We start from the raw sequence: 57,671 nt of genomic DNA, 5'->3' as shown, positions 1-57,671 counted from the left end.
TCGGGTTGCTCAGTCAGTTTGTGGGTATGCTGACCGATTCACGCAGCTTTCTGTCTTACACTCGTCATGAATATTTCCGACGCATTCTGTGCGATATGATAGGGCGCTGGGCAGAAAACGGTGAAGTACCAAACGATACTTCACTGCTAGGTGCTATGGTCGAGGATATCTGTTTTGGCAACGCAAAACGCTTTTTTGAGTGTCGTGAATAGGGTCTACAAACCCCATACACTCCGACGTTTTGCATTCCAAAGCAGGGGCTATCTTAGCGTTTTGGTAAATTAGCGATCGCGCCTGTCATCTCAAGGAGTTTGTCCAGAATGCGCTCACCGTCGACACCGATACCGTTATGCTCGTATTCGTTGGTGATCCACGCTTTGCTGTTTGGAATACCAGCCAGAGTTTCCCGGCTGTAGTCCATTTCAACGTACATGTCGTCAGCGTATACAGCGCATGCTACTGGAACTGTATTGCTTGCCAGTTTTTCTACGTCATACAGGCTGCCCCAGTCGGCTTTCTCTGCCAACAAATCTGCCGCTTGTTTAAGCGGCTGCAAACCCTTGAACTGGTCGAACATCCACGGATAAACCATTTCTCCTGTAAACAGGAAAGGTTGACCAGGTTGGTAATGAAACTCCGGGTATTCATCACGAACTCGATGTGCCGACCAAGAAGAAGCCTCACCCTGGTTATATATCGATTCATGCAAGAGAGCGTAAATCGGGTTGGTGTGGAAGATTTGCTCCTGAAGCATGGCATTCAAGAAACCAAAGCTTAGGGTTTCCTTGCCATCCACGGTGACAAAAGCATTTTCCAGTAAGTAGTACATAGGTACGTTAGCACCACTTCGCCCTAGATTCGCACCGATTAACTGGAATTGTTCCACCGTAAACGGCTGACCATTCGGCAGGATGACTTCGTTATCCAAAATGAAATCGGCAATCTTCTGGCATTGCGCTTGTGCAGAAGGGAGCTGAGCAAAAAACGCATTGTTTTTATCGGTTACTCGCTTGTAGGTTGCGCGGTACACGTCGTCTGCATGGCGAACCAAAGACGGAACGCCACCGGTAATAAGCGAGCGTTCCAGTTTTTCAGGGAACATCGATAAGTAAGTTAAAGAGCAGAACCCGCCAAAGCTTTGCCCGAGGATACTCCATTTCCCGACACCAAGCTTTTCCCTGATGGCTTCAGCATCACGAACGATGTTGTCTGCACGAAAGTGGCTTAAGTATTCGGCTTGCTTCTGTGGGTTTTTTCCTTGCAGCGTTTGGAAAGTGATGACACTGCTGTTGCCTGTGCCACGCTGATCAAGCAGTAAAATACGGAACTGTTTCAGGGCACGTTTCACCCAGCCAGAAGCACCATCGACACGAGGAGAGGGGAACCCTGGACCGCCTTGAAAGTAAACCAGCCATGGTAAAGACGCTTCATCGGCATTGATGTCGACCAGCTCTCTGGCAAAAACGGAAATGGTGTCGCCATTCGGGTTTTGGTAGTTCAATGGCAATTCAAAGGTGTGAGGACGAAATCGCACTTGTCCTTCAATAAATTCTGATCGCACTTTCTTCTCCTTCCATATGAAAGCGACTCTCCACCCCAAGATGAGTAACATCTTGAGGCTATTGGTGCGTAAAGTATCAGAATTTGGCGTTAGAACCCATTAATTCCTAATGCGATAAACAATCCAAGATTGGCAATAAAACCAATGATATAGAAATAGCTGCGTGGGCTAGGGTTACGTTCTGTTGCAATTACGTAGTACAGCGCCATGTGAATCAAACGTGCAATGGCATAAATCCAGACAAAGATGGCCAGTGTGGTAGGAGACATGCCTGCAAAAATGCCAAGTATGGCTGGGACAACAAACACCACTACATTGTCGAGTGAGTTTTGATGCGTTCGGTGACTGCGGAATACGAAGGATTCGTGACTGAGTTTGCTGTCGACGATACCCGGAACATAGTGGTTCTGTTTGCGGTGGGCAACAGAGGCAATGATCGCCTGAACCAGAACGGTGAACAAGATCAGCCATAACCCCCAAAGGGATAACGAGTATTGAGAGAATAATTCAGCAAACATACAAACCTCTGTGGTATTAAAATTAAGTTGTGCGCAATATTAATTGCGCGCAACTTAAATGTAAATAGATTGCGCGCAATTTAATTGGTTTTTGAGTTGCTACATGAGCTGACCCTAGCTACGAGTTTCGCAGCGTATTGGTTCAGTATATTAGGGGCAAAAAAAGCCGCTACAGGAGCGGCCAGAGAGAAGTAGAGAGTGGTGTTACTTGCAAAGTTTCTTTGTCATGACTTGCATGTAGATTTCTTTGTCTTCGTTGTTGTTTGCTACTTCAATCGCGTCGTTAATTTGGTCATTGGTGAAACCTTGAGCCTGACCAACGCGGAACACGGTTGATGGTCTGTTTTCGTAAACGTGTAGGTACATTTCATCCAGCGCAGTTTCGCATTTGTTTTCTTCTGCGAATGGAATGCCTGCGATGCTGTCCATCGTAGGAATAATGGAATCATTTGGATCGGTTGAAACACAGCCAGTTGCGGTCATTGCAAGAAGCACTGCGGAAAAGAACTTTTTCATTACTCGATATCCTCAAAATAATATTTGTTGTCTTTTTCTGTGCCGCGTTCCTTTAGCACCAGAATGTTTTTGGAAAACGAAAACACCAGTTTGCGAGCAGGGTATTCGTAGACGTGTGACACCAAGTCTTCCTTATGATGAATGATGGTTTGCGCCATACCTAACAGTGCTTGCAGCTCCTGAGGGCTAGACTGACCTGTCACCAGTTCCTGAAGAAGAGTTTCAGAACGTTGAAGATCTGTACGTGTCTTGTTTGAAGCGTTGGATAGCATTGCGGTTATGGTTACCTTGTCTGTTCATTCCAGCATCCTGATTGGATGGCTTGGGTCATTTGCGGGGTGAATGCTAGCACGCAGAAAATGTGAGCTGTGTAAGGGTTTGTAAGCAGAAAATGGTAAAAGCACTTAACGCGATCTTAAGGTTATGTTTGCAAAACTGATTTGATACTCAATTGTGTTGCCAGCTCCTGACAAAAACTGGCAACTTTTTAGCATAGCCTAGGCGTAACTTGAGAATGGAAGCTAAGAGGAATTGATTCATGGATGAACAAATACAAGGTGTGTTTGACCAGTTTCCAAAGTCTGTAAAAGAACATTTGCTTCAGGTTCGAACTCTGATTTTTAGCGTGGCAGAAGGACATCAGCTTGGCAGTGTGGAAGAAACATTAAAGTGGGGGCAGCCCAGCTACATGGTCAAAACTGGCAGTACTGTTCGCCTTGGTTTTGATGCAAATGACCCACAAACCTATTGCGTCTATTTTCATTGCCAGACAACACTAGTGGAAACATTCAGAGAGCTGTACGGAGATGAAATGGAGTATCAGGGAAATCGTGCGATTGTCTTTCGTATTGATAAACCACTCGCAGAACCTCAGCTCAGACATTGCCTCTATCTCGCTCTAAATTACCATAAACTCAAACACCTACCACTACTGGGAGCTTAAACCAACCCTATGAATACTGTACTCATTTCTGCCGCCTTCATGAGCTTTACGGCTGCTTTTCTGCATGGTTGCATTGTGTTGGGTGGTCCTGACTGGTATCGGTTTTTTGGTGCCGGTGAAGCCATGGCGCAAATGGCAGAAGAAGGACGTTGGTATCCGCTTCTGGTTACCGCAGCGATAGGGACAGTGTTGGCGATTTGGGGAGTATTTGCGCTTTCTGGCGCGGGTCTGGTGTTCCCACTTCCATGGACAAAATGGGTGCTTCTGGGTATCACCTTAGTGTATTTGGCTCGTGGAGTACTGGGTATTGTCGCGGTGAACTTCATCGACCATCCGTATCTTATTGAGCTTCGGGCACAACAAACATTCATGTGGGTAAGTTCGGTGATTTGCACTGTTATAGGTATCACCCATGCCGTCGGGCTTTATCAGGTATGGTCAAAACTAAATTAGTGGGCAGCTTGAAGAAGGAGTTGTCCCATTTTTGAGAATGTGTGTCTTTTTTAGGTATTTCTTATAGATGCACTCGCCAGTGAAATCAGGCAGGGATAAATTGGAATCGTTATATCGATGTGACACGGAGAGTCATATGAAGTCATTTTCGGGTGAATTTACCATAACCGCATGGGATGAGAGCACCTATGTAGAACGAGAAGGCGGGTTTAAACAATCGTTGGCGACCGTCACGCAAAATTATCGCGGTGGCATTGAAGGGGCGGGTGAAATCCAGTATCTCATGTGCCATCAAGCGGCAGACCATGCCGTTTTTGTTGGCTACGAGATCATTACAGCGACCATAGATGGCAAAGCTGGCTGCATGGTAGTTCAGCACAATGGTAAATTCGAGAAAGGCGTGGCGAGCAGCCAGATGGTAGTGGTTCGCGATTCCGGTACTGGAGAGCTGCAAGGAGTAGAAGGCAGCGGGCATTTTCATGCTGAAGAGTCTGGAAGAGCGCTGTATCAGTTCACGTTAAAGTTTACGTAAGCAACAGAATATATCTTCTTTTTCCTGCTGAGTTGATAGTCGATTTAAGCTTCGTTTCTACAAAGCTTCGCTGCTTATCGCATGTTTTTCACTTCTTTTTCTTGTGTTTATTGTCAAAATCGTTTGAGGTTGCTTATTGGATGATCAATGAATCGATCCTATACTGGATCAGGATGATCGACCATAAGAAGAACGACACATATAGTGATCAAGCATGAGTAAAGATGATATCCAAAAGGCATCAGAAAACCTGCGAAAAGCGGTTCCTCTGATGATCAAAAACCAGGTACCAACGACACCAACCAACTACGCCCTTTGGTATACGTACGTTGACAACAGCTTGCCGGAACTCAATAAAGAAATGGACAAAGTGGTTTCTGACTGTGGGTTGTGCCCGCCAGCGACTGGAGAAGCGCTGTACAGAAACTATGTGGCCAGCAAACAGGAAACTGACGTTCAGCAACTCCGTACCAGCTTAGAAAAGCTGATAACGGAAGTGTCCCACTCTATGAACGACACTCTGGCGAATACCAGCACATTTCAACAGCAAATGGACAAAAGCTTCGACAGCCTTTCGCGTGTTGAAGATGAAGGTTTGTCTTTTGAAGAAGTGATGGGATTGGTGAGAAACCTGATTACAGAATCCAAAGATATTCGTACTACCACCCAGTTCCTGAATAGCCAGCTGAATGTCGCCAGCCAGGAAATCGAAGAGTTGAAATCTCAACTGGCGGAATTCCAGAAAGATGCCTTGTACGATGGCTTAACCAACCTTTTGAATCGTCGAGCATTTGATAAAGATTTAGCAACGTTTTGTCGCAATGAAAGCGCATTTAGCTTGATTATTCTGGACATAGACCACTTTAAATCGTTTAACGACCAGTACGGGCATATTTTCGGGGATGCCGTCATCCGTTCTATTGCCAAGCGACTAAGTGGTGCCTGCCGCGAGGGAATTACAGCATATCGCTATGGTGGTGAAGAATTTGCAATGATAGTGCCAGACAAGCAATTGCGCTTAGCGATCCGTTTTGCTGAATCTGTACGCACCGGTTTTGAAAAAATCAGCGTAAAAGACAAACGTAGCGGTAAGCAAGTCGACAGTATTACGTCTTCGTTTGGCGTGGCAGAATATCAGCCAGGTGAATCACCTGATGGTTTAATTGAACGCGCTGACACCCAGCTTTACGAAGCCAAGCGGCTGGGTCGAAACCGAGTTATGCCCATTCCAAAATAGTAAAATTAAATGTACTCACGTAAACACCCGCATACATGCGGGTGTTTTTGTTTTGGTTCAGTCTATTCATTCTAAAGCTTAAACATATCAAAAGTATGTCACTCAGATATTGAAAAGAAGAAAGTGATAAAAAATCTCGCTTGAGTGAAATTAATCGTTGAAGTTCGTATTTTTAACAGATAAGTTAAAGCTTAACCACTGCACCGTTCAGCAGTGCAAATAAGAAAAACAGGAAGATGTAGTATGTACCAAACCGACGACGTTCGAATTAATAAAGTCAAAGAACTGCTGCCCCCCGTAGCGGTGTTAGAAAAGTATCCGACCACAGAAGTTGCATCTTCAACCACTTTTGAAGCGCGCCAGGCGATTCACAACATTTTAGAAGATAAAGATGACAGACTTTTGGTGATCATTGGTCCTTGTTCTATCCACGATACAGAAGCAGCAATTGAGTATGGTCAGCGCCTGAAAGGGTTGCGTGAAGAGCTGAAAGACCGTCTTGAAATTGTAATGCGTGTTTACTTCGAAAAACCGCGTACAACCGTTGGCTGGAAAGGTCTGATTAACGACCCATACCTGAACGACACCTTTAAACTGAACGATGGTCTTCGCATGGGGCGCAAGCTTCTGCTTGATCTGACAGACATGGGCATGCCAACTGCGAGCGAATTTCTGGATATGATTACGCCACAGTACGTTGCCGACTTAATCAGTTGGGGTGCTATTGGAGCGCGTACCACAGAATCACAGGTTCACCGTGAGCTTTCTTCAGGGTTGTCGTGCCCGGTCGGATTCAAAAACGGTACGGATGGCAACATCAAGATTGCTTCTGATGCGATTCGCAGTGCTAGCTCCTCGCACCATTTTCTATCCGTAACCAAGTACGGTCACTCGGCAATTGTAGAAACTGCGGGCAACCCAGATTGCCACATCATTTTGCGTGGCGGTAAAGAGCCAAACTACAGCGCTGAGCATGTCGCTCGAATTAAAGAAGAGCTTTCTGCTTCTGGTCTTCCACAAAAAGTGATGATCGATTTCAGCCACGCGAACAGCTCTAAGCAATACCAGCGCCAAATGAACGTTGCTGATGATGTGTGTGAACAGATCTCTGGCGGTGAGCAGGCAATCTTTGGTGTGATGATTGAATCGCACTTGGTTGAAGGTCGTCAGGATCTGGTGGATGGCAAAGCCGCCACTTACGGTCAGTCGATTACCGATGCCTGTATCGGCTGGGAAGATACAGAGAAAGTCCTTCGCCAGCTTGCAGATGCAGTAGAAGCCCGCCGTAAGTAAAAACTCAAAGGAGACCAGCGTTAAGCTGGTCTTCTTATATGCTTACCTACAACCTTTTGAATCAACACCTTATATTCCTCAAACGACGTTACCCGCTTTGGTGTAACGTGATAAGTGTTCCCCACAATAACGGTTGGAACTGCTTTTACCTCTAATCGTTCAGCATCCAAAAGATAGCCCGCCAGTTTATTTTCCGTTTCCTTAGCTTCAAAATGTGTTTTAAACAGACTTGGTTTTATGTTCAATGATTTGGCGAAAAACTGTGTCATGGTTTTTACACATTTCGGTGCCTGTAGATTTTTGAGCGCTTCAAACATTTCTCGTGTGTATTGAAATTCGACACCGTTCTGCTGCGCAACTGCGAAGCTTTTGGCGTAAAGCAGATCCAACTCATCGTGAAGGCTAAAAATAGGGATTTTGGTTAAACATACCTGGTCGGGTAGGTGTTGTGAAACCTGATAATAGACGGAGTCAAAGGCTGCGCAGTGACCGCAACGAAAACTGAAATACACTTTAACGGTATCATCGACCATGATTTGCTGTGGAACTACATCATAATCTAACCCCTCTTTAAGTTCATACGCAGCAACAGTGTTTGCTCCGCACAGGATGAGCAGCGTAAGTAAAAGCGATTTCATTCTATTGTTCATACTCGATATCCACATCATAAAACAGATGAAGCGAGTATATTTTTTATTTTGGTTTTATGTCAAATCTTATATGTTTGATGTTATTTAGTATGCTTCCGTGATGCCTCGCTTTCAGCCTTGTGAAAACGTACTGAGGTTGCCTGGGTATGAGCGGGTGACTTTTCCCGCCGATTTTTCTTAATGAGTTATGTCACATTATCTGGAAAGATCTTGTATCAAAGTTAAAACCAGCGCACACAAAACAAGAATTCCTATTTATTGAAATAGTGATTAATAATAAAATGAAATAACGGTTTAAAAACGTTTTTGTTATTTTTCTAAAAGGAAATGTATTTCAATGAAACGGATTTCAATTATCGGTGAATGTATGATTGAGCTAAATGGAGAACCCTTTGGCTCAATGTGGCAAACTTATGGCGGAGATACGCTAAACACTGCCGTTTACCTGTGCCGAGAGCTTGAAAATTATCCAAATTCCGCTGATGTTCAGTATGTCACTGCTCTGGGGACCGACGCGTTGAGTCGGGGTATTGAATCTCGCTGGCAGGATGAGGGGATCAACACTCAATCTGTTCTAAAAGATGAAAAGCGTGTACCCGGTGCATACCTTATACAGCTGGATCAGCAGGGCGAACGTACTTTCCTATACTGGCGAAGCGAATCCGCTGCCAGATACTTGCTGCAACACCCTGATTTTCCGACGCTAAGAGCATCAACCTCTGGCTCAGACGTTGCCTTTTTAAGTGGCATTAGCCTGGCAATTTTGCCTGATGAAGACAAAGCGACGTTGTACGAGTGGCTGGGTGAATTGCGCCAGTCAGGAACCGAAATCGCGTTTGACAGCAACTTCCGCCCCGCGCTTTGGAAAGACATAGACAGCGTAAAAGAGGCGTATTTAAACGTCTATAAAAACACCGACATCGCGCTGGTTACTTTTGACGATGAACAGGCATTGTGGGGAGACGTTTCACCACAGGACACCTTCTCTCGCTTAAATGAGTTGGGTGTTCGAATTGTCGTGATCAGGCTGGGTGAAGAAGGCTGTCTGGTGCAGGATTTTTCTGCCAGCGACGGTTTTATTCCTGTACCTACCGAACCAGTTAAACATGTAGTAGATACGACGTCCGCCGGAGATTCCTTTAATGGGGCATTCTTCGCGGCCTACTTAAACAATCAGACATTGGATGAGTGCTGTAAACGGGGCAATCAGCTCGCAGGCAAGGTCATCCAACACAAAGGGGCGATAGTGCCTAGAACAACTGATCTTACAAACATTTAAGGAGATACTGTGAGTAATATAAGCGAGCAGCTAAAAGCACTGAAAGTTGTGCCCGTGATTGCACTCGATAAAGCAGAAGACATCATCGAGCTTGGAAAAGTGCTTGTAGAAAATGGCTTGCCAGTAGCCGAAATTACCTTTCGCTCAGATGCGGCAGTGGAAGCAATTCGACTATTAAGAGAATCTCAGCCAGACATGCTGATTGGTGCTGGAACTGTGCTTAATGCGGAACAAGTGAAAGCGGCAAAAGAAGCGGGTGCTACCTTTATTGTGTCGCCGGGTCTGAACCCTAATACCGTAAAAGCGTGTCAGGCAGAAGGCATTGATATTGTCCCTGGTGTGAATAACCCAAGTGCTATTGAAGCGGCGCTGGAGCTGGGTCTGAAGACGTTGAAGTTTTTCCCTGCAGAAGCATCAGGCGGCATCAACATGGTGAAATCTTTGTTAGCGCCATACACGGATATCGAATTGATGCCTACAGGCGGTGTTAGCCCGAAAAACGTGAACGACTATCTAGCGATTCCAAGAGTCATCGCTTGTGGTGGTACATGGATGGTAGATAAAAAGCTGATAGAAGAAGGCAAATGGGACGAGCTGGCGAAGCTGACCCGTGAAGCGGTTGAGCTAGTCAATAAATAAGCCGGAAAATAACCTAAAATAAAGGGAAGATTTATCTTCCCTTTATTTTTATAAAGTATTAATCATTATTTAAAAATAAACTCCGCGCATCGATAACCGATCATCATTGCTGGCGCATTTGTATTTCCCGCGTTTATATTTGGCATCGCAGATAAATCGCATACTCTTAATTTTTCAACGCCTCGAACACATAATTTCGCATCCAGTACGGCAAGGGGATCATCATCCGCCCCCATTTTGCATGTACCACTCGGATGGTAATTGGTTTTTACGGTCTTTTGGCAGTGCAGTGCGATGGCTTCATCAGTCAAATCATTTGGATCGGGAACGGCAACCTGTTTGATTCTCTGTGAAAGAGGACCCTCCTGGAATGCGCGCACAAAAAAACGTTGTGCGGCGATCATCTCATCCATGTCTTCCTTTTCACTCAGAAGGTTAGGGGATACCAGCGGCATATCCTCCGGATTGGACGAGGCTAATTTCACCCAGCCACGAGATTTGGGTTTGATCACCACGGTGGTGACGGTTAAACCGTAAGTATCGATATCGACGGTATCAAGAATATCGCGATCCAGATAAACCGCCGGAACACAAAATGCCTGAATGGTTGGGGTTTCCGTACGATCATTTGGATTTACAAAAGCCCCGGCTTCCACACCGGCAGACAAAATAGGACCGGAACCAAACAGTTTGAACTGGATGCCGTTACGCATCATGCGCCAGCCTTTTCCCTGTCTTGCGTACCCATACGGTCCATTGGCGATGCCGACCACAGGCACTTCCGGATGGTCGATCAAGTTTTTGCCTATGCCGGGCAGGTCTGCTTTGCACTCAATCCCGTGGGTTTCCAGCTCTTCCTTTTCTCCGACTCCGGATAGCATCAGCAATTTAGGCGTAATCAAAGAACCTGCCGACAAGATAATTTCTTCGTTTGCGTAGGTCTCTATGCTTTGACCTGCGGCATTTTTGAAGAGCACCGATTTGGCGACTCCTTCTTCAATCACTACTTTTTCGACTTTGGCATTCAATACCACGGTCAGGTTAGCGAGCTTTTGTAGCGGTTCAATATAGGCGTAAGCCGAACTGCTACGGCGTCCGTCACGGTTCATGAACTGATAGAAACCTGCACCACGCTGAGATTCACCGTTGAAATCGTGGTTATAGGGTTCCCCAATTTCCTGCATACTTTGCACAAACCAGCGGGACATAGGCGTGATATAGCCAGGGTCTGACACCAAAAGCGGACCTTCTGCCCCGTGGTAGTCATCGTTAAGGCGGTTATTGCCTTCCATGGTTTTAAAAATTGGCAGTATGTCTTCCCAGCTCCAACTGGCTTTCTTCTGATTGTTTTTTAGAATCTCATTCCACTCGTCGTAGTCGGCAGGTCGCCCGCGCATATACACCTGAGCATTCACCGATGATCCACCTCCCAGCACATTACCCTGTGGGATGTCGTGTACCCGACCGCCCAAATGATCTTGGGGTGTCGTGTGGTGATAAGACATGAACTTACTGCCGTTGATCATCTTGAATATGCCCGGCGGCATATCGAGCAACGGGTGATGATGGGAATGCCCTGCTTCAAGCAACAACACTTTAGCGTTGCTTTCTTTAGCCAGTCTGGCAGCAACCACACAGCCTGCTGCGCCGCCACCCACTATGATGTAATCGTATGTTGAATCCATTCGCCGTACTCCAATACACCAGCTGCGTTATTGCCAGTTCACGTAAGACGTCTGCTTACGGTAGTAGTTGTCCAGTCCAAAGACGCCATCTTCGCCTCCCAGACCAGACAGCCCCCAGCCAGTATGAAAACCCTGAACCAGTTCGCCGCAGGTTCGGTTGATGTAAAGTTCTCCGAACTGGAATTCATTATGGGCGCTCATAATGCGTTTGAAATTCTGGGTGTAGAGATAGGCAGAAAGCCCATAATCTGAAGCGTTAGCTTTCTCTATGGCTTCCTCGTAACTGTCGACTTTGATGATTGGAAGTACGGGTCCAAAGATCTCCTCTTTAACCAATACTGAATCGTTTTTTAAACCTGCGACCACCGTGGGTTCGATCCAATGCCCTTTTTCAAACTGAGTCGTTTCCGGTCTATTCCCACCAATTAACACTTCTGCACCTTCTTGCTTGGCTCTACCGAGCTGATCAGCCACCTTCTCCAATTCTGGTTTGCTGACTTTAGGACCCATATCAGGGTTATTAACGGGGTTATCCAGTGTTAATCGGCGAGTCGCGGCGAGCATCTTTTCGACCACCTGATCATACACAGCAGCGTGGACGTACATTCGCTCATTACAGGTACAGATTTGACCACAATTGGTGAATCGTGCGGTCATGGCACTTTCGACGGCGGCATCAATATCTGCATCGTCCATGACGATAAATGGGGCTTTTCCACCGAGTTCCAGCCGCAGGACTTTGATGTCGTCTGCTCCCGCGCGATAAATTTCCCGCCCCGCACGCACACTGCCCGTCATGGTGACAAGCTGCGTATTCTTATTGGTGACCAGTGCTTCGCCCAGATCTCTGCCTCCCCCCAATACCAGATTGGCTACTCCGGCTGGGAAACCAGCTTGGTCGATAAGCTTAAACAGCTCGACTGTCGCCAACGGTGTGACTTCGTGAGGTTTTAAGACGACGGTATTCCCGGCAACCAGTGCAGGACCAAGCTTGCGTGCAGCCAAGGCTAAAGGGTAATTCCACGCCGTTAAGGCAACCACTACACCAAACGGTGCCCGGCGAATCCAGACTTCTTCATTTTCCATATCGGACGGGAAAATATGTCCTTCGGTTCTGCGGGCACTTGAAGCCGCATAGCTGAGAAAATTAGCAGAAGCTGCGACTTCGCCCATGGCCTGGTTGAGTGGCTTACCTTGTTCTAACGTGATTACCATGGCGAGGTGATGCTGGTTTTCCATTACCAGCTTTGCCAAGTTGTCGATCAATTCTGCTCGCTTGACCGGAGGCAAGCGGCTCCAGGCTGACTGCGCTGTTTTGGCGCTCTGAATGGCATAGGCTGCGGTGTCAGTATCGCCGGATGGAATAGACGCGATAATCAGCTCGTTGGCTGGGTTTTCTACATCCATCCATTGGGTTGTATGTTGAGTGGTCCATTCGCCATTCACGTACATCTTTGGCGTTGCAATGGCATTTAAAGTATCACTGACCGACTTCATAACCTCTCCTTGGTATGACCATAAACTTAATTTTATGGTGTTGATTCTCGGTTTTTGCTAGAAAAATGACCTTTAACCTGTTTGATCCTACCAAGAAAAGACCAAAAAACAACCAAAATAATTGGTTTGGTGTCACAGTTTTATTGGTCAGATTTGGATGAAATCTTAGGATTCTAAATAGGAGAGATAGAATTAATTTTTATTTAAAACATGAGGTTACTTGTTTGTGAGAAATGAAGATTTTCAATGCTGGCTCAAAATACTATGCCATAGCCCGGCAAATTTGGGGTATAAAATTGACTCAAAATCGGCTCTGGGTGTAGGCTTAGGGGAGTTTGGAATAACCAAAATGACCTCGGGGTTTAGATAGTGTCGGTTTCGAAAAGATTAGAAGAGAAAGTCTTAAGCAACGCATTCAATGAAGGTGACCGTTTACCACCTGAAAGACAATTGATGGAAGAGTTTGGCGTTTCTCGTACCGCTATCCGAGAGGCGATTGCTGAGCTTGCCGGTAAAGGGTTGCTGGAAACCAAACCACGACACCGCCCGATCATCCGCCGACAGAACTATGGAAACTCTATCGAGTCATTCCGAAACACGCTGGATAACCTGCTTACCGACGATGATGGCTTAAAAAGCCTGTATGAGAGCCGTGTTTTCTTTGAATCTGCCCTAGTCAGGCACGCTGCCCTTAATGCCAAAAAAGCTGACATCGACAACTTGCGCCAAGCGCTGAATGCCAACAAAAATGCCATTGGTCATACTGAACAGTTCCATGCAACAGATATAGATTTTCACCGAGTGTTATATGGCATCCCGGGCAACCCAATTTATCCGATGATCCATAATACGTTCGTATCCTGGCTAACCGGAAACTGGCGTCGTCAGGAGCGTGGAGCCGACATTAACCGCGTCATGTACGCAGGGCATGAAGCCATATTTGAAGCCATTGTGGACAGGGATCCGGAAGGAGCAGAAAAAGCACTAGAGCGCCACCTTCAAATCGCCTGGGACTACGTTCGCAGTGTAATGCTTCAAGAGTCTGCTTAGAAAAAATAAATAATATTGAAATTAAAATGATATCGCTGCGTTTTGCGTAGCGGTATTTTCTTTTGGATAGGATATTCAATGAAAAAACTATTATTGGCGCTTCCGATGAGTTTGTTGGTTGGTTGCAGTTCTACTCCTCAGTATAAAGATGGAGATACTTTGGTCACTGTTGATCAAAACTATTTTATCGGGTACTGGGAATGTGTACCGCACTTGTTTTCAATAGACGATCCTGATGACCGAATTTCTGATGTAAAAATTCATCGTGAATACGATTCTGGCAGTAATTACACAATGGAATTGAGCTTTAAAGTTGAATCTCCGGGTCATGATGCTCCTATAGAAGCCACCATAAAACAGACGGGACATTGGAAATACAATGTAGAAAAAGGTCGGTTAACTGAATACCCAAGCCAAGTTGATGTCTTTGCCAATCGCAAAAAATATGAAAAAGAGATAGCGAAGCAAAGACTTCTTTTTGGCTCCAGAGCGCGAATCACCGTAGAACCAGACAGTAAATCCTCAATGGTGATGAATCTGTATGGCAATAAAAAGATGCTTTGTATAAAGCCTGAAGAAGAGCAGGACATATAGACATGACTCTGCTCCTAAGTCTTTTTTCTGCCAGACTTACACCTGCAAATAAGGCTTGAGTTTTTCCCAGTCAAAGATCACCCCAGTGCCCGCGGTGTTGGGCGCAACGGCGAGGTGGTCTTCGACAACCAGTGGTCTTGTCGTGTATTGATCAATCGGGAAACTGTGCACTTCCAGCCAGCCAAACTGGCTTTGAGACGATACCAAGCTTACATGTAACTCCTGCATGCCGTGCGAGCACACCACAACATCATGTTCCTTCGCCAGTTTCGCCGCTCTCAGCCAGCCGGTGATCCCGCCACAGTTAGACGCATCAGGCTGAACATAGGAGAGTTTTGACTGCGCCATAGCATGTTCAAATTCATGAATAATGTGGAGGTTTTCACCCATAGCAACGGGTACACCTGTTTGCTCGAAGATAGCCGCATACCCGCTGTAATAATCTGGGATAATCGGCTCTTCAAACCAGGTAATGTCGTAGGGTTTGATTTGTTTCGCAAAGGCAATGGCATTGTCTAGCGACAGGCTGTAATTGGCGTCGACCATAAATCGGACATCAGGGCCAATTAACTCCCGAACCGCTTTGACTCGCGCTACGTCCTCGGACAAATCCGGTTTTCCTACCTTTATTTTTACGGCGTTAAACCCTTTTTCGAGATAACCACGAATGTTGTCCAGAAGCTTTTCCTGGCTGAACAGCAAGTCGATGCCACCACAATAAGCCTGACAACGATCGCTGCCTCCCCCTGCTAGTTTCCAAAGGGGCTGATTTTCTCGTTTTCCTTTTAAATCCCACAGGGCGATGTCGACAGCAGAAATCGCAAAAGATGCAATTCCGCCTCGACCTACGTAATGAAGGTGCCACTGCATTTCGTCATAAAGCGAGTCGATCTCACGAGCATCACGCCCTACCAGAAAGGGCGTTAAGTCTTTATCCAACATAGAAAGAACAGCATGTCCGCCTACACCGCCAGTATAGGTGTAACCCGTGCCTTCACTTCCGTCCTCTAAGGTGATGGTAGAGGTGATCAACTGAAAATGTGTATGAACTCCATGCATCGCGTCAGCCAGTGGTTCCGACAGCGGAACGTTGAACAGCTGGTTATGGACAGATGCGATTTTCATTTTTGCTCCTCGGTATTTTTCCCTGACAAAACCCAGATTCCTTTCTGCAGGGAGGCTTCTTAGTTACTTTTTACTTTTGGTAAAACCAAAGTTGCTAAAATTAAACAAGTTGATAGACCAAACTGTTTGTTTAGTCGCATGATAGGCATGTTAAAGCTATTTTTGCTCCGAAAAATTACAATTTGGTTCAATAATCGTGATTGAGATCTGTTTTTGGTTGGTTTTGGATCGTTGTAAATGCATTTTTGTGATTTTAATCTCTTTTTATGGTTAGTCCAAACGTGTACTTTGTAACCAGTTGACACAAATTGATAACAACGGAGATACCAGAACATGACGTTCGACTGTGATCACCAAACCACGTATTCCCGAGATGAGCTGCGTACGCGTATTGTTCATATCGGATGTGGTGCTTTCCATCGTGGGCATCAGGCGGTTTACAACGACATTTGTAATGACCTTGAACCCGAAGATCTTTGGGGGATTGCAGAAATCAGCCTGAGAGGCAGTACTAGCATTGCACAGGACTTACGTGATCAAGAGATGGCGTTTTGTGTGCTGGAGACCAGTGCTCATGGTAGTGATACCCGATTAATCAGAACCGTCACTGGAGCGACAGACATTGCTCACGAAGGATATGGCAGAGTTGAAGAGTGGTTCGCCCAACCTGAACTTAGCATTATTTCTCTTACCGTTACCGAAAAAGGCTACTGCGTTCACCCTTCAACAGGCGAGCTGAATCTGGATCATCCAGACATAACTCACGACTTGTTGAATCCACAGCAACCCAAGTCGGCAATCGGGCTGATTGCTAAAGCCATCTGCACACGCTACGACCTTGCTCTTACCGGAATTAGCGTGCTTTCTTGTGACAACATGCCTGAAAATGGTGACGTGCTGAAAGCCGCGGTCATGGGACTCTTACTGAAAGTGAATCCGGAAGTGGCCAACTGGGCAAAAAGCAACGTTAGCTTCCCATCTACCATGGTGGATCGCATCGTCCCAGCGATGACAGAACATTCTCATCAGCAATTAAAAGCATTAGTAGGCGCTGATGACAAATGCGGTGTGGTGGGAGAGTCATTCAAACAGTGGGTGATTGAAGACAACTTTGTTGCCGGGCGACCAAACTGGCAACTGGCTGGCGCAAGTCTGGTTTCCGATGTAGTGCCTTATGAAGAGATGAAGCTTCGTCTGCTCAATGGCAGTCACACTTTCCTGGCTATTGTTGGCTCATTGATGGGGCTCCAGTCGGTCAGTCAGGCTGTGGTTCATCCCGAATTAAAACCTGCATTACTTACCTTAATGCATACCCAGAAGCGTTCGCTCAATCCCAAACTCAATATCGATATTGATTCTTATGTCAGTGCGCTGATTACCCGCTTTGAAAATCCCAATATCGAGCATTTGCTTAAGCAAATTGCCACAGACAGCAGCCAGAAAATTCCGGTGCGACTGATCGCACCAATGAAGAAATTGCGAGAAATGAATCAAAGCATCGAACCGCAGCTGTTTCTGCTGGCGGCATGGGTGACGTTTGTTGAGCGCTATGCCAATGAAGGATTGGCGGATCCAAAGTCTGATGTCCTGTCTGAACTGGTGCCTTCTCTACAAGCAAACGAATCCATTTGCCAAAGAGTTTTGGTGACATCTGGTTTCTTTGAACTTGAAGACCCTATTTTTTCAGATTTGTTGCCATCAATTGAGTATTGGTATGACCAAATACAAGAACGCGGCGTGAGCACCGCACTGAACAGCTTAAGCAGCAAGTCTTTACACACCAAAGGAATGCAATGAAAACGTTAATCTGTAATGCCCCTCATGACATGGAATACATTGAGCGTGAAAAGCCAACGCACCAAGCCAATGAGGCACTCATCAAACTGAAAGCGGCGGGAATCTGCGGTACGGATATTCACGCTTACACGGGGAATCAACCCTTCTTTTCATACCCAAGAGTATTGGGACATGAATTGTGTGGAGAGGTAGTGGAATGTGGAGAAAGCTGCTCGGATATTCAGGTAGGTGATCGAGTCTCTGTGATTCCATGTGTGGCTTGTGGCGACTGCGTGGCGTGCGCTGAAGGCAAAACCAACTGCTGCGAAAATGTCTCTCTTTACGGGGTTCATCAGGACGGTGGGTTCTGTGAATACCTGGCGGTTCTGGAAAGCAATCTGGTTAAGGTGAATTCTAATCTCTCCGATTCAACGGTCGCGTTAACCGAATGCTTTGCCATTGGCGCTCATGCTGTCCGTCGTGGTCAGGTTGCCGATGGCGAGAATGTTCTGGTGATTGGTGCCGGTCCTATAGGCATTGGAGCGGCGGCGATCGCTAAAGCGCGTGGCGCCAATGTTGTGGTCGCAGATGTGAACCCGTCTCGACAGGCTCATGTGGAATCAACATTGAACGTCAAAGCCGTCAATCCACTTTCGGACTCATTTGAAGCAGATTTGAGAGCCCAGTTTTCCGGTGAATTAGCCGATACGTTAATGGATGCGACGGGCAACAAAGCTTCCATGACCAACGCGGTGAACTTCATCCGACACGGCGGAAAAATGGTCTTCATTGGCTTATACATTGGTGATTTGCAGATTGATGATCCGACTTTCCACAAAAAAGAGACCACACTGATTAGTAGCCGTAATGCGACAAGAGAAGATTTCGAAACGGTACTGGCATTTTTTGAAAGCGGCGCGCTTTCGGAAGACATGATGGTCAACCAAGAATTCGATTTCCATACCTTTGGTGAAGATTACGCCTCAGTGGTTGCGAGCAACCAGACTCTGATTAAAGGCGTAGTGAAATATTAAGCTTTAGGTTTAATACAAGGACGAAAGATGACAACAATAAAAGTAAGCCCAGATACCCTACACCAACTGGCACAACAAAGACTGGCTGAAGCGGGTCTGACAGAAAAAGAAGCCAGCCAGGTCGCCGATGTTTTAGTGCATGCTGACATTCGCGGCGTTCACTCTCATGGCGTGATGCGAGTTGAACACTATTGCAAACGCATTGCCGAGGGTGGCATGAATGTTCGCCCTCAATACAAAATTGAAGAGGTTTCCCCTTCTGTTGCTGTGCTGGATTCAGACGATGGTATGGGACATACCGCGCTGATTGAAGCCACTGAGCTGGCTATTTCTCTTGCTGGCGAAACAGGCATTGGTTTTGTACCGGTTAAAAACACCAGTCACTGTGGCGCTCTTTCCTACTTTGCTAAACAAGTCACTGACGCAGGCAAGATCTGCATCTGTATGACTCAAACCGATACCTGTGTTGCCCCTTATGGTGGTGCCAAGCCGTTTTTTGGCACTAACCCTATTGCTTTCGGTTTCCCGGTTGAAAATGGCGATCCGGTTATTGTCGATATGGCGACCAGCGCCACGGCTTACGGCAAATTGCTCCATGCAAAAGAAACGGGGAATGCCATCGGTTTAGGTCTGGCGATTGACGAAGATGGCAACGAAACCACTGATCCGCACAAAGCCAAAACACTGCTGCCCTTCGGTGGTCACAAAGGTTTCGGTATCGCACTTGCCATTGATGCGCTTACCGGTGTGTTAATGGGCGCTAACTACAGCAACCATATCGTGCGCATGTACGACGACTACGACAAGATGCGCAAGCTCGCGAGCCTGGTGATTGTGGTAGATCCTGCCAAGTTTGGTGGTCACTCTTTTGCGGGCATGATGGCAGCCATGGTGCAGGAGCTTCACGAAGCCCCGACCGCACCCGGAGTGGATAAAGTACTCGCTCCTAACGAACCCCAAGTCGCGTATCAGAAGCAGTGCGAGCGAGAAGGCATACCTGTGCCCTCCGGCGTTTATGACTTCCTGAGTCAGGCTAAGTAAGCAGGGTGCATAACAATGGAATGGAGCCGTAAATTATTCCGTTTTAGTGTCGACTTACTGTCGGCTGCAACACTGGTTGCCATGGTGGGGCTGGTCTTTGCAAATGTCGTGTTGCGCTATGTCTTCGACTCCGGGCTTGCCTGGTCGGAAGAAGTATCCCGCATCGCATTTGTCTGGGTGGTGTTTCTGGGAATCGTGATTGCGTATCAGGAAAACGAGCATCTGGCAGTCGACATTGTGGTTTCTCGTCTGAAAGGAAAAACCGCCAAAGTGATGGGCGTGATTCGTACCATTATCTCTGTACTGGTCTTGCTTGCCTGTGTCATTGGTGGCTACAAACTTATGCTGCTGACTCAGGGGCAGGGGCTACCGTCAACGGGGTTACCTACAGGTATTATTTACCTGGCAGGCGTCTTGTCCTGCTTAGCCTGCTGCGTGATTCTGCTGTTCTTCCGTCGCCAAAATAAAGAGGAGGAAGAAGCATGATCTGGCTATTTCTTGTCTCTCTGTTTGGGTTGTTGTTCAGTGGTGTGCCTGTTGCGATTGCTCTTTTGGGTTCTGCTGCCGCGCTGCTGTTTGTAGTCGGGCTTTATGATCACCAAACCATGGCTGAATATTTCATCAATGGTGCCAACAACTTTGCCTTGATGGCGATCCCCTTCTTCATCTTAACCGGGGAAATCATGAAGCAGGGCGGGGTGTCACAGCGCATCGTGGATTTTGCGATTTCGCTGGTCGGGCACATCAAAGGTGGTCTTGGCTATGTGGTGATCATCTCTGGTCTTATCTTTGCGGGTCTGTCGGGTTCTGCGGTTGCAGACACGGCGGCACTTGGCGCGATTCTGATTCCCATGATGATGTCAAAAGGGTATTCAGCGAAATCCGCGACCGGAATTGTGTGTGCAGTGGGGATTGTCGCATTGGCGATTCCGCCTTCGATTCCGATGATCATTTTCGGGGTGATTGGTGGTGTGTCAATTACCAAGATGTTCATTGGTGGCGCGCCTGTCGGGATTTTAATGGCCATTGGTTTGTCTGCCATGTGGGCGTATCTCTACCGTGGCTCAGACAGCCTGGTGTTTGATCGCGAACCCTGGTCCGAACGTTGGAAAAAATTCAAAGACGCTTTCTGGGCATTGTTGCTACCCGTAATCATCATTGTGGGTTTACGTGGCGGTATCTTTACACCAACAGAGGCGGGGGTAATCGCCGCTATTTATGCTGCTTTGATTTCTCTTTTCTATCGAGAATTAAAGCTGAATAAGCTGCTGGATATTTTCCGCTCAACCGTAAAAACCACCGGCATTGTCATGTTCGTCGCTTCTGCGGCTATGGTGTCGGGTTACGCGATTACCGTTGCTCAGATTCCAGCGGAATTGATTCAACTGCTGAAGAGTATTTCAGATAACGGCACCGTCGTGCTTCTGACCATTATGTTGTTCTTGCTGGTGGTGGGTTGCGTGATGGATCTCGTGCCAGCCATCTTAATTTTTGCCCCTGTTTTGCTGCCAGTGGTGAAGTCCTTCGGGATTGATCCGGTGTATTTCGGGGTGCTTATGGTGATCAACCTGAGTATTGGTTTGATTACCCCACCGATTGGAACGGTGCTCTACGTGGGTTCAAGCATTTCCAAGATCAAAATGGGTGAACTGACCCGAGGGATATGGCCATTCCTTGCGGTTCACATTGCCATCTTGTTCCTGCTGGTGTTTGTCCCAGAAATAATAACTCTCCCTATCCAATGGATTGGTTGATAAGGAAATTATAATGAAACAACTGAAAACACTAATGATTTCACCTTTGTTGCTGGTAAGTGCTGTGTCGCATGCGGGGCTGTTTGGCTCCGACAAAACCATCAAGATTGGTCATTATTTTGCTGAATCTCATCCTCAGCATATAGCCCTCCAACAATTTGAAAAAGAAGTGGAAGAGAAAACCAATGGCGACATTGATGTGAAGATCTTCCCTAACGCTCAACTGGGTTCGGAAGAGCAGCTTATCAACGGTATGCGAAATGGCACCATCGAAGTGGCACTGTTTGGTTCACTGATGCAAAGCCTGGACCCGCGCCTTGGGTTTACCGAAACCCCTTTCCTTATCCGTAACTACAACCATGCCCGTAAAGTGCTGGATTCTGATGTGGGTACAGAAATCGCTGGTGTATTTGAAGAGTTTGGCGTGAAGCACCTGGCGTATTCGGTTTCCGGTTTCCGTGTGATTTCTTCCAACAAGAAAATCGAGAAACCAGAAGACTACGGCGGCTTGCGTATGCGTGTGCCAAACGTTGCCATGTTCCTTGAAATGGCAGGTCTTCTTGGCGTGAATGGTCAGGCAATGGCGTTTACCGAGGTATTTACTGCGCTGGAACAGGGTGTGGTCGATGCTCAGGAAAACCCAATGAGTCTGATTAAAGCTCAGGGCTTCTACGAAGTGCAGAAGTACATCATTGAAACCAACCACATGTTTACCTCGCTTAACCTTGGTATCAACAAAGCGTTTTTCGAAGGTCTGACTGCCGAGCAGCAGAAAGTAGTGACAGAAGCGGCAGCTAAGTACAGCACCAATTCCTGGCAGGCAGTGGTGAAAGACAACGATGCAACGAAAGCCTTCTTTGTTGAGCAGGGTGTGGAAGTGATCACCCCAAGTGACGAGTTGGTGAAGTGGAATCAGGATGCGATGAAACCTCTGTATCAGAACATGTTTAAGCGTCATCCATGGGCTGAGGACATGACTAATCGCGTCCGCGCTCAATAGGTCTTTTGTATTCAGAAAAACTGGTATTCCGAGATAAGTAATTTGTACCCCGAGGATTGGGATAGCGGAGCCTGAACTGGCTCCGCGAAATGGCAAGGAGAATGGAATGAACGCCGTTGTACGAACTGTAATGGAAAAGAACATCATATTTGTCACCATCGCGTGCTGCATTGTGTTTTATCTGATCAGCCCGCGGTTTATGAGCATCGACAACATGTCGGCGATTTCCCGGCAGATAGTGCCGATTGGGCTGATTGCACTAGGGCAATTCTTTGTCGTTGTTTCAGGCAATATCGATTTGTCTTTAGGTATGGGATCCGTCCTGTTTTCCATTGTCTTAGGGGTACTTTTTGGATTAACGGGTGGCGTGGAATGGGGCATTGTGGCGGTGGTCGTATGCTCTGTGGCGATGGGATTGGCAAATGGGTTGTTAGTGTCTCGTCTTAAATTGCCAGCTTTCATCGTTACCCTGTCTACCCTCTTTATCGCGACAGGTTTGTCGGGATTAATCATTCCCAAAGGTCAGATGATCTTTTTGGTAGGCGACTTCTTCCGCTTTGTAGGGGCGGAGAAGTTCGCCGGTTTTTATATCTCTTTCCTGTTTCTTGTATTGCTGTATGCCCTGGCTTACGTGGTTTACAACCACACCCGCATTGGCGCGTACATCATTGCCATTGGTAATAACGAAGAAAACGCCAAGCTTTCCGGCATCAATGTGGATGCGGTTAAAGTGGGCGTGTTTACCTTTGCTGGTCTGTGCAGCGGCTTCGCTGGACTGGTGTTGTCGACCCGAATGGGGTTTGTGCAACCGGGACTGGACGGCAACGGAATTTTAATGGATGGCATTGCTGCCATCATCATCGGAGGCACCCTGATTCTGGGGGGCAAAGGCACCATAGGCGGCGCTTTCTGGGGCGTGCTTTTTATCGGTGTCATCAACAACAGTTTAAATCTTTTGAACGTGGAAGACGTCTGGCATTTGGTGTTTAAAGGCTCGGTGATCATTGCCGCCTTAGCACTGAACTGGCTGCTTTGGCAGTCACGTCAATCCACAAGTTACTGAGTGTATTACTCATCAGGAGCCCAAAGTTGCATCAATATCAACATCATTGATACCCGGAAAGGGCGCAGTGTGACCCTTTCCAGATCCGTCAGGCGACCTCTATTACAGGCTAAGCCAATCTCGCCGGCAGATCGCTAACGACAATAAGGAGATTGTCATGCTCAACACTGTGAAGAAGATTAAACGTGTGGCAATGGCTGCACTGGTGTCGCTAGGATTGGCTTCGCCAACTCTGGCCGACGAAGGTTTGGACATTGTATTTATTAATGACGGTCACGTCGCACCGTATCACGTAGCGTGGCTGTCTGGGTTTGAAGACGCCATTAAGGCATACGACAAAGAGTTCGGAAACGTTTCTGGTCGATGGTTAAGCGCAGAAGGCAGCCTGGAAAAAATGCTGCTTCAGGTAGAAACCACGATCAACGAAAAGCCAGACGTAATGTTCGTCAACGCCATCAACGTAGACGCCTTTGAACCTTTGGTGAAGAAGGCACAGGATGCCGGTATTACCTGGGTTGCGGTTCATAGCCCGATGGAATCCGCAGACTACAGCTTTACGCTGGGTGATGTGACCAATGGCTACAATCAGGGGCGCGCACTTGGTGCGTTGCTGGAAGGTGACGTGACGGTTGCGATCATGCTTGGACAGGCGGGTAACCCTTCAGGCGAAGCGCGTCGTGAAGGCATTCTCAAAGGATTGAGTCACTACCCGAATGTTAAGGTGGTTGCCGAGCAGCCTGCCGACTGGGATACCATCAAAGCGCAGAGCATTGCCGAAAACTGGTACACCAAGTTCCCTAAACTGGATGCGATCTCCGTAGTGACGGACGGCTATCTGTATCCCTCTCTTGCCATCGCCCAAAACCGAGGTATCGACAATATTACCTTCTGGGGTTACGACGGCGACATTCCTATTCTCCAGCAAATGAAGGCGAACAATTCTCCTGTGAAAGCGGACATTCTTTTGAGTGGTACACGCGAAGGGTGGAACTTCGTCCAAATGGCGTATCGCATCCATAAGGGTGAGACAGTCGACAAGGTATACGACTTCTACACGCCTTTGGTGATGACCAAGGAGAACCACGACAAAGCACTGAAAAACGGCTTCCCCAAAGACATTGTGGTGTATGACGTAGACAAGGCGCTGGAAGTGGCTCAGTACGGCTATCTGGAGTTTGGTCCTGACTCAGTGAAATAAGCTGGGTGGCTGTCAGCATGTGCTGGCAGCCAGGATCAAACGATTGAATTAGGTGATGAAGGATGGACAGAACGGTAACGAAAATGGGCACCGAATCAGCAACAGCCAACACCAAGCCGACAAACAGCACTAAGCCAACAAACAGCAATGGGAACGCGTTTCGAACCCGTTATATGTTGCTGATTGGGCTGATTGTGATTACAGCGGTTGGCTTCAGTATTGCGAACGAAAACTTTTATTCTCTGGCGAACATCGGGATTCTCCTCAGAAGTATCGCCGTGCTTTTCCTGCTCAGTATGGCAATGACTTACATTATGCTGACCGCAGGCATCGACTTATCGGTGGGCTCTAACGTCGCTTTTTCTGGCGGGGTTGGGGTAATCGTCCTGACTACCACAGGCATTCCGGTTCTGGGTTTTGCTGCTGCGCTGGTGGCAGGGGTTGCAATCGGTTTTATCAACGGATTCTTTGTCGGAAAACTCAAACTCAGCGCCTTTATGATCACGCTCGCTACCATGGCACTCGCGCGGGGGCTGGCACTGGTTATTTATGACGCCGATTCCATCGACGTGACCGACCCTGTTTTTCTATGGCTCGGAGGCACGTCCTACGGCTCGTTCCCTGTGGTGATTGTTTTTGTTGCTTTGGTTTATCTGGTACTGGCGACCCTGCTTTATCGCACCGCTTATGGGCGTGATGTTTACGCAGTTGGCAGTAATGAAGACACCGCGTACGTCAACGGACGCAGACCTCAGCGCACCATTATGTCGGTGTACATGCTGGCGGGGTTAATGGCAGGGTTGGCAGCGATTGTGACAGTCGGGCGTGTCTCGTCTGGTCAGCCATGGGCAGGGTTATACCTTGAATTCGACGCCATCACGGCGGTGGTTCTGGGCGGAACTAGTCTGTTTGGTGGAAGAGGGCGTTTATTCGGCACCATTTTAGGGGTTTTGCTGTACGGCATCATCGTGAATGGTCTGATTCTGACCAACACCAATCCATATCTTCAGAGCGTTATCAAGGGCTCGATTTTGCTAGGCGTTGTTCTGATCGACACCTTGAGTCAACGTCGCCATAACGCTAACGGATAATAGGAGTGCTCAGAATGAAAAGCGAAAAACGGCTTGAAATGAACAACATCTGCAAGCGCTTCTTTGAAACCAAAGCATTGGATGCGGTGGATTTTACCTGTCAGTCTGGCGAGGTGCATGCGTTGGTGGGGTTAAATGGCGCGGGCAAATCGACCCTGACCAAGGTATTAGGGGGTGTATATTCCGCCGATGAAGGGGAAATATTGCTCAACGGTTCCCCCATTCAGATCGATAAACCTTCCGATGCTAACGACCATGGCATTAGCACCATTCACCAAGAATATTCCCTTATCAATGAACTGACGGTGTTTGGCAACATATTTTTAGGGCGAGAAATTCACTATTCGGGCACGCCTTTTCTGAATAAAAAAGAAATGATTCGACGAGTGCAGGAACAGTTGGATCTCTTTGGTTTAAGCATCGACCCAGCGGCTCCGGTTCACACCCTGAATTCGGGTGAAAAGCAGATTGTGGAAATCATCCGTTCCATCATGACCGACAGTTGGTTGATCGTGATGGATGAACCTACTTCTGCCCTTTCAGAAGAAGACAAGCTCAAGCTGTTTGAGTTTGTAGAAAAAATGACGCAGCAGAACATCAGCATCATCTATATCTCTCACCATATGCCGGAAATCTTCGGTATTGCCGATCGGGTAACAGTGATGCGCGATGGCAAAATTGTGCTCAGTGACAAAGTCTCGGATACCTCAGAAAGTGACGTGATTCGCGCCATGACAGGCGACGATCTGGATGACTTTGTGAAGCCTGAAAAACAGGTGAGCGAAGAGGTTTTGCTTTCACTCAGAAGCCTTTCCAAACAGGGTGCATTCGAAAACATCTCATTCGATATTCGCTGCGGTGAAATTGTGGTGATGACAGGGCTGAGGGGCTGCGGCGCACCTGAAATTGCTAAAGCGATATTCGGTTTAGACAAGCATTACACCGGAAACGTGGTGTATGAAGGGACAACCTTAAAGCCGGGTCAGGGTCCCGATTCTGCTGTCAATATGGGGATGGGTTTTGTGTCGGAAAACCGCGACAAAAACGGCATTCTTCCTTCGCTTTCGGTCGAAAGCAATATCGTGCTGCCCTTCATTCACAAACGCACCAGAGGCGGGTTGATTCAGCAAAGCGATGTGCAGGAAGTGGTGGCAAACGCCATCAGAGAAACCAGTACCAAAACGGAATCTCCCGAACAGGAAATCCGTTTTCTCAGTGGCGGTAACAAGCAGAAAATCTGTTTCTCCCGCTGGCTGGATAAAGATCTGAAACTGCTGATTTTGCTGGAGCCCACTCGGGGCATCGATGTACATGCCAAAGCCGATATCTACCGAATCATTGAAGAGCTTGCTAGCCGGGGTGTCGCGGTGCTGGTGCTGTCTTATGAAATTGATGAAGTGATCATGCTGGCAGACCGGGTGCTGACCATGTACGAAGGCAAAATTGTTGCCGATTACGGTCTGCAGGATATGGATAAAGAGCAGATGTTGGCAGACATGGCGGGCGTAAAGTCTGCCAGCTAACGCAAATTTTCGCATAACGAACTGAGAGACGAAACGTCGCTCAACTCGGAGGATGTGATGACAAAACGAACAAAAGAAGTAGTGGACGAGCATGGGCAAGTCCGCGACAGAAGAGGGGAGTGGCGTTCAGGTAACCCCGTATTTGAGGAGCCAGTGTTTGTCTGGCCGCCAAAACCCAAAGCTTTCCTGAAGTGGTTTTTTGGAATGCCGGGTTACCTGTTTCCGTGGAATTTGGGTTACCTCATCATGACTGTGATTGTGATGATGTATTTCACTCCAGAACTCAGCCGAATGGAGACATTTGCAACGGATTGGGTGGTGGAAATCCTGATACGTAACATTGTCTTGCTGTTTATTGTGGCTGGGTCGCTGCACCTCTGGCTTTATAGCTACAAAAAGCAGGGCAGGAAATTCAAATACAACGGTCGATGGATGGCGAAGAACGACTCGCTGTTTCTATTCAAGGATCAGGTTTTCGACAACATGTTCTGGAGCATTGTGTCTGGCTGCACCATCTGGACCGCTTATGAAGTCGTGCTCTGGTGGATGTACGCCAACAGCCTGCTGCCTTATATCGACTTCCAGTCAAACCCGGTCTGGTTTGTGTTGTGGCTGGTATTGATGCCAGTCTGGCGACTGTTCCATTTCTACTGGATTCATCGTCTGATCCATTGGGAGCCGCTTTACCAGCGCGTGCATTATCTGCATCACAAGAACGTGAATATCGGTCCCTGGTCGGGTATGGCGATGCACCCAGTCGAGCATATTCTCTATTTCAGCTGTATGCTGATCCACCTTATTGTGCCGAGTCACCCATTCCACATGCTGTTCAATGGTATTCACACCGGCGTTACCCCAGCACAAGGGCATTCTGGGTTTGATGAAATTGTCCTGGGTGATGAGATGAGTGTGAAAAATGCGCAAATCATGCATTACATGCATCACCGCTATCACACAGTGAATTTTGGCGAAAGCATTATCCCGCTGGATAAGTGGTTTGGCAGTTTTCACAACGGCTCTCCGGAAGCTGAAGAAGCGTTTCGCCAGTCCAAGCGAAAAGCGCGTGAGTCCAATGAAAAATCAGCGACATGAGGGAGCAGATGAGCAAACACATTGTGATTGTTGGAGGCGGATACGCAGGGGCATCAGCGGCAATCTCTGCCAGAAAAGCGGGCTTTGAAGGGAATATCCATTTAATCGGCGAAGAAGACGGACTGGCGTACGAGCGCCCTCCATTGTCGAAATGGCAAGGAGAAGGTGTTCAGAATAAGCCTGTTTTTCCTGAAAGCTTTTATGGTGACTCTGGTATCTCGGTGCATTCAGGGGAACGCGTTGAATCCATAAATATCGATACTAAGCAGGTAGTTACCCGCAAAGGGCTCAGCCTGACTTATGACAAGCTGATATTGGCAACTGGTGCCACGGCTCGCACATTGCCAGGGTTCGAAAGATCCAAACGAGTGCATTACCTTAGGACGTTGCAGGATGCTCAAAAAATCCAACGTAACTGCACGGGTGCAAAGAAAGTGGTTCTGATTGGTGCCGGGTTTATCGGGTTAGAGCTTGCTGCCTCAATACGTGCAATGGGCATAGAAGTAACAGTTATTGAACAGGCTTCGCAGATACTGAGTCGGGCTGTTCCCACCGAAATCGCAAACATTCTGCATGACAAGCATGTTGAAAATGGCGTTGAATTCAAACTGGGTGAAGTTTGCCAATCTATGCTGCAATCAGCACAAGGCGTTGTTGTGCAGTTAGAAAGTGGCGAGTCGGTTGAAGCGGATTGCGTGGTTGTCGGAATAGGGTCGGTGCCCAATACCCAACTTGCTGAACAAGCGGGGTTGTTGGTTGAAAACGGCATTCTGGTGGATGAGACGCTGCGTACTTCCAACCCTCATATTTATGCGGCGGGCGATTGTTGTCGCTATCAAACACCTGTGAGTTGTTCGCTGCGGTTGGAGTCCTGGTTAACGGCTGGGCAACAAGGCACAGTTGCAGGAAAAAACGCCGCAGGTGAAAACAGCGCGTATTCGGATGTGCCTTATTTTTGGTCTGATCAAATGGCTATGACCTTGCAAGTTGCTGGCTACCCAAATTTGGGAACGAAAAACGTTACCAGAAAGCTCGCCGACGATAAGCTGATGCATTTTCAGTTGGATGAATTCGAGCGAGTGATATGTGTGGCTGCGGTGTCTGAGGGAAATGCGCTGGCAAGAGACGTTCGAGCCATTCAGAAAGCGATCGCGAAAGGCAAAGTGGTCGATTCCGATAAACTAAAAGATCCCTTTCATTCGATAAGGGATCTTGTCTAAACCTAAAGATTAAAAGGGTAGCTAAGCTACCCTAATTCTATGTAAACCTTACCCTCTTTGAGAGTGACTGGGTATGTTTTTAAGTCGATACAGGCAGGGGCAACCGTTGCCATACCATTTCTGTAATCAAACGCACCAAAATGCCGCGGGCACTCTATTTCGTACTCATCGACTAATCCTTCAGATAAATGCGCCTCTTCGTGTGTACAGTACCCTGCGGTGGCGTAAAACTCTCCATCTGGACTGCGATAAATGGCGTAAGTATGATTGTCTAAATCGAACCTTTTCACGCTCTCCAATTCCATTTCCTGCTCTTCACATACGTAATGTTGATTTTCCATAGTGCTTCCTTGTACTACCAAAAATATCATTTATGGTAATACCATAATTGGTTAAAGATCCATCAGGTTGAAGATTTTAAGGCGCAATGTTGCAAGAATAGGACGAGTTGAAACGTGGGATTATGAACAGCGAATATGTTGAACGCTAAAGAGGTTCATTGAACATAAAAAAACGCCAGCATAGGCTGGCGTTAATGGTGAGTATTTGGGGTTGATCAGTATTCGAAAATGCTCGGGTTATAGCGCATCACCATGCCTTTCATGGCTTCATGAATGATTGCCTGGTGCTCTTCGTTAACGTGAGCCATGGCATCTTGCAGTTCTTTATTGATGATTTGCGACAGCTCGTCGTGCACTTTTTTACCTTTCAACGTCAGGAAGATCTTTTTCGCGTTCTTATGCGTTGGATCTGGAGTCGAGGCGATGTATTCATTCTTTTCTGCGTGACGAATAAGGCTGGTCATGGTGCCTTTACTACGTTGCAGACGCTCAGCTAACACACTTGGACGAAGACCGTCTTCATAGTCCAGCTCCATCAAAACAAGCAGCTGTTCTACATTGATCTCTTTGTAAAGTTTTTGGATTTCCAGCTGGATTCTGTTCTGCATCTGACGAGTCGCGATCCAACTGATTCCAGCCGTTGTTTCGTAAGGTTTTGGGGGTTTTTTGTCTGCCACGTTATTGGCCCTCGACTTATTCATATGATCTATAACCATATCTTAAGCATATCAAGGTTCGAAGTAAAAGGTATTTAATGAGTAAATACATTTTTTTGCGATCAGTCACTTTATGATTCTATGTAAAATACTTTTCTATTTCATAACTGGGCAATTTATTGCTCATTATCCTTATGATTTTACAAGATTAAATTATTTGATAATGATCCTAATTTTGAAAGTAAACTAAGGTATGAGACAAGGTTTTACGTTGGATAATTATGCAAATGATTTGTATTTTTTCTATCTACCCTTCATATATTGAATAGATTCCACTTCGAGCTTAATTTTCTTTACGAGCTAAGTTGAATATTTACGTGCTTCTTTTTTGTCCTGAATATTTCCGAACTCGATAAGCACTTCTACACTCATATATGGCGCTATTTAAGTCGTCTCATGACACTTAAGCGAATACCAATAAATGCCAGCTTCTTTGACCAAGTAAGAAATCGAATGGTATGTTGTCTTGAAATATGAAACTGGTTGTATTATTAAAAACGAAAACTGCGATAAATGATGGAGTTGGTTGTGATTAACAAAAAATTTTTTAAGACTAAGAACGAAGTGGAAGTTACCTTTGAGTTGGATGAGAAAGAAGCCAGCTCAGTGGCGATCGTGGCGGATTTTCTGGATTGGAAAGCAACGCCAATGAAGCGCAATAAAAAAGACAAAACGTTTAAGTTTAAAACCCGTTTACCCAAAGATCAGGAATTTGAGTTCCGCTATCTGGTGAATGATTCGAATTGGGTCAACGACTCCAATGCTGACAGATATGTACCGAACTCGTTTGGTCAGGATAATTGCTTAGTTTCGACTCGTGAAGTGTAAGTGGTTTCTAGGGTCTGTTGACCTTTCGCGGTTAAATTTTGTTCGATTTCTATGTGTTTTAATCGCGGCGCAAGGTCTTTCGCTTAGTCATTCTAAGTAAATACCTTGCAACAAAGAGTAAAGCACATAGAAACGAACCCTTTGGGCAGCATTTGTGGCTCCTTTCTACTGTGTTACCGCTTATTGATGTAGAATGACTACACCGAATAAGCGCTGCCTTGTATAAAGAACCCACAAATTGCTGCAAAAATCATCTCGAAAGGCCAACAGACCCTAAGAACTCAATGGCAATAATCAGCTTCCTATCTGGAAGCTGATTTATTTTGAAGAACTGCTCTGCGGAGGTAGATTCTCAATTTTTTGAATGAGCTGAGGCGGTGAAAGCGGGCAGGAATAGAGATAGCCCTGAATAGAGGTACAACCCATTCCAACCAGCTTATTCAGTTCCAGCTCCGTTTCTACTCCCTCGGCCACGATACTTACCTGAAGCTGTTTCGCCAGTTCAACGATCAATTTTACGATTCGTTCAGACTTCAAATTGGTCAGCATGTTCTGAACAAAGGTTTTATCGATCTTGATGCAGTCGATGTCGTAACGGTGAATGTAATTCAGACTGGAGTAACCGGTTCCAAAATCGTCCAGCGCGATCTTGAATCCTTTTTCGTGCAACCCTCGCAGAGCCTGACGAATATCACCAGACTGAGTCATGAGGACGGTTTCGGTAAGCTCTATGGTGAACTCATCTGCGGCAAACCCATAACGCTCTAACTTTTGAGTCAGTTGGGACAAGTACTGCCTTGGCTGCGCCAACTCTTTTGCTGAACAGTTCACACTCAGTTCAACGGAGTAGCCCAATGTCTGTTCCAGGAAGCGTTTGGCTTCGCAGGCCAGTTCAAAAACACGTTCGCCCAAACGATTGATAAGCCCGGTATGTTCAGCCGCTTCAATAAATTCGTCGGGCGTGACAATACCCAGTTTAGGGTCGTTCCACCTTGCCAAAACTTCAAACCGACTCCAGTTGTCGCCATTTAGAAGCACGATAGGTTGCAGAGCGACACTGAGTGCGCTTTTTTCAACGGTTGCCGCCAAATCCAGCTTCAGTGCCTCGATGACTTGCGAGCGGCGTAAATGCATCGCACTTAGTCGGCTGTCATAGTATTGGATATGGCAGTTCTGGCTCTGCTTACACAGTTTTAATGCAAGGTTAGCTTTAAGCAACAAGTCGTCACCGCTTTCAGCATCTGAAAAGCTGACGATCCCCAGGCTGACACTGAAGTTAAGCTGCAAGTCTTCATACTGAAAGCCAGAATGAAGCTGCTCAAACAAAGCATCTGCTCGTTGTTCGACTACGTCGCCTTCACATATGGCGGCAAATTCGTCTCCACCAATGCGATAGATAGTATCCACATTGTCGAAAGCACTTCTGATGGCACTTGCAGAATGCAGTAACACGCGATCGGCGATATGGGTGCCGTACAAGTCGTTAAACTCTTTAAAACCATCAATGTCGATCAGAACCAGACTCGATTTCTTTCCTTTCACTTCCATCAAATGTTTCAGATGGTTGGCAAGGGAAAATCGATTGTACAGATTAGTGAGATTGTCTCGCTTGGTCTGTTCACTAAGCTGGCTTAGCAAGGTGTCGGTTTTTTCAACCAGCCATTTTGCTCGGAGCTGGTGGATGATGATTTTTGAAAAGAGTTTGTGGTAGTGAAGAATGGGATCTGGATTAGTGATGGGGGTTTTAAATGTTGAAATTAATATCCCCAAGGTTTGCCCTTGCGCATTTTTCAACGGATAACCCAAATACGATTCGAGTTGAAGATCAACCAAAAACGGGTCTTTAGGAAAATGTTGGTAGGCTTTTTCTGCGTATATGCAGAACTCGGTATCTGAGTTAGAAGCCTGTTCACAAGGGGTGTTGTTGATGTCGTATTGCAGGTCATCCATTACGGTATTTTCCTGCACATACGCCAGCGTAGATGCAACGTGATTTGCTTCGTTCAGTTCCACTATGCAGGTACAGAACGAATGAAGCTTTTCATGAAGCAACATACAGGTTTGCTCCAGAAGCTCATTTCCATCCAGTAAAAGTATCCTGTTGATGTCACTTATACTGATGGTTGTATCATTGAAGTCCTTTCTTTCCATGACCTACCAAAACCCAGCGCCGACCTGATTTCTCAATCATCAGATACAAACACACATACCGTATGTTATTTTATAAAATATAGATATAAATTTCTTATAGAACAGAAGTATAAGATCTAAAAATACGTGCGAGTAAGAAATATCCCGATCTGACTCTTTATTGAGAATGATGTGCGCACTTAATCATAAGCAATGACCATCATTCACTAGAAAAATTCATCTTTCAGCCAAGTGGCTTTACAGTCGGGCTCAAGTTGCGCTTTGAGTGCAAAATGGGTCACTTTGAAGGAATTTCCTGAGCCAGCCGATTTTTCAAATGTTCGATGAAAAGACGGGTACGAGTGTGTTCATAATCCAGTTTTGGGTAATAGGCATAAATGGTGGTCGTTTCGGTTTTCAGCCCGGGAAGTACTTGTACAACTTCTCCAGAATCGAGCATGTCGCGGATCATCATCTTACTGGAAATCAGTATTCCCATTCCTGTTTTTACCGCGTGATACAGCGCTTCTGGATTGGTCGTGGCGAAATTGCCTTTAAAAACGACTCTCTTTTTGTTTTCGAAAAAGAATTCCCGTTCAAGTTGCTCGCCCCAAATCAACATATTGTGTTTGGAGAGATCATCGAGTTGTTCGGGTATGCCATGCTGTTCAAGGTATTGGGGGGAGGCAAAAAATTCAAACGGATACTCGAACAGTGGGGTAGCGATAAAACTGAGGGAGTTCATTTGCTCCAGTTCCCGACTGATGTACACATCCAAATCCAGCTCCGGCAACTGACCGGGCACAGTCGTCACTAGCTGGACTTTGATGTCTGGATACTGAGAAAGAAAATCATCCAGATACCGGACAATAAATCGAGAGCCTACGGCGACGGTAGCGCCGATTTTTAACCGACCGACTGGCGCTTGGGTAACAGATCGGGTTTCATCCACAATAGATTGCCATTGCTCCATTTGAGATACGGAGCGTTCAAAAAACAGGGCACCAGCCTCAGTCAGGCTGATTGAGCGTGTGGTTCTTTTTAGCAGCTGTGCGCCCACTACTCCTTCTAACCAGAGTATGCGCTTACTGATGGCTGAGCTTGTGGTATTCAAGCGCCTGGCAGCGCCATTAAAACTCCCTTCTTCAACCACTCTGATGTAACTTTTTACGCTCTGCATCCAGTCCATTACTGCTCCTCTATTAGTTCCTGTCAGGATGTAATCCGTTTCCCAATTACGTGATTATCATTCATTGATAACAAAGTAAACTGATTTGTAAGCATACCCTTATGTGTGAACTTGCCTAATTTTCTACCCGAGTGCCTGTATATTTATGAAAAGAGAAAACTTCAGTAAATTGCCTTTAATGCTTGCGATGATGGTTATCGCTACCGGACAGGTCGGGGTAAGCATTTACTTACCCGGACTGCCAGAAATGAGCAGGCAGTTTTCTGATGCGACTCTGGATATCCAATGGCTGGTCACCATTTATATGGTTGGGTTGGGAGCGGCGCAGCTTATTTATGGACCCGTTGCGGATTCCTTGGGCAGAAAACCCGTCTTTATCTTTGGGCAGGGGCTTTACCTTGTTGGAACCAGCATCTGTGTGTTCCTTCAGCACGACCTGAACTGGATTATTTTTGGTCGATTGCTTCAGGGGTTGGGAGCAGGAAGTACCGCGGTCATTGCCAACAGTATTTTGCGCGACAGTTACGATGGCAACACCCTTGCAAAAGCCTTGTCTTACGTGTCGATCATGGCATCGGTGATGCCGATGGTTGCGCCAGTGCTTGGCGGTTGGCTAACGTGGCAATTTGGATGGGAATCGGTGTTTGTTTTTGTCTTTGCTTACGTCGCGCTGATTTACGTAACCGGATTGCTGATTTTACCGGAAACGCTGCCGTATCCGGCCAAGACACCCCAGTTATTCGAGTCTTTCAGAGCCTATGCAGATCTGATTAAAACGCCACAAGTGATAGCAACGACAACTTATGGCTGGGTAAATTTTTTGATGATTATGCTTTCATTGTCGGTGATGCCGTATCTGCTTCAGGAGCAGCTAGAAATGAGTGCCGCGCATTATGGTTTGGTGATGATACTGCCCTCTTTCGGGCTGATGATTGGCAGTGTGCTGCAAAACTTTTTAAATCGTCGATTGTTGCCCAAGTCGATTTTAGGTGTTGGGTTAGGCATCGCTTTCCTTTCGGGAGTATGGATGCTTATCGGTTCGGTGAGTGCTTTCAACCTAATCGGGGCACTAACGGGGATTGCTATTGCTCAGGGGTTGATGTTCCCTGTCATTGGACGAATGCTTCTTGAGCCACACAAAGAACGTGCGGGAACCGTCACAGCCTTGTCAGGATCGTTACAAATGTTAGTCACAGGCGTGTTTGGCGGACTAATTGCTTCATTTATTACAACTAAGGCTCTGCTTGGCGCATTTTTACTGGTTGGAACACTAAGTTTAATTGCACTTTATTCATTTCAGCGAAAAGGCAAGCAGTTGGATTTAGAAGCGCCAGTTGATAAGGCGTTGCCCAATATGTAGTTATTTATATAACTGGCTTTTAATTTGTATCATTTTATAAGTTATGTCGTGTTGTGACGATGTAAACACAATAATGTGATGTAACGCTATGTGTGATGTTGTGCCAAAAATTTGCTTTGAATCGCGAATTAATCAAAATGACCGCTTAAAAATGCGGAATTTGTAACAACTGAATGTCCGTTCTGTTGCATACAAATTTCGCTCTCGCTAACGTTGAGCCATAAACATAAAAATACCGTTAGCTGGGTGAAATTTTGGATAGACATGCATTACTACGAGTTGTGTCATCAGCTCGAGATCACAAAGTGATCGCCGACGGAATGTTCCAGTTTCTGTCTGAGAGCTTTTCTCCCAAGGCTATGTATTTTGTCCGGGACCCTTCTCTTGGTAAGCAGTTATCTCCCAGCTATTCAAAAGGCTCTTTTACTTCCCCACATTGCTTTCCCGGCTCATTCTGGACATGGGCAGCTCAGTTTGATACCTCCGATGGTCTTATCCCTTTAGAAATCAACACCTGTTCCTGGAACTATCTCGATGCATTGGGTGGTGAGTGCCTGATCATGATGGTCGACAACCATCCAGAATGGCGCACGTACCTGTTTATTGAGAAAGTGGAACTGGAGAAATATCAGGTCAATTCAGCGGAATCTTTTATCGATATCCTGAACATTGCCTCTGCCAGATGGCAATGTTTGAGGGCAGAGCGCAACGCTTCTCTGGAGTTTAAAAACCGTGATATACGGGAAGCTAAGTATCTGGATGAGATCCGCCAGCGTGAAACGTTTATCGATAAAATGAAGCTGGTCCAACAGGTGGCTCTGGAACTTTCGAACCCTGCAACACTGGATGATTTGTATAAAGGTGCAGTGGAAGCGGTCCGAGATCGTCTGGGTTTTGACCGCAGCGTATTTATGCTGCTGGACATGAAGAAACGCTGTTTTACCGGAACCTATGGTACAGACGAATACGGAAAAACAGTGGCGGAGCACCATACTATTTATGATCTTCACCAACTTGAAGAAGAATATATTGAGGCGCTTCACACCAATGACGAGTCGTTGGTGATTATCGAAAACGCGCCCTTGTACACCACGGGTAATGTAGTGGGACAGGGCTGGAACGGCATGCTTATATTACGTCATGAGAATGAGCCTATCGGGTGGCTGGCGCTGGACAACTTTATACATCGGGAACCGATTACCGATTACCAGCGTGAGATGCTGAAGTCTTTTGGTTCACTTCTTGCTCAAATCTATATCCGCAAGAAACAGGAGCAAAACGTACGTTGGCTCCATTCCAGTATGGTCGCCCTTTCCCGTTGTACAACGGTGAATGACGTGTGTAAGTCCGCAGTAGATTTTGCCATCAATAATTTGGGTCTAGATCGTATGGCGGTGTTCCTGACCGATCCGGATCTGACCCGTTTGTATGGGACTTGGGGTACGGACATTCAAGGAAACGTGGTGAATGAAAGCTACTATGAAACCGAAATGCAGATAGACCGACCACTCGTCGCCAGTGCCATTCATAATCCGAATACGTTATCAGTTGAAGAGTCGGTACCCATTTATCACGACAAACGCATTGTCGGGTTTGGCTGGACAGCCATGACCATGCTGAAAAGTAGCACCGATGGACCTATTGCATTTTTAGCCGCTGATAACCTTTTAACTCGCCGCCCTCTTACCAGCCAGCTTCAGGAAATGATGCTACTGTTTGCATCCAACTTAACAGAAGTTTTGCAACGTACAAAAGCACAGGAAGCCATCCGTACCCTTAACGAAAATCTGGAACAGGAAGTGCGCAACCGCACTCTGGAGCTAGAATTAGCCAACCAGCAGCTTGAAGCTCTGTCGAGTATCGACCCGCTTACCCGTTTAGGAAATCGCCGTCAGTTAGTAAAGCATATGGATGAAATCCGAAACCGTCAGGAGTCTGCACCTCAGAATATTGGATTGATATTGCTGGATATCGACCACTTCGGACTGTTCAATCAGGAGTATGGGCATCTAGAAGGTGACATCGCTTTGATTCGGTTGGGAAATATTTTGAGCAACTTCTGCGACAGCAATGATGAAACTTTTTGCCGTATCGGCGGTGAAGAATTTGCATTACTGCTTTCCGACACCACGGAAGACAAAACCAGAAAGCTGGCAGAAAACATTCGCCAGTGCATTGAAACCGACGCCATCCCCCATGCTTTGAACGACAGCTCGTCAGTACTCACGGTATCCATCGGCTATTTAACAGAATCCGTTCTTCCATCCAAATTCGACTTTGATTCTATGTATCAAAAAGCCGATAAGGCGTTGTATCAGGCTAAGGACGAAGGGAGAAACCGCATTGTTGATGCAACTCAGGTGCTGGTTTCTGTTTCTTGATCGGTGGTGTAATACGTTGTGAAAAATCTAACTAATGAAATACGTCGGTCAAGATATTATTTGATCTGAATGCTATAGGATGAAGCCTAGTCAATTAACAGACCAAAAAGAAATGTACTGAAAAACAAGATATTCACTAAATCTGACTGTGATGATTACTTTGATATAAAAGAAAATAATTTTTTGAATTTGTTCGAAACTTAACTTGTATTTGAGCCTTTAAATAAAGATTTAATTCATTGATTTTCACCTCTTGATTCTTTGTATACCAATCGTGTATTACTAGAAAATAGTTGGCATGCCTTTAAATTCTAAAGGCGTTTTTAAGATGGGATTATCATGAAAAAATATTTGGCTCTACTTATTGTTTTATTTTCATCAAGTTCTTATGCAAGAACGGATTGTCCAGTTGCTAAAGTTGAACATATTCAAGTAGAAGGAACTGTTGTTTTATATAAACAAGTTGGTTTTCCATGGAGAAGACTTGGGGTATTGAACGTAAACAATGGTACAGAGCAGAGGCTTAGCACTATTTTAGCAGCTCAGTACAGTGGGAAAAACGTAATGGTCGCTCATTCAAAGAGTGGTTTTGACTGTAATTCAGCCAATTTTGTCGACACAGCATTTATTGTGAGGACCTACAATTAATAAAGGTCTTAACTTAAATTTTTCCCTAGTGATAAGGTCTTTTATTTTACTTAGTAAGACCTTTTCCCAAAATTGAGATTTATTGACAATGTTCACATTTGTAAATTTAGGTAAATGCACTTGCAATAGTTTGACGGTATTTTACCAACGTCTCTTAAATGGGAAGGGCGGTAGCGTATGAATTTTTGGCTCTGGCGTTTCCGACTCTGAGAAAATACTCCTAATTAATATAAGAAATAGTTTATGAAATCAGTGGCAATTGTGTCAGTTCTCGTTTTGGGGGGCTGGCGATTTATTTTTTCATTTCTCAAAATCATTCCGATCCTGAAATACATCAAAGTCAGACTGTCGAATTAGATTCGGCAGAATCTGGAATTGACGAAACTGATGACCTATTCAGTGACGATATTTCTTATCCTTCTCCTGTTATCGAACTCCAACAAACATTAGCGCATGGCATTCAAAATCTGGATGCCCCTGAACTGCCCCTTGTTCAGGGCGATCTGAGAAATTTTTCAGAAAAGAATATGCCCGACGATATTCCACCCCCAGAAGAACTACAAAAGCTAAATCAAGAGCTTGAGCGTCTTGAATCTTTGATAGAAAGTTCCACGAACTAGTCAACGTTTATTTGTTCTCTATACACAATTTATTTTCACCTTTCGTAACGGATAACGAACTCAATGAATACAAAAATGCCTACCTTATTCTGTTTAAAAAATCCGATGGCTAAACAATCTAAGTTACACAATTATTTAAGGCTTACATTGTTCAGTCTTTTGTCGCTGTTCAGCGTACTAGCTTACGCGGCGGCACCGGTTATTCGAGGCGATTTTAATGTGTCTGGGGGGCAGGCAACATATTCACTCCCAATTGAAGTGGTTCCGGGTCGAAATGGTCATCAGCCGACACTTGCGATCAGCTATGCCAGTGATTCCCCAAATGGTTATCTTGGTATGGGGTGGAATCTCTCTGGACTCTCGTCCATAACTCGATGTGGAAAAAACTTGGCTAAAGATGGGCTCTGGGGTGGCGTTCGTTTAAATGACAATGATCGCTATTGCTTAGATGGTCAGAGGCTAGTGGCAATTTCCGGAAAAGATGGTGGGCACCTAACGGAATATCGACTAGAGAATAATGGTTTCTCTAAAATAGTTTCATTTAAAACAAATTATAGCGGTCACGGACCTTCTCACTTCAAAGTGTGGAAAAAAGACGGCTCAGTTTATGAGTATGGGATGGAAAATACGGCGCAGGTGAACCTGCCAGGTCAATCTCATATCTATAAGTGGGCGCTAAATAAGATCACGGACCATACGAAGAGTAATCATATAGAGTTTAAGTACTATGAAAATAACGGTGCTGGACGCCATCGCATTAGCTCAATTCACTACATGGGTGGTTCGGTTGAATTTGGCTATGAGGCTAGATCAGATAGTACTTCCCAGTTATTAATGGGTTCAAAGCTAACAAGACCTCAGCGACTATCCAAAATCTATGTCAAAAACCAGTCCACACAAACGGTTAGAAATTATAGCCTATCTTATGTTTACTCAACTGGTACTTCTCGCAGTTTACTTACCTCTGTAAAGAAATGTACTGGTAGTGGGATGGGAGATTGCTCAAACCAAATTAAATTTAATTGGACTTCTGATAGAAATACTCAGATAGAAAGAACGGCGAAAACTCATATTCGAGACGTTAACTTTTTTGATGTCCAACGAGATGGAAAGAATGAGTATTTTGGTAGAGTTTCGAGTACTCAATTTCGAAACTTATCCGGGCAAGCTAAAAATATAAGTTCTTCAACTTATATTGGGCTTTCTGGAAGTCTAAAAGACATACAGATAAAAACCAGTAATGTCCCTTTAGGGAGCTATGATGCTCATGGTACTGGCGCTCTAACAACATACGATAGCAGGACTTGGTACTCAGGTGACTTAAACGGAGATGGAAAGGAAGAAAAGCGTGACCGTCGAAACCTAAAAATAGAGAAGACTGGTGATTTAGATAATGACGGCAAAGATGATATTTACTTCTATTCTCACGGCGCACGTAAGTTTTACTATTATTTAGCCTCAAACTCGCACAGAGAAAGCGCTATCAAGTTAATGCCTAATACCGAATCTGTCCGAGTCACTGACATAAACAATGATGGCTACAAGGACTTAGTGACAGTCGAGCGCCATAAAAGCAATGGTGCATGGATAATATTCTACCTATTCAACGGCAGTACCTATTCTTACGATACCGAAATAGTTGCTCATCACAATATTTCAGATATACGTTTTTTTGATTACAACGCAGATGGATATCCTGACCTCTACACCAATAAGAACATTCACAAAAATAATTTTGGTCGAATTAGCTGGGGTACCTACCTACGAACAGGCATTCAAAAATTCTCTGGAGTTACCGATTTAAACTTTGATGGTAGAACTGATTTGGTTCTTGGAGAGTCGAGCAAAGTTAAGTCTGTTCAAGTTTCCAAACCTTATGCTCAAGATAAAATTCAAAAAATTACCGAAGAAGGGCTCGTTTACTCAATAAGCTACAAACCGGCCTCAGACGCTAGCGTTCACAAGCAGAAGCAATACTTCCACTACCCAGTTATTAATTCCACTCCTACTCGATATCTTGTCTCACATGTGAGCAAAAAGCCACACGGCTATAGCGCAACCACCTACGACTACCTGTACGAGGGAGCCAAGTCTCATCGTAAAGGATTAGGCTTCCTGGGTTTTGACAAGATTACTGTGACTGAAAACTCAGAGATAAAAACAACCACCGAATCTGAATTTACACCAAGAAATAGCTCAGGTGTTATTACCGACTTACGCCTTGCTGGTAAGCCAACAAGAATCACAGTTAAAAAGAATGGCAAAATAGTTAAGGATACCCATTTCCAGAGTTATCACGCGGTGACTCGATCAGGTATCAATGGCGTTAAGTATTACGAAACTTCACCGAAAGTCGTCAAAGTAGATCATTACGATAACAATGGAAATCGCGTAAAAACGACCACCACTACCACGGAAAAGGACAACAACGGTTTTGGTAATGTGGTTGAAAAAACGACCAATGTAGTAGGTGCTACAGCCAATTCAGGTTCATTCACAACAAAAGATATATTCGATTACGTTTCTAACGGCACAACTCAAACATTTCAGGTGCTGTCTATTACTAGCACTAATGTTCCCAATATCGATACCGTGTTTAATCAATTTATTTATGGAATCATGAAGTATTGTGGCACAGACGGTAAGGTATACGTAAAACCGAATGATCAGTTCGTTCTGATTCATGGTGATATAGACGTGCCGTTGATTCTCAAACGAATGAAGTATTTCTATCGTTTTGATGTCTCAACCAGTTCAAACTCACAGAATTGGTCTGATCAACAGGGCTCTTTAGTTAAAGTGTCTGAAGCTACGTTTAATGCTGCCAAACCAAGATCTTGTGGCGCTTTGGCGTACCAAGATTTTAATGGAGATGGTCGCAAAGAACTCACCAGCAGCCACTTAAATGTAACGCAGTTAGTCACCAAGTCGGGTAGTGAATTCTGGCAAGTCGGAGCCATTAAAAAATCCACCCAGAGCATCACAGACAACACCAGTGGCGACGTAAAAACCACGGTATCGGACTTTGAATACACCGCTAAAGGTCTGCTAAGCAAACAAACCATTACTCCGACGGCTTACCAGTCTGGTGGTGTTTCTGGGCGAAACCTTATCACCCGTTACGGCTATGATGACTTCGGTAATATCACTTCTCAGAGTGTTTCGGGTTCTGATCTTGATCTCCGTACAACAAGTACCGCTTACGACCGCAACCAGTTATATATCGACAAAGCGACCAATGCCAAAGGTCACGTTACCGACTACACTTACGATGCATCCGGTCGATTAACTGAAGAAATTGCACCAAATGGGCGAAAGGTGAACTATCAGTACGACAGCTTTGGGCGGCTTATCAAAGAAACGCATCCAGGTACCAATAACTTCGTAGCCTACGGATACCTAAGTGTAGGCGCAGAAGAATGTGGGAACGCCGATACCGAAACCCTTCGCTGTGTGAAATCCACCTCTAGCCAAGGGGGAGAAAGCTGGGTACAACTCGATTTTGCTGGGCGAGAAGTGCGCAGTGGCGTCACCAGTTTTGATGGCAGAATCTCTTATACCGATACGCATTGGGACCGAAACGGCAGAAAGACCAGCGTTACCCGCCCATACTTCATTAACGATCCGGTGTTCCACGTTGAATTCGAATACGACACCTTAAACCGCGAGATTCTCAAAAAAGAACCAAGCGCGACAGGTGGTCAAACTTTATGGCGAACGAACTACAACGCCTTTACAACAACGTTAACGGATGCACGTGGTTTCGAGCATAGAACCACCACCAACGTGCTTGGGCATATCCTTAAGAAAGAGGAAGCGGTCGGGAAACCCGATTATAGCTATCAGACGTACACCTATTTCCCAGATGGAAAGCTCAAGTCTTCTGTCGACAGTAAAGGGAACCCAACCCATGTTGAATATGATAACTTGGGCTACCGTTCAAAACTGGATGACCCAGACTTAGGCGTATGGGTATACCAATACAACGCCGCCGGTGAACTGCTTGAAAAGAAAGACGCCAATGGTGTGACCACAACTTATCGCTACGATTCTCTAGGGCGTAAGGTATACCAAAAAGACGGCAGCAACGCCGCTTCAACATGGGTATATGATGAGCGAGGCAAAGTGTCACTGGGTGCGCTGACGTCGATGTCTGGGCATGGTAGCAGCAGTAGTTATTACTACAATGCCTCAGGTTTATTAGAAGAAAAAGCCACCTTTATCGATAATGAAAAATTTAGCACCCTTTATGTCTATGATGAGTATGAGCGCTTAGCCAGAGAAGTTCGTCCAAATGGTACAGACACCTCATTAGCAAACGTTGCTGTGAAGCTTGCCAAAGGCACAAATCCCAAAAACCGACTAGCACTAGAGTACCTGTACAATCAAGAAGGCTATTTGGCTCAAATTCGCAGTCCTTATACCTATGCCGATGTCGCATTTGTTGAGCAAAGCTTCCGTGATGAAATTGACTTTCTGATTGAGGAAACGCTCAACGTTGCTAGGCAATATCTGAACAAAGCAGAGCGCTACGCACAACAGAAAGATTTCTTCCAGGGTAAAGTCAATGAATACAACTCGAAAACCATAGGCTTACACCACTTAGATTCCGCATCTCTGCATATTTTAGGTTCAGAAAATATCTTTCGCCTCAAACGCTGGTGTGATGCCAATGGCAAGTGTTACCTGCGCCCAGGGAGCTGGGTAATACTGCACGATGATGTGTCGATTCCAATTGATATCACTCTTGATGGTGCTATATATGAGCTACAACAGAGATTGGGAGATACAAGAAATGGTGTCCGTAACTATCATTCGAGTCTAATTAATACTGGTCTCACCGACAGTGCCTTCAAACAAATGGGGCTAAACCCTGCGGGTGATTTCCGTGTGGTGGATTATGACAAAAATGGCACGCTTAACCTTATGGCAGCGAATGATGCATATGGTGCTCGTGCAGACTCTTCCACTCAGCAAGAACTGGTGTTCAGTGCAGAGGAACTGCAGCAAGCTGCGGATATATCGAATCGACACTATCTTTACTACACCGATTTAGCTCGAGATCTTTTGGCATTAGCTAAAAAAGTTCTGGCGCTTAAAGAAGTGTATTGCGATGCTGCAAACCGCATGGTGGGAGCCAATCATAATGATGTGTCCATCGCTTCACAATGTCGAGACGACAAGGGTAATATTGAAAATAGACCCAATCAGATAGATCATCTCAACGCCTTAAAAACCAATTCAAAACTGGCGGAAGCCAGCCAGTCCGGTGCATACCAAATCTACTGGCAACGCCGTGAAACTGATGCCTACGGTCATACGCTGTCGGAAACGCTTGGTAACGGGTTAGTTAACACCTACTACCACAGCGCATCAACGGGCAAGCCGATGATGATCACCACACACAAAACGGGGCAGGTACTCAGCCATCGTTACAAGGACATTACCGGTAAGCAAAATGCCTTTGTGGGTTCATCCGATTCGACTCGTTGGTTGGAATATAAGTACGACGATCACAATAACGTAACCCAGCGTTACGACCAATCGTTAGGCATTCGCGATTATTACACCTACGACGGGCTGGATCGCGTTAAAACCAATAACATCGTTTTTGATAACGGCAGCAGCCAAGCAAACGTCACCAAAAACAGCACCTTCAGCTACGATTCCATTGGTAATATCCTGAGCAAAACTGGGGTATCTGGCACGTATGAATACAGCAGTATTGGGGCAGGTCCTCACGCAGTAACCAAGGCAAATGGGCTAACGTACCAATACGACGCTGTAGGTAACATGGTGAGCGCCAAACGCAGCAACAACAGTACCGAGCGCACACTAAGCTGGACGGCATTCAACAAGCCAAGCGAAATCACTCGTGACGGCAAAACCGTTTCGTTCAGCTACGATGCCAACCACAACCGCTATAAGAAAGTATCTGGCACTCAAACTACAGTTTATATCGACAAAACCTACGAGCGGGTGACTGATGTCGCCACAGGTGAGGTTCAACACCAGCACTTTGTGTACGCCGAAGGTAAGCTGATTGCCCTAAACAGCCAATCTGAAAACACGGATGGCTCCATTACCAATAAACAAGTGCGCTTCTTGCACTACGACGCGCTAAACTCCGTGGATATGATTACCGACTTGTACGGTTACGTGGTCGAGCGCCGCAGTTACGATGCCTTTGGTAAGCAGCGTGATATCACCCCGCAGCGTGATATCACCCCGCAGCGTGATATCACATCGCAGCGTGACACCAGCAAAAAGTATAATTACGTAGAGCAAATGGTGCTCACCAACCGAGGATACACCGGGCACGAGGAAATCGAAGAAGTCGGGCTGATCCATATGAATGGACGGGTGTACGACCAAAACCTAGGGCGGTTTGTGAGCGCAGATCCGATCATTCAGGCTCCGTTTGTGACGAATAGCTTTAACCGTTATGCGTATGTGTGGAACAACCCGCTGAAGTATGTAGATCCGACTGGGTTTGAGATTAATGAAGAATGGCAAGATGTCATCAACAATAAGCCACATAAAGAAGGTGGGTACGAAAGTGACCGATATGATCATGGTAACGGTGGAGCTTCGGACAATGGTACGAAGCACGTTCAGACGTCTAATGAGCTTTATGGTCGCGAGAACAAGAATGTAACTTGGCGCGATGGCGATGAGGATATGCGACATCTAGATGAGATTCGTGAGAATTCTTACTTGGTCCATGGTGCGGATGGGATACATTTCAATCTTGATGGCACTGGAAATTATGATCCGGAGTTGATACATGAAGTCATGAGTGAAATGCTATCTGCTCACGGTTCTGCAAGTGGTTCGGCGTTAATCGCGTACGCATCGGTGTCTGTCCCTCTTCCTACACCCACGAAAGCAAGTCTCGCAGCGAGGTTTTTTGGTTGGATTGGTAGTAAGCTTGGTTTTTCTAAGAATATAAGAAACCTTGCTGATATAAATACTAAAATATCTAATAAACAGTTAAGGCATATCAAAGGTCGAAAAGAATGGGTCAATAGAGGGCAGGGAGGCTATTTGAATAGTATGGATGATGCTCAAGAAATTCTTTCTGCAGTTCATGCGGGAAAAGTTAAAGTGCTTGGAACGAACGCTCAAGGATTCCCTGTAATTCGCTATAAAAAGGTTACAGGCTACAACAATAATCCGGGAGCTGGTTATGTAGACCAGCCGACTAACGTATTTGTGATTAAAGGGACATCTAAGCCTAGTGTTGTCCCTACTAACCCTAAATGGACACAATGATGAAGAATCCAACAATAGAAGATTGGCTTTGGGTAGAGGTTATGCTTATACAGGCTATGATCGGGGGCATTTCTCGAAATTTCAAAGAAGTACTATTGTCTTTTGAAGATGAAGTTTGGGTAATTAAGGTAAAGTTGAGAGCCTGGTCCGATGAAGACGTTGAAGAAATTGAAGACATTGAAGATGAGTTCTCCATACTTTTAGATGGAATTAAAGATAAAATTTCAGATTTTTCCTGTGGAAAGGTTAAGTCTGAAATAACTTTAGAAGATGGATTAGCTAGTAAGTTAAAAGATTCCGAAAGGATTATTTTCAGATTTAAGTAAAAAATTAGTGGGACAGGCACTTTTAGAAAAATCTTGAAGTGTCTTCTTGTCGCTTACGCTGAGCTCTATTCGTATCGTCGAAATTCGGTCTTATATGTAGGGTATTTGCCTAGAAAGTGGCGAATACCTCTTATATCTTTGATTTATGCGTGCGCGAACCCGCTAAAGTGGTTATTGGTTTAGGAATTTTGTCTAGCTTTAATGGAATGTTAGCGATCCGGTAATCGAAAGCCAGATATTCGCTTTCGGCTTATCTTCGGCATAACGTGTTTAATGGTGGTTTTGCAACCAACGACCGTACCTTTTTCCAGTTGAGTGCCAAGCGTTCATCTAAGTCGCTTGGTCGATATCCAATCGGTTTAGATTGGAAGATGTGTATCTAATTGTCTTTATCTGTCTTCACGGTTTAGCATTCTAAGTCAATCATACTAATTTAAACATCTCTTTGATTTATATATAACTCAAGTTGTGTAGTAGCTTTTAAATTGGCGTAAGCTATTACTGCTAGGTTTGTTTACCATAGGAGAAAATATGAAAAAATACTCACGATTTCTTGTCATCCTTTTCTTTATCATTTCTTCAAATGCGTATGCGGAAAAAGGGTATGTTAAGGGTACAGTAGAGTTTATCCGGGTACATGATGATTATTCCGGTCATCAATGGAAGCCTCCAGTTTTTTGGTTTACCTTAAATGGTGTAACCTCTGCAGGTAATTGTCCTAAATGGAGAAATCAAAATGTACTGTTTGTAGGCACGAGTGATTTTGCCTATTCTATGGTTTTAGCAACTTATTCTTCTGGAAAAGAGATTGCTTTAAGTTTTGATGATTCAATCAAGAATGCATCTAATTTTTGTATTGCAAAATACATTACTGCAGGCGATCCTCCACCATTGAACTAAATAATTCTAGAAAGTTAAAGAGTAGAAATCTTAAGAAAAGATTTAATCGCGATCTCTTCCACCATTCCTATCCATCTTGTTCATCTGTTGGTTCCCAATCAAATGGACAGGTAGAATTGAATATTGATGGATTTCTCTCTTTTTATTCATTTATACGTAGGATGACTTTTTATTAATATTATCAATATTTTGTGATTTGATATTTGTAGTATCGCTCTCGTTTTTTACCTAAAAAAATTGCCTTTCATTGATGGTGAATTATCAATTCGCTAGCATTTGTGCCGATTATCTAAAGTCTGCAAGGCATTAAAATGATTAAGAAAATATTACTTGTCGCCAGCATAGTGATGAGCTTTAACGCAAGTGCAATCAATACGAATTCAGATGGGGAATGGATCAGCTTAGGTGTTCCTTCTTATGTCCATATTGGTACCGATGGGCGATTTTTCTTAAATGGAACTAATCAAGGCAGTTGCGCCAACAAGCGTCCTACCTACTTTCGTATGGACATGAATAAGCCGCATTTCGAGAAAACGTATTCATGGCTGTTGATGATGAGTACTCAATCAAAACCTATCGACTGTGTGGTCGACTCTGGGTGCGGCAGCTCTGAAGTTTGGGTGTCTTATTGTCGTGGACCACTTCAGTAACCGAATTCGAATACTTCATAAGTAAATATTCTGGAAATGTCGTCAAAAAGGAACGTCAGAGTGAACTATTTAAGTACAACCACTGTTTTATTACTTTCATCTATTTCGTTTAATGCAATTGCTGCCAATTACACCTGCTCGGGAAAAGTAACTGGGGTCAGTATTGACGCAAAATCAGGCGATGTCCTAGTTGAGAGAATAGGACCCTTAGTTTGGCCAAGGTTGTGTAAAGTTGACAACGAAGTGCATGGTATAAGTGCCAATGCATGTAAAACCGTCTATTCGACATTATTGACTGCTCAAACAACAAATAAAGAAGTTGTTATGTGGTTTAACGATGGGAAATCCTGTGAGACAACAGCAAAACCTTGGAAATGGATAACTGGTTGGTATTTTGGTCCAAAACTTGTTAATTAGATAGGTATTAAAATGAAAAAAATAACATTACTGGCTTCGGTTGTTGGTTTATCTCTAATCAGTAGTATTGCTAATGCGGCTTGTAATAGGGATGAATGCTACGGAAAGGGCGCGCAAGTTGTTTCTTCTATGATGGTTCATGAAGGTGGTGTATATATTATTCCACCAGAAAGCTCGCGAAATAATCTGGATTGTCAGCTAGATGGAACTAGCATGACGTTGAATAAGAATCATCCATATTTTGATGAAGTGTATTCTACGATATTGACAGCTATGGCGGCTGGAAATAACTTGATGGTAAGAATCAAAAATGGTTCTAAAGGTTGTCAGGTTTCCTATGCAAGAATTTATTATTAATCTGGTTTGAAAATTAATTTTTGTTGGAACTATATCGGTGAAGATATAGGTCTGTTAATATTTCTTCTTAGGTAAAAACCTCGTAAGAGGTTTATTTTATCGGTGTATGCTTTGAATATAAGATACTTCTTAATTTTGCTAATTATATTGTTCCCATTCTATTCGGTCGCCAGTCAAATTCTCGAACCCAAAACTATTGTTCGAACCTTTTCTGAAGGCTCATCTAAGGCTGGGTTTTATACTTCTGAAGGTTTGCTTCAATGTAAATGGGGAATCATGTATATCGATCTCTCTACAGAAGCTGGAAAAGCAATGTTCTCCCAAGTGCTAACGGCAAAGTCAGCTGGCTTCAAAGTGGTCAGAATAGACTACACAAAATCGGGTGAGCTTTGCACAGCTACCGGGCTTCACATCCAATAACCTCATTACTGTAAAAGTGACCAAATGAAAGTAATAAAAACCATTTTATTTAGTACGCTATTCTTGCTACCGAATCTGGTATTGGCTTCAGGTGTTAGCTCAGATAAGGGGCAGATTAAGCTAATCAACATGCAAAGAGAAGGGAATTTCGTTCGAGTCGATTTTTCTCAGCCTATTAAAAACCCAGGCAACTGCGAAGGAACGAGCTTCTATGTTGCTGAGCTTAATGATTCTGCAGGGAGCAACCGTTTTTATTCAGCACTCCTGGCAGCTTATACGTCGAAACAGACGGTAAATTTCTGGATATCAGGTTGTACTAAACAGAAATATTGGGGTCAAACCAGACCCGCCATTTACGATATCTATATGCACTAATGTTTAACCTCAGTTGGAAAAGATAAATGAAAAAAATATTGGCTTTATTGATGCTGATGATGGCATCTACCTCTGTACATGCGAAATACACTGCGAATTTTTCTGGCGTGATTACCGATGTGCTCACTTACCCGGGTAGCACTTTGATTTTAATAAAAGTGACCAATATGCCTAAAAGTCACCCAAAGTGTACTCTGCTTGATTTTATGGCGGTTGACCCCGCGATTTCATCTGAATCTCGTCAATTAGTTATGTCACGTATTCTTACAGCTTATACAACCAAGGAAACAGTCAACATAGGCTATGACAGAGAGAGTCATTCTGACTCTTGTACTGGTGGTGACCGTTTACGAGTTCACCGGGTGGGCTAAAAGATGAAAAAACTCATTGTTTCTTTAGTTCTTGGTCTTCTTTCTTTTCAAGCATTTGCTGACTGTTCGGGTCACAGTTGTACTGGGGTTAAAGTGAGTCGCCTATATTTGAATACCGACGGCACTTCAGTTATTGGAACTTCTGGTAACGAAGCAAACTTGACGTGTGAAGCGGGTAAGAATGGCTATATCCATTTGGATCCCGCAAGTAAAAATTACAACGCAGTATATTCACTGCTGCTTACTGCTCATACACAGGGTCACCCAATTTGGATTCGCACAAATTCGGATTCGAGTGCATGCAAAGTAGTTTATGTAGTTTCAGATAGATAAGAAGAGAAAGATATGCCAAAAAGATGGATTAATCGAAATGTTGTGCGCGCTTTGTTTTTCATAGCAGCGTCGTTAATTGGAACGAACGCAGTAGCAGGAAATTACACAGGGACATTTCACCCTTATTGGTATGGCGGAAGCCTATATATTAAGCCTGTGTCTGTAGTGAAATCAGATGTCCCAGCGTGTGCCAAGCGACAGTTATTGAGACTTCAAGAGATGGACATCTCAGGTGATGTGTTTAAGTATAAGTATTCGATGCTGCTGACAGCGTGGGCGTCTAATAAGTCTATAAAGCTAATTGGTACAAATAAGTGCACTGGCGAAGGTGATGAGATTATCTTTGTGGTTAACTATCCTTAGTAGACGTACATACGAAACCGAAAACAAAGCCAGCGTTTGCTGGCTTTGTTTTTATCGAGATCAATCCAACCTTATCTTGGTGGAATCCTTCGCGCCTTCGTTGTCTGTTACTGTCAGCCTTACTGCTTTCTTATTGGCAGGTAAGCGTGTGAATATCACACTGCCAAATCGAACGCGGTTTTTGCCTAGTTTCCAACGCGTTTTGATAATGTGACCATCCGGGTCGTAGCTGGTGGAATACAGCAGGACAAATCGCCCAAATAGCGGGAAGTAATCGCCTTGTGCAACCGGGGCTTCATTCACGTCTGCAACAATTTCGACCTGTTCAGAATAGGATGCAGTCGCGCCATCATTATCGGTCACTGTTAAACTCACTGTGTATTCACCCGCTTCAACGTAGTGCCATGTAGGGTTGATGTCGGTGCTGGTTTGTCCGTTACCAAAGTTCCAAAGGTAGCTGGCTATTTCGCCGTCTGGGTCACTGCTGGAATTGGTTGCCGTTACCGACATACCATTAACTTCCAATGTAAACGCAGCGGAAGGTGCTTCATTCGGTTTCTGATAAGAAATCTGTACGACCCCATAACTGTTGTCTTGCGCTTGATGAATCACTTCAATGGATAACCCTACTTCTGCCAGTTTGCGACCGGAATGAGGAGCAACTGGCGAAGAGTAATCTTTACTATCATCGAACAAACTGACTGGTGTTAAGTTGGTGTCTTGCAGCAAGTTACCCTGATCATCGACAAGAACCAGTGGTGAGTTGTTTTCTAGCGAGAATGCAGCATCACGAACCTGATACCTTGAAATAGCAACATCGCCATTCGACCAGATAAACGGCGTTTGATCCGCATCGACTACCCCAAGCCAGCCTTCACCCGGATGTAAGCCGACCCAGTTGTCTGTGAACGAATTGTCGACGTACCATACAATCAATCCCGGGTCATAAGAGATCAACTGCCCGCTACGACGAATATTGGCTAAGCCCTGATCCACACCATCGTAGCTGCGCCATTGCAGCAAATAGTAATGATCGGCGAAATGATATCCCGCATTTCTCTCAAACCCATTAAACCTAAAGCTGCTTTCGTCCCCTTCCGCGTCATCTACGTTCTCAATTACACCATCTGCATCGAATACGATGTTATCGATATACAGCCCTTCCATTGCCAGACCGCCATCAGTGACATAATCGAATGTAAGGGTGATATCAGTTCCCGCCCATTCGGACACGTTGAACACCGCATCAACCCAACCACCAGATTCGCCTGTAATGGCAGGTACAAGCCCAGTGTTGTACGGGTCCTGCATGGTTGTGATGTTTCCGGGAATTTGAGTTCCATTAACCAATACACGAGCAAAGTCGTAGTCTTTTTCTATCTCATACCAAGCTTTGAATTTGAGCGAGACAGAGCTTCCTTCCGGTACCCGAATTTTTCGGCTCATAGAGTTGTTGAGATCGTCTCCTTTCTGGCTGTAGAAGGCGAATTTCCCTTCAAATGGACTGGTGTTGTCCACCTTCTTGGCTGAAAGGTCAATTCTCACCATATTAGGTCGAAGGTTATCAGTGGTTTCAAACAGGCTCAGATATCGAGGCTGATCCAGATCCGCAAGCGAAAGCTGAGTCGAATTTATCCAGTTTCCCCCTAACGACTCCTGCAAAAACTCTTTAGCGTAGGAGCTAAATGCGGTGGGCTGAGTACCCGCAAGGCTGCCCGCCCAACTACCAGAAGACATAATGGACCAGTAAGCCACTGGCTCGCCGTTTCCTGTGCCTCGAGTGTCGTACTCGTCTGGTAGACCAAGATCGTGCGCGTATTCGTGTGCAGCTACCCCAACAGCGGCATCAATGGGCTGAATAGTGTAATCAAAAGCGGCATATTGCCCATTGAAGCGATCGGGTAAAGAACTTGTTGTCCCCGGCAGTAAATGAACACTGCCCAGATCCCAACGGTGTGACCAGATTGCATCCTCTCCAATCGCACCGCCACCTGCTTCTTCACCCACAGACGAATGAAAGATCATCAGGTGGTCAATAAGCCCGTCAGGTTCGCGATAGTTTCCATCGTTATCGTAATCATATCGATCTTCGATATCGTAATCGGCAAGGTTAACGCTTGGATCTATGGCAAGCTGGTTAAGTGCTTCGCGAACCAGTTCTCGAGGGTTGAGGTCATTCCCCGAATCTGCGGAGTTCCCTCCATAATAAGCCGCATTGTTTGCCGCTCGATACCAGCCAAATCCATCCCCCGCTACTGAATAGCTTCCGCCAGACTCCTGTTCGTAAAACTGCCTCATTGAAGTGAGGTTCTCACCATTGGGACCTTCGTAACCCGAGGATGCAAACAACAGGTCGGCGTAATGAGAGGTGGGGTAGCTGTCATAGAGCATGTCGGTGTGCTCAGCTGTAATGCCATTGTCATCCCAGGGTAGATCTGGGAAATCAATCATCAGAGCGATGACTCTGTCAGTTCTTTTTACAATAACTGAACGCGCCCCCAATGCACTGGCATCCAGTTTTTGTCCTTTTTTCTGTGCGAGGGATTTTAATATCTTATTTCTTTTCTCTATTGCCTTTTTACCGAATTGGGCATTTCCATTTAAACCGTAGTTGTTCTTATTTTTTAAATAAGCGTGTACTGCGGCTTCTTTTTCACTTTGTGTTGCATCTTTGCTTAATTTTCCGGAGCGAATGAGCATATTTGCTATTCTTTCCTCATTAACAACGCCCATATCTGCCGGAGCATGGGCGTAAGAAATTCCACTGAATATTGCGAGCGATGAAGCCAGCAATACGGTGTGTTTCAAGTTTGCCATTTGATGTTCCTTAGTGATTGTTATTGGTTCTATTTCCCTTTTATTTGAATGTTTTGTCTCCTTTTATTTATCTGGTTTCTTTGAATTTCTCGCTAAGAAAAGCAGGTAGTTCTATCGTTGTTGACTATTTATTGTTAATTGAGTGAATAAATAATCAGGTTGCAATAAAAATAACTTTGGAAGGGTAGTTGAAGTGAATTTTGAAAATTTTGGATATGGTTCTAATTCTTAAATTTAAAATAGTGGTGAGACGAGTTTTATATAGTGGATGTTTAAAAAGTTAGAATGATTTCAGGTTATTTAGAAATCGTTGAACGGGTTCCTTTATTTAATTTTGGAACAAAAGTCTCGATATTATCAATTGAGTTCTAATGTATATCGATCTTTGGTTTGTGTGTTTTGAACATCTGTTCAGGCTTTTTTCTTGATCAAGAAAAAGCCGCTTCAATAGGGTTGGTGAAGTCGAGTTGTCCATACCATCCGCTTGATGACTGGCTCGGCAATAAGAATTTTACAAATTCTTTACTAAAGGTTTGCCGCAATCAGCCGATGCTTATTATTGAGACAAGAATCATTTGATAGACTCTGAGCCGATAAAGAAGGCGTTAACTGTGATAAGTTGGAGTTTATCGTGACAGCACCAACTTGATTTTCTGGTGCTGAGTGAAAAACGGAGTATTCACCATCATGAGCCAGACAGATTTTGAACAAAAGCGAAAATACTATCGATTGCGTTACCCAAAGCAGGAAAGACCTGTTTTGCGCGTAAAAGATCAGTACTACCACATTTGCGAAGTCTCTGAAAAAGGTATCCGTGTGCTAATGGCGAACGTAGCGTCGTTATACCGAGGGCTGAGCATGGCGGGTACTTTGCGACTGAATGCCAATACACACATTCCGGTAGAAGGTTCACTGCTGCGATTTGACAAGAACGAAGTCATTTTTCAGCTCTCTAAAGGTCCAAGCCTGAAAAACATGGTTGAAGAACAACGCCATATCAGAAAAAAATACCCAACATTCTTTGCCAAGCAGCGCCCGATAGCGGCGGCATAAAATATAGGCGTCAGCGATCTTTCGCGAGTAAAATGAGTATAAGATTAGCCCTGATTGACATCGTCAGTTAGGGTTTTTTGCATTTTCTATCTATGAGGCTTTGCTATGAAGTTTTCCTATGTTAATCCAACTCTGATCCATTTTGGTCAAGGTCAGATCGCAGCAATTGCTCAATCTGTCCCTGCCGATGCCAAGGTATTGGTGGTCTATGGTGGCGGTTCCATCAAGAAAAACGGTGTTTACGAACAGGTTGCCAGTGCGTTGGAACACCACGAATGGCAGGAGTTTTCTGGCGTGGAGCCAAACCCGACCAAAGAGACACTCGACAAAGCTGTTACCATTGTTAAAAGCGAGAACGTGGAATTTATCCTCGGAGTTGGCGGCGGTTCCGTAATTGATGGCGTGAAATACATCGCTGCTGCGGCGCATTATGAAGGGGACGGTTGGGATATCCTTGAAGGTAAACACCGCGTAGAAAGTGCGGTGGCGCTGGGGGCTGTGTTGACCTTGCCTGCAACAGGGTCTGAATCCAATGCAGCAGCGGTGATTACCAAAGCCGAAACGCAAGACAAATTGTCTTTTTACCACCCAGCCGTACAGCCAAAATTCGCCGTTTTGGATCCTGATGTGATGAAAACATTGCCAGAACGCCAGTTGATCAATGGCATTGTCGATGCGTGGGTACATGTGTGTGAACAGTACCTGACCAAGCCAAATGGCACCATGGTTCAGGATGGCTATGCAGAATCTTTGCTGAAAATCCTGAAAGATCTTGGTGAGCGATTTGAGCAACGCGACAATGATGAATGGCGTGCCAATCTGATGTGGGCGGCCAATCAGGCGCTTAACGGTCTGATTGGCTCAGGCGTTCCGCACGACTGGTCGACACACGCCATTGGGCATGAACTGACAGCACTTTACGGCGTGGATCACGCGCATTCTCTGGCTATCATCCAGCCCTCGCTGCTTCGTAACCAACTGAAATTCAAGCGAGTCAAATTGGAGCAACTTGGGCGTAATGTGTTTGGGTTGGCTGACTCCCCAGATCTGGCGGTTGAGACCATTGCCGTAATGGAAGCGTTTTATCAGAGCTTAGGAATGCAGACCAAACTCACCGAGCACGGTGGTGACAAGGCAAAAGCGGTGCAGGATGTTTTGGATAAGCTGGAATCCCATGGTCAGGTTAAACTCAGTGAGAATGGCTCAATTACGCTGACTGAATCGAAAGCCATTCTGGAAGATGCCATTGCATAAAAACACATTCTACTAATCGAATTTCACCTCTGATTTTCAAGGAATTTGACGATGACATCGTCGTCAAATTCCGCAAACCTATTGAAAAGTAAATGAGCTCCAAATAGAAGCGCGAAATGTGGTTAGATCCCCTTTTCTTAAGGGAATAACAGGGTATAAACGTGATTGGTCTCCTATCATTTTTAGTCAATGCAGGAAATAATGTCTTTAATTTTTTCCAAAAGTGACATAATTCATGCGCAGTGATGACTTAATCCTTTTCTATCAGGTGGTTGCGTTAGGCACCTTCAGTAAGGTCGCCGAACAGAACGACCTGACCAACTCGGTGGTGAGTAAGCGAATAGCCCGCTTGGAAGAAGAGCTGGGCGTGCAGTTGCTGTATCGAACCACCCGAAAACTGACCCTTACCGAAGCAGGCAAAGCACTGTATCAAGGGGCGAAAAACGTCAATCAGGCAGTCAATGAAGCCATGGACGTGATTGTCGGATTTGGGGAAAAGGTGAGTGGTCACGTTAAAATGTCGGTGCCTACGATTTCCGGAGACCTGATTCTCGCGGATGCGGTTGCCGAGTTTTGTAATATGCATCCGGGCTTAACGGTTGATATGTCTTTGGATAATCGATTTGTGGATCTGGTTGAAGGTGGGTTTGACCTGGTAATTCGTACGGGATATCTGGAAGACTCCAGCCTGATTGCACGCCATATTTTAGATTCTCAATGGTTAGTTTGTGCTTCTCCTTCCTACATCGCAAAAAACGGCAAACCCCTCAAGCCAGAAGATCTGATCAACCACAATTGCCTCCAATACGCCTACCAAACCACTGGTGCATCAGATTGGGAGTTTAAGTCATCCAAAGGTAACTACATTGTGAAGGTGTCAGGCTCTTTCTCTACCGACAACGCGACGGCACTTCGAAAAGCAGCACTAGGCGGTCACGGCATTGCTTATGTACCAAGGTGTTTGGTATATCACGACATTCGAAGTGGAGAGCTGGTGGACATCTTCCCTGAGTTGGTTGGCAAGAAGCTGGGCATCTACGCCGTGTATCCGTTTACTCGTCAGCCGCCGAAAAAAGTGAGTCTGCTCATTGAGCACATTCGCGCCCGTTATCTTGCCATTTCTCACTACTTTTAGGTGATGTGTGGGTGTATCAACACTCTTTAGAACGGTTACGTTTAAAGG

54 protein-coding genes (2 of these 54 running past the window's edge) are annotated in these 57,671 nt (G+C 45.3%); 40 read left to right on the top strand and 14 right to left on the bottom strand.

All coding sequences use genetic code 11. The annotated features are described in order from the left end of the window. Positions 1-212, top strand: partial view of a glucuronate isomerase gene (uxaC, locus tag QMG91_RS27635; protein ID WP_281831240.1) — the end only. Its footprint begins 1,201 nt before the window's first position; only the last 212 of its 1,413 coding nucleotides appear in the window; its start codon lies off the left edge, out of view; the stop codon is at positions 210-212. Between the two features lie 53 nt (positions 213-265). On the opposite strand, the gene QMG91_RS27630 is transcribed toward uxaC, so the two are convergent. From QMG91_RS27630 to QMG91_RS27615, 4 genes are all read right to left on the bottom strand, one after another. Then, positions 266-1,561, bottom strand: coding sequence for an alpha/beta fold hydrolase (locus tag QMG91_RS27630; protein ID WP_281831239.1), 1,296 nt, complete (start codon positions 1,559-1,561; stop codon positions 266-268). Between the two features lie 89 nt (positions 1,562-1,650). Next, positions 1,651-2,079: an MAPEG family protein gene (locus QMG91_RS27625; RefSeq protein ID WP_281831237.1), complete on the bottom strand. Its 429-nt coding sequence runs from the start codon at positions 2,077-2,079 to the stop codon at positions 1,651-1,653. A 204-nt stretch (positions 2,080-2,283) separates the two neighbouring features. Then, on the bottom strand, positions 2,284-2,595 hold the full coding sequence (locus QMG91_RS27620; RefSeq protein WP_022562134.1) for a hypothetical protein: 312 nt from the start codon (positions 2,593-2,595) through the stop codon (positions 2,284-2,286). Further along, positions 2,595-2,867, bottom strand: a complete 273-nt coding sequence (locus QMG91_RS27615; protein WP_281831235.1) for a hypothetical protein — start codon at positions 2,865-2,867, stop codon at positions 2,595-2,597. The genes QMG91_RS27620 and QMG91_RS27615 overlap by 1 nt, the downstream gene beginning before the upstream one ends. A gap of 266 nt (positions 2,868-3,133) precedes the next feature. On the opposite strand from QMG91_RS27615, the gene QMG91_RS27610 reads away from it, so the two are divergent. The 5 genes from QMG91_RS27610 (at position 3,134) to aroG (ending at position 7,053) form a co-directional block, all read left to right on the top strand. Further along, complete coding sequence (locus QMG91_RS27610; RefSeq protein ID WP_281831234.1) at positions 3,134-3,538, top strand: DUF1801 domain-containing protein; 405 nt, start codon at positions 3,134-3,136, stop codon at positions 3,536-3,538. Positions 3,539-3,547: 9 nt separating this feature from the next. Then, positions 3,548-3,991, top strand: coding sequence for a hypothetical protein (locus QMG91_RS27605; protein ID WP_022612285.1), 444 nt, complete (start codon positions 3,548-3,550; stop codon positions 3,989-3,991). Positions 3,992-4,127: 136 nt separating this feature from the next. Continuing rightward, positions 4,128-4,523 carry a DUF3224 domain-containing protein gene (locus QMG91_RS27600; protein ID WP_022562131.1) on the top strand — a complete coding sequence of 132 codons (396 nt, stop codon included), beginning with the start codon at positions 4,128-4,130 and terminating at the stop codon, positions 4,521-4,523. Between the two features lie 214 nt (positions 4,524-4,737). Next, positions 4,738-5,760: a GGDEF domain-containing protein gene (locus tag QMG91_RS27595; RefSeq protein ID WP_022562130.1), complete on the top strand. Its 1,023-nt coding sequence runs from the start codon at positions 4,738-4,740 to the stop codon at positions 5,758-5,760. A gap of 243 nt (positions 5,761-6,003) precedes the next feature. Further along, entirely contained in the window at positions 6,004-7,053 is a 1,050-nt protein-coding gene (gene aroG / locus QMG91_RS27590; RefSeq protein WP_004404229.1) for a 3-deoxy-7-phosphoheptulonate synthase AroG, read from the top strand. A 20-nt stretch (positions 7,054-7,073) separates the two neighbouring features. On the opposite strand, the gene QMG91_RS27585 is transcribed toward aroG, so the two are convergent. Then, complete coding sequence (locus QMG91_RS27585; protein WP_281831230.1) at positions 7,074-7,703, bottom strand: thioredoxin domain-containing protein; 630 nt, start codon at positions 7,701-7,703, stop codon at positions 7,074-7,076. 337 nt (positions 7,704-8,040) lie between these two features. On the opposite strand from QMG91_RS27585, the gene QMG91_RS27580 reads away from it, so the two are divergent. Together QMG91_RS27580 and QMG91_RS27575 are read left to right on the top strand one after the other, a co-directional pair. Next, entirely contained in the window at positions 8,041-8,982 is a 942-nt protein-coding gene (locus QMG91_RS27580) for a sugar kinase (protein WP_281831228.1), read from the top strand. Between the two features lie 9 nt (positions 8,983-8,991). Further along, the gene (locus QMG91_RS27575; protein ID WP_022591954.1) at positions 8,992-9,621 is read left to right on the top strand and encodes a bifunctional 4-hydroxy-2-oxoglutarate aldolase/2-dehydro-3-deoxy-phosphogluconate aldolase; all 630 of its coding nucleotides are present in this window, start codon (positions 8,992-8,994) and stop codon (positions 9,619-9,621) included. Between the two features lie 65 nt (positions 9,622-9,686). Here QMG91_RS27575 and QMG91_RS27570 read toward each other — a convergent pair whose 3' ends face one another. Together QMG91_RS27570 and aldA are read right to left on the bottom strand one after the other, a co-directional pair. Further along, entirely contained in the window at positions 9,687-11,306 is a 1,620-nt protein-coding gene (locus tag QMG91_RS27570) for a GMC family oxidoreductase (protein ID WP_281870291.1), read from the bottom strand. Between the two features lie 27 nt (positions 11,307-11,333). Continuing rightward, complete coding sequence (aldA, locus tag QMG91_RS27565) at positions 11,334-12,803, bottom strand: aldehyde dehydrogenase (protein ID WP_281831226.1); 1,470 nt, start codon at positions 12,801-12,803, stop codon at positions 11,334-11,336. A gap of 369 nt (positions 12,804-13,172) precedes the next feature. Here aldA and QMG91_RS27560 point away from each other — a divergent pair, with 369 nt between their 5' ends. Continuing rightward, positions 13,173-13,853, top strand: coding sequence for an FCD domain-containing protein (locus tag QMG91_RS27560; RefSeq protein ID WP_022562125.1), 681 nt, complete (start codon positions 13,173-13,175; stop codon positions 13,851-13,853). 78 nt (positions 13,854-13,931) lie between these two features. Further along, positions 13,932-14,447: a hypothetical protein gene (locus QMG91_RS27555; protein ID WP_281831224.1), complete on the top strand. Its 516-nt coding sequence runs from the start codon at positions 13,932-13,934 to the stop codon at positions 14,445-14,447. Between the two features lie 36 nt (positions 14,448-14,483). Here the strand turns inward: QMG91_RS27555 and QMG91_RS27550 are convergent, their stop codons facing one another. Further along, positions 14,484-15,572, bottom strand: a complete 1,089-nt coding sequence (locus tag QMG91_RS27550) for a mandelate racemase/muconate lactonizing enzyme family protein (RefSeq protein WP_281831222.1) — start codon at positions 15,570-15,572, stop codon at positions 14,484-14,486. A 333-nt stretch (positions 15,573-15,905) separates the two neighbouring features. Between QMG91_RS27550 and QMG91_RS27545 the strand changes: the two genes are divergently transcribed. The 12 genes from QMG91_RS27545 to QMG91_RS27490 all read left to right on the top strand — a co-directional run bounded on the left by QMG91_RS27545 (position 15,906) and on the right by QMG91_RS27490 (position 29,364). Beyond that, positions 15,906-17,369, top strand: a complete 1,464-nt coding sequence (locus QMG91_RS27545) for a mannitol dehydrogenase family protein (RefSeq protein ID WP_281831220.1) — start codon at positions 15,906-15,908, stop codon at positions 17,367-17,369. Next, positions 17,366-18,382 (top strand): zinc-binding alcohol dehydrogenase family protein, encoded by a 1,017-nt coding sequence (locus tag QMG91_RS27540; RefSeq protein ID WP_281831218.1) that lies wholly within the window; start codon positions 17,366-17,368, stop codon positions 18,380-18,382. The genes QMG91_RS27545 and QMG91_RS27540 overlap by 4 nt, the downstream gene beginning before the upstream one ends. A gap of 27 nt (positions 18,383-18,409) precedes the next feature. After that, positions 18,410-19,423, top strand: coding sequence for an Ldh family oxidoreductase (locus QMG91_RS27535; protein WP_004404259.1), 1,014 nt, complete (start codon positions 18,410-18,412; stop codon positions 19,421-19,423). Positions 19,424-19,438: 15 nt separating this feature from the next. After that, positions 19,439-19,909 (top strand): TRAP transporter small permease, encoded by a 471-nt coding sequence (locus tag QMG91_RS27530; RefSeq protein ID WP_022612276.1) that lies wholly within the window; start codon positions 19,439-19,441, stop codon positions 19,907-19,909. Further along, a complete protein-coding gene (locus tag QMG91_RS27525) occupies positions 19,906-21,177 on the top strand; it encodes a TRAP transporter large permease (protein WP_004404266.1) in 1,272 nt (423 codons plus the stop codon). Before QMG91_RS27530 ends, QMG91_RS27525 begins: the two co-directional genes overlap by 4 nt. Positions 21,178-21,190: 13 nt before the next feature. Beyond that, a complete protein-coding gene (locus QMG91_RS27520; protein WP_281831214.1) occupies positions 21,191-22,177 on the top strand; it encodes a TRAP transporter substrate-binding protein in 987 nt (328 codons plus the stop codon). A gap of 106 nt (positions 22,178-22,283) precedes the next feature. Further along, a complete protein-coding gene (locus QMG91_RS27515; RefSeq protein WP_004404272.1) occupies positions 22,284-23,240 on the top strand; it encodes an ABC transporter permease in 957 nt (318 codons plus the stop codon). Between the two features lie 157 nt (positions 23,241-23,397). After that, the gene (locus QMG91_RS27510; RefSeq protein WP_022562118.1) at positions 23,398-24,438 is read left to right on the top strand and encodes a sugar ABC transporter substrate-binding protein; all 1,041 of its coding nucleotides are present in this window, start codon (positions 23,398-23,400) and stop codon (positions 24,436-24,438) included. Positions 24,439-24,500: 62 nt separating this feature from the next. Next, positions 24,501-25,529: an ABC transporter permease gene (locus QMG91_RS27505; RefSeq protein WP_223098484.1), complete on the top strand. Its 1,029-nt coding sequence runs from the start codon at positions 24,501-24,503 to the stop codon at positions 25,527-25,529. 14 nt (positions 25,530-25,543) lie between these two features. Beyond that, positions 25,544-27,052, top strand: coding sequence for a sugar ABC transporter ATP-binding protein (locus QMG91_RS27500; protein ID WP_281831212.1), 1,509 nt, complete (start codon positions 25,544-25,546; stop codon positions 27,050-27,052). A 57-nt stretch (positions 27,053-27,109) separates the two neighbouring features. Beyond that, positions 27,110-28,144: a sterol desaturase family protein gene (locus QMG91_RS27495; RefSeq protein ID WP_022562115.1), complete on the top strand. Its 1,035-nt coding sequence runs from the start codon at positions 27,110-27,112 to the stop codon at positions 28,142-28,144. Between the two features lie 8 nt (positions 28,145-28,152). Beyond that, positions 28,153-29,364 (top strand): NAD(P)/FAD-dependent oxidoreductase, encoded by a 1,212-nt coding sequence (locus tag QMG91_RS27490; RefSeq protein WP_281831211.1) that lies wholly within the window; start codon positions 28,153-28,155, stop codon positions 29,362-29,364. Between the two features lie 26 nt (positions 29,365-29,390). Here QMG91_RS27490 and QMG91_RS27485 read toward each other — a convergent pair whose 3' ends face one another. Then, positions 29,391-29,705 (bottom strand): non-heme iron oxygenase ferredoxin subunit, encoded by a 315-nt coding sequence (locus QMG91_RS27485; RefSeq protein ID WP_281831209.1) that lies wholly within the window; start codon positions 29,703-29,705, stop codon positions 29,391-29,393. 215 nt (positions 29,706-29,920) lie between these two features. After that, on the bottom strand, positions 29,921-30,406 hold the full coding sequence (locus QMG91_RS27480; protein WP_281831207.1) for a MarR family winged helix-turn-helix transcriptional regulator: 486 nt from the start codon (positions 30,404-30,406) through the stop codon (positions 29,921-29,923). A 543-nt stretch (positions 30,407-30,949) separates the two neighbouring features. On the opposite strand from QMG91_RS27480, the gene QMG91_RS27475 reads away from it, so the two are divergent. Next, positions 30,950-31,249, top strand: a complete 300-nt coding sequence (locus QMG91_RS27475) for an isoamylase early set domain-containing protein (protein WP_022562111.1) — start codon at positions 30,950-30,952, stop codon at positions 31,247-31,249. Positions 31,250-31,567: 318 nt separating this feature from the next. Here the strand turns inward: QMG91_RS27475 and QMG91_RS27470 are convergent, their stop codons facing one another. Together QMG91_RS27470 and QMG91_RS27465 are read right to left on the bottom strand one after the other, a co-directional pair. Continuing rightward, the gene (locus tag QMG91_RS27470; RefSeq protein ID WP_281831205.1) at positions 31,568-33,400 is read right to left on the bottom strand and encodes a putative bifunctional diguanylate cyclase/phosphodiesterase; all 1,833 of its coding nucleotides are present in this window, start codon (positions 33,398-33,400) and stop codon (positions 31,568-31,570) included. A gap of 277 nt (positions 33,401-33,677) precedes the next feature. Continuing rightward, on the bottom strand, positions 33,678-34,568 hold the full coding sequence (locus tag QMG91_RS27465) for a LysR family transcriptional regulator (protein WP_022612271.1): 891 nt from the start codon (positions 34,566-34,568) through the stop codon (positions 33,678-33,680). A gap of 145 nt (positions 34,569-34,713) precedes the next feature. Here QMG91_RS27465 and QMG91_RS27460 point away from each other — a divergent pair, with 145 nt between their 5' ends. From QMG91_RS27460 to QMG91_RS27395, 14 genes are all read left to right on the top strand, one after another. Then, the gene (locus QMG91_RS27460) at positions 34,714-35,928 is read left to right on the top strand and encodes a multidrug effflux MFS transporter (protein WP_281831203.1); all 1,215 of its coding nucleotides are present in this window, start codon (positions 34,714-34,716) and stop codon (positions 35,926-35,928) included. 254 nt (positions 35,929-36,182) lie between these two features. Continuing rightward, positions 36,183-38,309 carry a sensor domain-containing diguanylate cyclase gene (locus tag QMG91_RS27455; RefSeq protein WP_409351277.1) on the top strand — a complete coding sequence of 709 codons (2,127 nt, stop codon included), beginning with the start codon at positions 36,183-36,185 and terminating at the stop codon, positions 38,307-38,309. 339 nt (positions 38,310-38,648) lie between these two features. After that, positions 38,649-38,957 carry a hypothetical protein gene (locus tag QMG91_RS27450; RefSeq protein WP_281831202.1) on the top strand — a complete coding sequence of 103 codons (309 nt, stop codon included), beginning with the start codon at positions 38,649-38,651 and terminating at the stop codon, positions 38,955-38,957. 725 nt (positions 38,958-39,682) lie between these two features. Continuing rightward, complete coding sequence (locus tag QMG91_RS27445; RefSeq protein WP_281831199.1) at positions 39,683-46,852, top strand: RHS repeat-associated core domain-containing protein; 7,170 nt, start codon at positions 39,683-39,685, stop codon at positions 46,850-46,852. Beyond that, on the top strand, positions 46,849-47,178 hold the full coding sequence (locus QMG91_RS27440; protein WP_281831197.1) for a hypothetical protein: 330 nt from the start codon (positions 46,849-46,851) through the stop codon (positions 47,176-47,178). The genes QMG91_RS27445 and QMG91_RS27440 overlap by 4 nt, the downstream gene beginning before the upstream one ends. Before the next feature lie 531 nt (positions 47,179-47,709). Continuing rightward, positions 47,710-48,078 (top strand): hypothetical protein, encoded by a 369-nt coding sequence (locus QMG91_RS27435; RefSeq protein ID WP_281831195.1) that lies wholly within the window; start codon positions 47,710-47,712, stop codon positions 48,076-48,078. A 311-nt stretch (positions 48,079-48,389) separates the two neighbouring features. Then, complete coding sequence (locus QMG91_RS27430) at positions 48,390-48,728, top strand: hypothetical protein (protein WP_281831193.1); 339 nt, start codon at positions 48,390-48,392, stop codon at positions 48,726-48,728. 60 nt (positions 48,729-48,788) lie between these two features. Further along, on the top strand, positions 48,789-49,145 hold the full coding sequence (locus QMG91_RS27425; RefSeq protein WP_281831191.1) for a hypothetical protein: 357 nt from the start codon (positions 48,789-48,791) through the stop codon (positions 49,143-49,145). Between the two features lie 12 nt (positions 49,146-49,157). Then, the gene (locus QMG91_RS27420) at positions 49,158-49,502 is read left to right on the top strand and encodes a hypothetical protein (protein WP_022591977.1); all 345 of its coding nucleotides are present in this window, start codon (positions 49,158-49,160) and stop codon (positions 49,500-49,502) included. 276 nt (positions 49,503-49,778) lie between these two features. Continuing rightward, entirely contained in the window at positions 49,779-49,922 is a 144-nt protein-coding gene (locus QMG91_RS27415) for a hypothetical protein (RefSeq protein ID WP_022600605.1), read from the top strand. 24 nt (positions 49,923-49,946) lie between these two features. Beyond that, positions 49,947-50,297 carry a hypothetical protein gene (locus tag QMG91_RS27410; RefSeq protein WP_281831187.1) on the top strand — a complete coding sequence of 117 codons (351 nt, stop codon included), beginning with the start codon at positions 49,947-49,949 and terminating at the stop codon, positions 50,295-50,297. Between the two features lie 26 nt (positions 50,298-50,323). Next, a complete protein-coding gene (locus QMG91_RS27405) occupies positions 50,324-50,668 on the top strand; it encodes a hypothetical protein (RefSeq protein ID WP_281831185.1) in 345 nt (114 codons plus the stop codon). Positions 50,669-50,671: 3 nt separating this feature from the next. Then, positions 50,672-51,001 (top strand): hypothetical protein, encoded by a 330-nt coding sequence (locus QMG91_RS27400; RefSeq protein ID WP_281831183.1) that lies wholly within the window; start codon positions 50,672-50,674, stop codon positions 50,999-51,001. A gap of 12 nt (positions 51,002-51,013) precedes the next feature. Next, positions 51,014-51,364, top strand: a complete 351-nt coding sequence (locus QMG91_RS27395) for a hypothetical protein (RefSeq protein WP_281831181.1) — start codon at positions 51,014-51,016, stop codon at positions 51,362-51,364. A gap of 60 nt (positions 51,365-51,424) precedes the next feature. Here QMG91_RS27395 and QMG91_RS27390 read toward each other — a convergent pair whose 3' ends face one another. Beyond that, the gene (locus tag QMG91_RS27390) at positions 51,425-54,181 is read right to left on the bottom strand and encodes an immune inhibitor A domain-containing protein (RefSeq protein ID WP_281831179.1); all 2,757 of its coding nucleotides are present in this window, start codon (positions 54,179-54,181) and stop codon (positions 51,425-51,427) included. Positions 54,182-54,868: 687 nt separating this feature from the next. Here QMG91_RS27390 and QMG91_RS27385 point away from each other — a divergent pair. The 3 genes from QMG91_RS27385 to QMG91_RS27375 all read left to right on the top strand — a co-directional run bounded on the left by QMG91_RS27385 (position 54,869) and on the right by QMG91_RS27375 (position 57,623). After that, entirely contained in the window at positions 54,869-55,234 is a 366-nt protein-coding gene (locus QMG91_RS27385; RefSeq protein ID WP_004405585.1) for a hypothetical protein, read from the top strand. A 105-nt stretch (positions 55,235-55,339) separates the two neighbouring features. Next, positions 55,340-56,488 carry an iron-containing alcohol dehydrogenase gene (locus QMG91_RS27380; RefSeq protein WP_281831177.1) on the top strand — a complete coding sequence of 383 codons (1,149 nt, stop codon included), beginning with the start codon at positions 55,340-55,342 and terminating at the stop codon, positions 56,486-56,488. A 235-nt stretch (positions 56,489-56,723) separates the two neighbouring features. Then, positions 56,724-57,623 carry a LysR family transcriptional regulator gene (locus tag QMG91_RS27375; RefSeq protein ID WP_004405583.1) on the top strand — a complete coding sequence of 300 codons (900 nt, stop codon included), beginning with the start codon at positions 56,724-56,726 and terminating at the stop codon, positions 57,621-57,623. Positions 57,624-57,639: 16 nt separating this feature from the next. Here the strand turns inward: QMG91_RS27375 and QMG91_RS27370 are convergent, their stop codons facing one another. Beyond that, positions 57,640-57,671, bottom strand: partial view of a GGDEF domain-containing protein gene (locus QMG91_RS27370; protein ID WP_281831175.1) — the 3' portion only. 1,132 nt of this gene lie beyond the right edge of the window; the window shows 32 of its 1,164 coding nt (coding positions 1,133-1,164); the start codon falls outside the window, past its right edge — the gene reads right to left on this strand; the stop codon is at positions 57,640-57,642.

Origin of the sequence: Vibrio nigripulchritudo (genome assembly GCF_027924785.1) — a bacterium.
GTDB lineage: Bacteria > Pseudomonadota > Gammaproteobacteria > Enterobacterales > Vibrionaceae > Vibrio > Vibrio nigripulchritudo.
This window is presented reverse-complemented; position numbering and strand designations above follow the sequence as displayed.

Excerpts from the sequence above, each read along its gene's own strand:
- QMG91_RS27545 (WP_281831220.1), top strand. The coding sequence starts at position 15,906 with ATGACGTTCGACTGTGATCACCAAACCACGTATTCCCGAGATGAGCTG.
- QMG91_RS27410 (WP_281831187.1), top strand. The coding sequence starts at position 49,947 with ATGAAAGTAATAAAAACCATTTTATTTAGTACGCTATTCTTGCTACCG.
- QMG91_RS27440 (WP_281831197.1), top strand. The coding sequence starts at position 46,849 with ATGATGAAGAATCCAACAATAGAAGATTGGCTTTGGGTAGAGGTTATG.
- aldA (WP_281831226.1), bottom strand. The coding sequence starts at position 12,803 with ATGAAGTCGGTCAGTGATACTTTAAATGCCATTGCAACGCCAAAGATG.
- QMG91_RS27390 (WP_281831179.1), bottom strand. The coding sequence starts at position 54,181 with ATGGCAAACTTGAAACACACCGTATTGCTGGCTTCATCGCTCGCAATA.
- QMG91_RS27610 (WP_281831234.1), top strand. The coding sequence starts at position 3,134 with ATGGATGAACAAATACAAGGTGTGTTTGACCAGTTTCCAAAGTCTGTA.
- QMG91_RS27550 (WP_281831222.1), bottom strand. The coding sequence starts at position 15,572 with ATGAAAATCGCATCTGTCCATAACCAGCTGTTCAACGTTCCGCTGTCG.
- QMG91_RS27480 (WP_281831207.1), bottom strand. The coding sequence starts at position 30,406 with ATGAATAAGTCGAGGGCCAATAACGTGGCAGACAAAAAACCCCCAAAA.
- QMG91_RS27485 (WP_281831209.1), bottom strand. The coding sequence starts at position 29,705 with ATGGAAAATCAACATTACGTATGTGAAGAGCAGGAAATGGAATTGGAG.
- QMG91_RS27465 (WP_022612271.1), bottom strand. The coding sequence starts at position 34,568 with ATGGACTGGATGCAGAGCGTAAAAAGTTACATCAGAGTGGTTGAAGAA.
- QMG91_RS27615 (WP_281831235.1), bottom strand. The coding sequence starts at position 2,867 with ATGCTATCCAACGCTTCAAACAAGACACGTACAGATCTTCAACGTTCT.
- QMG91_RS27510 (WP_022562118.1), top strand. The coding sequence starts at position 23,398 with ATGCTCAACACTGTGAAGAAGATTAAACGTGTGGCAATGGCTGCACTG.
- QMG91_RS27450 (WP_281831202.1), top strand. The coding sequence starts at position 38,649 with ATGAAAAAATATTTGGCTCTACTTATTGTTTTATTTTCATCAAGTTCT.
- QMG91_RS27535 (WP_004404259.1), top strand. The coding sequence starts at position 18,410 with ATGACAACAATAAAAGTAAGCCCAGATACCCTACACCAACTGGCACAA.
- QMG91_RS27460 (WP_281831203.1), top strand. The coding sequence starts at position 34,714 with ATGAAAAGAGAAAACTTCAGTAAATTGCCTTTAATGCTTGCGATGATG.
- QMG91_RS27435 (WP_281831195.1), top strand. The coding sequence starts at position 47,710 with ATGAAAAAATACTCACGATTTCTTGTCATCCTTTTCTTTATCATTTCT.
- QMG91_RS27380 (WP_281831177.1), top strand. The coding sequence starts at position 55,340 with ATGAAGTTTTCCTATGTTAATCCAACTCTGATCCATTTTGGTCAAGGT.
- QMG91_RS27540 (WP_281831218.1), top strand. The coding sequence starts at position 17,366 with ATGAAAACGTTAATCTGTAATGCCCCTCATGACATGGAATACATTGAG.
- QMG91_RS27580 (WP_281831228.1), top strand. The coding sequence starts at position 8,041 with ATGAAACGGATTTCAATTATCGGTGAATGTATGATTGAGCTAAATGGA.
- QMG91_RS27495 (WP_022562115.1), top strand. The coding sequence starts at position 27,110 with ATGACAAAACGAACAAAAGAAGTAGTGGACGAGCATGGGCAAGTCCGC.
- aroG (WP_004404229.1), top strand. The coding sequence starts at position 6,004 with ATGTACCAAACCGACGACGTTCGAATTAATAAAGTCAAAGAACTGCTG.
- QMG91_RS27620 (WP_022562134.1), bottom strand. The coding sequence starts at position 2,595 with ATGAAAAAGTTCTTTTCCGCAGTGCTTCTTGCAATGACCGCAACTGGC.
- QMG91_RS27445 (WP_281831199.1), top strand. The coding sequence starts at position 39,683 with ATGGCTAAACAATCTAAGTTACACAATTATTTAAGGCTTACATTGTTC.
- QMG91_RS27400 (WP_281831183.1), top strand. The coding sequence starts at position 50,672 with ATGAAAAAACTCATTGTTTCTTTAGTTCTTGGTCTTCTTTCTTTTCAA.
- QMG91_RS27470 (WP_281831205.1), bottom strand. The coding sequence starts at position 33,400 with ATGGAAAGAAAGGACTTCAATGATACAACCATCAGTATAAGTGACATC.
- QMG91_RS27500 (WP_281831212.1), top strand. The coding sequence starts at position 25,544 with ATGAAAAGCGAAAAACGGCTTGAAATGAACAACATCTGCAAGCGCTTC.
- QMG91_RS27555 (WP_281831224.1), top strand. The coding sequence starts at position 13,932 with ATGAAAAAACTATTATTGGCGCTTCCGATGAGTTTGTTGGTTGGTTGC.
- QMG91_RS27405 (WP_281831185.1), top strand. The coding sequence starts at position 50,324 with ATGAAAAAAATATTGGCTTTATTGATGCTGATGATGGCATCTACCTCT.
- QMG91_RS27530 (WP_022612276.1), top strand. The coding sequence starts at position 19,439 with ATGGAATGGAGCCGTAAATTATTCCGTTTTAGTGTCGACTTACTGTCG.
- QMG91_RS27415 (WP_022600605.1), top strand. The coding sequence starts at position 49,779 with ATGTATATCGATCTCTCTACAGAAGCTGGAAAAGCAATGTTCTCCCAA.
- QMG91_RS27585 (WP_281831230.1), bottom strand. The coding sequence starts at position 7,703 with ATGAACAATAGAATGAAATCGCTTTTACTTACGCTGCTCATCCTGTGC.
- QMG91_RS27430 (WP_281831193.1), top strand. The coding sequence starts at position 48,390 with ATGATTAAGAAAATATTACTTGTCGCCAGCATAGTGATGAGCTTTAAC.
- QMG91_RS27395 (WP_281831181.1), top strand. The coding sequence starts at position 51,014 with ATGCCAAAAAGATGGATTAATCGAAATGTTGTGCGCGCTTTGTTTTTC.
- QMG91_RS27520 (WP_281831214.1), top strand. The coding sequence starts at position 21,191 with ATGAAACAACTGAAAACACTAATGATTTCACCTTTGTTGCTGGTAAGT.
- QMG91_RS27505 (WP_223098484.1), top strand. The coding sequence starts at position 24,501 with ATGGACAGAACGGTAACGAAAATGGGCACCGAATCAGCAACAGCCAAC.
- QMG91_RS27375 (WP_004405583.1), top strand. The coding sequence starts at position 56,724 with ATGCGCAGTGATGACTTAATCCTTTTCTATCAGGTGGTTGCGTTAGGC.
- QMG91_RS27570 (WP_281870291.1), bottom strand. The coding sequence starts at position 11,306 with ATGGATTCAACATACGATTACATCATAGTGGGTGGCGGCGCAGCAGGC.
- QMG91_RS27525 (WP_004404266.1), top strand. The coding sequence starts at position 19,906 with ATGATCTGGCTATTTCTTGTCTCTCTGTTTGGGTTGTTGTTCAGTGGT.
- QMG91_RS27490 (WP_281831211.1), top strand. The coding sequence starts at position 28,153 with ATGAGCAAACACATTGTGATTGTTGGAGGCGGATACGCAGGGGCATCA.
- QMG91_RS27385 (WP_004405585.1), top strand. The coding sequence starts at position 54,869 with ATGAGCCAGACAGATTTTGAACAAAAGCGAAAATACTATCGATTGCGT.
- QMG91_RS27605 (WP_022612285.1), top strand. The coding sequence starts at position 3,548 with ATGAATACTGTACTCATTTCTGCCGCCTTCATGAGCTTTACGGCTGCT.
- QMG91_RS27595 (WP_022562130.1), top strand. The coding sequence starts at position 4,738 with ATGAGTAAAGATGATATCCAAAAGGCATCAGAAAACCTGCGAAAAGCG.
- QMG91_RS27625 (WP_281831237.1), bottom strand. The coding sequence starts at position 2,079 with ATGTTTGCTGAATTATTCTCTCAATACTCGTTATCCCTTTGGGGGTTA.
- QMG91_RS27515 (WP_004404272.1), top strand. The coding sequence starts at position 22,284 with ATGAACGCCGTTGTACGAACTGTAATGGAAAAGAACATCATATTTGTC.
- QMG91_RS27420 (WP_022591977.1), top strand. The coding sequence starts at position 49,158 with ATGAAAAAAATAACATTACTGGCTTCGGTTGTTGGTTTATCTCTAATC.
- QMG91_RS27600 (WP_022562131.1), top strand. The coding sequence starts at position 4,128 with ATGAAGTCATTTTCGGGTGAATTTACCATAACCGCATGGGATGAGAGC.